This is a genomic window from Mesorhizobium sp., assembly GCF_017306585.1.
Classification (GTDB): Bacteria; Pseudomonadota; Alphaproteobacteria; order Rhizobiales; family Rhizobiaceae; genus Mesorhizobium.
In genome coordinates this window covers 1-50,487 of the sequence record NZ_JAFKIC010000130.1, presented here as the reverse complement: position 1 = coordinate 50,487, position 50,487 = coordinate 1, and the positions used below count along the sequence as shown (strand labels likewise).

At 62.7% G+C, this 50,487-nt stretch carries 56 protein-coding genes; 38 read left to right on the top strand and 18 right to left on the bottom strand.

Annotation, left to right across the window (positions count from 1 at the left end):
- The 3 genes from rplI to rpsF all read right to left on the bottom strand — a co-directional run.
- A partial coding sequence (rplI, locus tag J0I79_RS12635) for a 50S ribosomal protein L9 (RefSeq protein WP_292858510.1) occupies positions 1-446 on the bottom strand: 446 nt, incomplete at its 3' end.
- A 217-nt stretch (positions 447-663) separates the two neighbouring features.
- Positions 664-912 (bottom strand): 30S ribosomal protein S18, encoded by a 249-nt coding sequence (gene rpsR, locus J0I79_RS12630; protein WP_006203718.1) that lies wholly within the window; start codon positions 910-912, stop codon positions 664-666.
- Positions 912-1,400, bottom strand: coding sequence for a 30S ribosomal protein S6 (rpsF, locus tag J0I79_RS12625; RefSeq protein ID WP_027144123.1), 489 nt, complete (start codon positions 1,398-1,400; stop codon positions 912-914). The genes rpsR and rpsF overlap by 1 nt, the downstream gene beginning before the upstream one ends.
- 463 nt (positions 1,401-1,863) lie before the next feature.
- Here rpsF and J0I79_RS12620 point away from each other — a divergent pair, with 463 nt between their 5' ends.
- Positions 1,864-3,501: a pilus assembly protein gene (locus J0I79_RS12620; RefSeq protein WP_292858507.1), complete on the top strand. Its 1,638-nt coding sequence runs from the start codon at positions 1,864-1,866 to the stop codon at positions 3,499-3,501.
- Positions 3,502-3,550: 49 nt separating this feature from the next.
- Here J0I79_RS12620 and J0I79_RS12615 read toward each other — a convergent pair whose 3' ends face one another.
- Positions 3,551-5,479, bottom strand: a complete 1,929-nt coding sequence (locus tag J0I79_RS12615; protein WP_292858504.1) for an LTA synthase family protein — start codon at positions 5,477-5,479, stop codon at positions 3,551-3,553.
- Between the two features lie 276 nt (positions 5,480-5,755).
- On the opposite strand from J0I79_RS12615, the gene fabD reads away from it, so the two are divergent.
- The 7 genes from fabD to gmk all read left to right on the top strand — a co-directional run bounded on the left by fabD (position 5,756) and on the right by gmk (position 12,320).
- Entirely contained in the window at positions 5,756-6,697 is a 942-nt protein-coding gene (gene fabD / locus J0I79_RS12610) for an ACP S-malonyltransferase (RefSeq protein WP_292858501.1), read from the top strand.
- 60 nt (positions 6,698-6,757) lie between these two features.
- A complete protein-coding gene (fabG, locus tag J0I79_RS12605; RefSeq protein WP_292858498.1) occupies positions 6,758-7,495 on the top strand; it encodes a 3-oxoacyl-[acyl-carrier-protein] reductase in 738 nt (245 codons plus the stop codon).
- A 214-nt stretch (positions 7,496-7,709) separates the two neighbouring features.
- The gene (locus J0I79_RS12600) at positions 7,710-7,946 is read left to right on the top strand and encodes an acyl carrier protein (protein ID WP_006203723.1); all 237 of its coding nucleotides are present in this window, start codon (positions 7,710-7,712) and stop codon (positions 7,944-7,946) included.
- A 34-nt stretch (positions 7,947-7,980) separates the two neighbouring features.
- A complete protein-coding gene (gene fabF / locus J0I79_RS12595) occupies positions 7,981-9,243 on the top strand; it encodes a beta-ketoacyl-ACP synthase II (RefSeq protein ID WP_292858495.1) in 1,263 nt (420 codons plus the stop codon).
- Positions 9,244-9,346: 103 nt separating this feature from the next.
- Entirely contained in the window at positions 9,347-10,606 is a 1,260-nt protein-coding gene (gene mltG / locus J0I79_RS12590) for an endolytic transglycosylase MltG (RefSeq protein ID WP_292858493.1), read from the top strand.
- A 145-nt stretch (positions 10,607-10,751) separates the two neighbouring features.
- A complete protein-coding gene (locus tag J0I79_RS12585) occupies positions 10,752-11,642 on the top strand; it encodes a YicC/YloC family endoribonuclease (RefSeq protein WP_292858491.1) in 891 nt (296 codons plus the stop codon).
- Positions 11,643-11,663: 21 nt separating this feature from the next.
- Positions 11,664-12,320, top strand: a complete 657-nt coding sequence (gene gmk / locus J0I79_RS12580) for a guanylate kinase (RefSeq protein WP_292858516.1) — start codon at positions 11,664-11,666, stop codon at positions 12,318-12,320.
- A 37-nt stretch (positions 12,321-12,357) separates the two neighbouring features.
- Here gmk and rsmA read toward each other — a convergent pair whose 3' ends face one another.
- From rsmA to lptF, 6 genes are all read right to left on the bottom strand, one after another.
- Entirely contained in the window at positions 12,358-13,194 is an 837-nt protein-coding gene (rsmA, locus tag J0I79_RS12575; RefSeq protein ID WP_292858487.1) for a 16S rRNA (adenine(1518)-N(6)/adenine(1519)-N(6))-dimethyltransferase RsmA, read from the bottom strand.
- Positions 13,191-14,210 carry a 4-hydroxythreonine-4-phosphate dehydrogenase PdxA gene (gene pdxA, locus J0I79_RS12570; RefSeq protein WP_292858484.1) on the bottom strand — a complete coding sequence of 340 codons (1,020 nt, stop codon included), beginning with the start codon at positions 14,208-14,210 and terminating at the stop codon, positions 13,191-13,193. The genes rsmA and pdxA overlap by 4 nt, the downstream gene beginning before the upstream one ends.
- 10 nt (positions 14,211-14,220) lie before the next feature.
- Positions 14,221-15,153, bottom strand: coding sequence for a peptidylprolyl isomerase (locus tag J0I79_RS12565; RefSeq protein ID WP_292858481.1), 933 nt, complete (start codon positions 15,151-15,153; stop codon positions 14,221-14,223).
- 190 nt (positions 15,154-15,343) lie between these two features.
- Positions 15,344-17,782, bottom strand: coding sequence for an LPS-assembly protein LptD (locus J0I79_RS12560; protein WP_292858478.1), 2,439 nt, complete (start codon positions 17,780-17,782; stop codon positions 15,344-15,346).
- Positions 17,782-18,867: an LPS export ABC transporter permease LptG gene (gene lptG, locus J0I79_RS12555; RefSeq protein WP_292858513.1), complete on the bottom strand. Its 1,086-nt coding sequence runs from the start codon at positions 18,865-18,867 to the stop codon at positions 17,782-17,784. Before lptG ends, J0I79_RS12560 begins: the two co-directional genes overlap by 1 nt.
- Positions 18,864-20,066, bottom strand: coding sequence for an LPS export ABC transporter permease LptF (gene lptF / locus J0I79_RS12550; RefSeq protein WP_292858475.1), 1,203 nt, complete (start codon positions 20,064-20,066; stop codon positions 18,864-18,866). Before lptF ends, lptG begins: the two co-directional genes overlap by 4 nt.
- A gap of 364 nt (positions 20,067-20,430) precedes the next feature.
- On the opposite strand from lptF, the gene J0I79_RS12545 reads away from it, so the two are divergent.
- From J0I79_RS12545 to J0I79_RS12520, 7 genes are all read left to right on the top strand, one after another.
- Positions 20,431-21,942 (top strand): leucyl aminopeptidase, encoded by a 1,512-nt coding sequence (locus J0I79_RS12545; RefSeq protein WP_292858472.1) that lies wholly within the window; start codon positions 20,431-20,433, stop codon positions 21,940-21,942.
- A 9-nt stretch (positions 21,943-21,951) separates the two neighbouring features.
- On the top strand, positions 21,952-22,401 hold the full coding sequence (locus J0I79_RS12540) for a DNA polymerase III subunit chi (protein ID WP_292858469.1): 450 nt from the start codon (positions 21,952-21,954) through the stop codon (positions 22,399-22,401).
- Between the two features lie 137 nt (positions 22,402-22,538).
- Positions 22,539-23,150: a hypothetical protein gene (locus tag J0I79_RS12535; protein WP_292858466.1), complete on the top strand. Its 612-nt coding sequence runs from the start codon at positions 22,539-22,541 to the stop codon at positions 23,148-23,150.
- Positions 23,147-24,001, top strand: a complete 855-nt coding sequence (locus tag J0I79_RS12530; RefSeq protein ID WP_292858463.1) for a 23S rRNA (adenine(2030)-N(6))-methyltransferase RlmJ — start codon at positions 23,147-23,149, stop codon at positions 23,999-24,001. Before J0I79_RS12535 ends, J0I79_RS12530 begins: the two co-directional genes overlap by 4 nt.
- Before the next feature lie 99 nt (positions 24,002-24,100).
- On the top strand, positions 24,101-24,376 hold the full coding sequence (locus J0I79_RS35115) for a ClpX C4-type zinc finger protein (protein ID WP_366014318.1): 276 nt from the start codon (positions 24,101-24,103) through the stop codon (positions 24,374-24,376).
- Positions 24,357-24,506: a hypothetical protein gene (locus tag J0I79_RS12525; protein ID WP_292858460.1), complete on the top strand. Its 150-nt coding sequence runs from the start codon at positions 24,357-24,359 to the stop codon at positions 24,504-24,506. The genes J0I79_RS35115 and J0I79_RS12525 overlap by 20 nt, the downstream gene beginning before the upstream one ends.
- Before the next feature lie 103 nt (positions 24,507-24,609).
- Positions 24,610-25,062 (top strand): hypothetical protein, encoded by a 453-nt coding sequence (locus J0I79_RS12520; RefSeq protein WP_292858458.1) that lies wholly within the window; start codon positions 24,610-24,612, stop codon positions 25,060-25,062.
- A gap of 22 nt (positions 25,063-25,084) precedes the next feature.
- Here J0I79_RS12520 and J0I79_RS12515 read toward each other — a convergent pair whose 3' ends face one another.
- Positions 25,085-25,978, bottom strand: a complete 894-nt coding sequence (locus J0I79_RS12515) for a LysR family transcriptional regulator (RefSeq protein ID WP_292858455.1) — start codon at positions 25,976-25,978, stop codon at positions 25,085-25,087.
- 81 nt (positions 25,979-26,059) lie between these two features.
- Between J0I79_RS12515 and J0I79_RS12510 the strand changes: the two genes are divergently transcribed.
- From J0I79_RS12510 to J0I79_RS12490, 5 genes are all read left to right on the top strand, one after another.
- Complete coding sequence (locus J0I79_RS12510) at positions 26,060-26,365, top strand: YciI family protein (RefSeq protein WP_292858452.1); 306 nt, start codon at positions 26,060-26,062, stop codon at positions 26,363-26,365.
- A gap of 2 nt (positions 26,366-26,367) precedes the next feature.
- Complete coding sequence (locus J0I79_RS12505; protein WP_292858449.1) at positions 26,368-27,153, top strand: sulfite exporter TauE/SafE family protein; 786 nt, start codon at positions 26,368-26,370, stop codon at positions 27,151-27,153.
- A gap of 137 nt (positions 27,154-27,290) precedes the next feature.
- Entirely contained in the window at positions 27,291-27,872 is a 582-nt protein-coding gene (locus tag J0I79_RS12500; protein WP_292858446.1) for a TetR/AcrR family transcriptional regulator, read from the top strand.
- Positions 27,869-28,705 (top strand): DMT family transporter, encoded by an 837-nt coding sequence (locus J0I79_RS12495; protein ID WP_292858443.1) that lies wholly within the window; start codon positions 27,869-27,871, stop codon positions 28,703-28,705. The genes J0I79_RS12500 and J0I79_RS12495 overlap by 4 nt, the downstream gene beginning before the upstream one ends.
- Positions 28,702-29,883 carry an MFS transporter gene (locus tag J0I79_RS12490; RefSeq protein ID WP_292858440.1) on the top strand — a complete coding sequence of 394 codons (1,182 nt, stop codon included), beginning with the start codon at positions 28,702-28,704 and terminating at the stop codon, positions 29,881-29,883. The genes J0I79_RS12495 and J0I79_RS12490 overlap by 4 nt, the downstream gene beginning before the upstream one ends.
- Before the next feature lie 50 nt (positions 29,884-29,933).
- On the opposite strand, the gene J0I79_RS12485 is transcribed toward J0I79_RS12490, so the two are convergent.
- Positions 29,934-30,245, bottom strand: coding sequence for a transcriptional regulator (locus J0I79_RS12485; protein WP_292858437.1), 312 nt, complete (start codon positions 30,243-30,245; stop codon positions 29,934-29,936).
- A 12-nt stretch (positions 30,246-30,257) separates the two neighbouring features.
- Here J0I79_RS12485 and J0I79_RS12480 point away from each other — a divergent pair, with 12 nt between their 5' ends.
- From J0I79_RS12480 to J0I79_RS12470, 3 genes are all read left to right on the top strand, one after another.
- On the top strand, positions 30,258-30,662 hold the full coding sequence (locus tag J0I79_RS12480) for a hypothetical protein (protein ID WP_292858434.1): 405 nt from the start codon (positions 30,258-30,260) through the stop codon (positions 30,660-30,662).
- Between the two features lie 22 nt (positions 30,663-30,684).
- Positions 30,685-31,200, top strand: coding sequence for a hypothetical protein (locus tag J0I79_RS12475; protein WP_292858431.1), 516 nt, complete (start codon positions 30,685-30,687; stop codon positions 31,198-31,200).
- Between the two features lie 409 nt (positions 31,201-31,609).
- A complete protein-coding gene (locus J0I79_RS12470; RefSeq protein ID WP_292858428.1) occupies positions 31,610-32,206 on the top strand; it encodes a glutathione S-transferase in 597 nt (198 codons plus the stop codon).
- 106 nt (positions 32,207-32,312) lie between these two features.
- Here the strand turns inward: J0I79_RS12470 and J0I79_RS12465 are convergent, their stop codons facing one another.
- Positions 32,313-32,969: an outer membrane protein gene (locus J0I79_RS12465; RefSeq protein ID WP_292858425.1), complete on the bottom strand. Its 657-nt coding sequence runs from the start codon at positions 32,967-32,969 to the stop codon at positions 32,313-32,315.
- A 413-nt stretch (positions 32,970-33,382) separates the two neighbouring features.
- Between J0I79_RS12465 and J0I79_RS12460 the strand changes: the two genes are divergently transcribed.
- The 6 genes from J0I79_RS12460 (at position 33,383) to J0I79_RS12435 (ending at position 38,537) form a co-directional block, all read left to right on the top strand.
- Entirely contained in the window at positions 33,383-34,144 is a 762-nt protein-coding gene (locus tag J0I79_RS12460; protein ID WP_292858422.1) for an SDR family oxidoreductase, read from the top strand.
- Positions 34,141-36,207 carry an excinuclease ABC subunit UvrC gene (uvrC, locus tag J0I79_RS12455; protein ID WP_292858420.1) on the top strand — a complete coding sequence of 689 codons (2,067 nt, stop codon included), beginning with the start codon at positions 34,141-34,143 and terminating at the stop codon, positions 36,205-36,207. The genes J0I79_RS12460 and uvrC overlap by 4 nt, the downstream gene beginning before the upstream one ends.
- A 114-nt stretch (positions 36,208-36,321) precedes the next feature.
- On the top strand, positions 36,322-36,918 hold the full coding sequence (gene pgsA, locus J0I79_RS12450) for a CDP-diacylglycerol--glycerol-3-phosphate 3-phosphatidyltransferase (protein ID WP_023761562.1): 597 nt from the start codon (positions 36,322-36,324) through the stop codon (positions 36,916-36,918).
- Position 36,919: 1 nt separating this feature from the next.
- Positions 36,920-37,177: a molybdopterin converting factor subunit 1 gene (moaD, locus tag J0I79_RS12445; RefSeq protein WP_292858414.1), complete on the top strand. Its 258-nt coding sequence runs from the start codon at positions 36,920-36,922 to the stop codon at positions 37,175-37,177.
- Between the two features lie 3 nt (positions 37,178-37,180).
- Positions 37,181-37,663 (top strand): molybdenum cofactor biosynthesis protein MoaE, encoded by a 483-nt coding sequence (locus J0I79_RS12440; protein WP_292858411.1) that lies wholly within the window; start codon positions 37,181-37,183, stop codon positions 37,661-37,663.
- A 109-nt stretch (positions 37,664-37,772) separates the two neighbouring features.
- Positions 37,773-38,537, top strand: coding sequence for a YbaY family lipoprotein (locus tag J0I79_RS12435; protein ID WP_292858408.1), 765 nt, complete (start codon positions 37,773-37,775; stop codon positions 38,535-38,537).
- Between the two features lie 20 nt (positions 38,538-38,557).
- Here J0I79_RS12435 and J0I79_RS12430 read toward each other — a convergent pair whose 3' ends face one another.
- Complete coding sequence (locus J0I79_RS12430; protein ID WP_292858405.1) at positions 38,558-39,160, bottom strand: class I SAM-dependent methyltransferase; 603 nt, start codon at positions 39,158-39,160, stop codon at positions 38,558-38,560.
- Between the two features lie 174 nt (positions 39,161-39,334).
- Positions 39,335-39,757, bottom strand: coding sequence for a nucleoside-diphosphate kinase (ndk, locus tag J0I79_RS12425; protein WP_008875017.1), 423 nt, complete (start codon positions 39,755-39,757; stop codon positions 39,335-39,337).
- A 289-nt stretch (positions 39,758-40,046) separates the two neighbouring features.
- Here ndk and J0I79_RS12420 point away from each other — a divergent pair, with 289 nt between their 5' ends.
- Positions 40,047-40,298, top strand: coding sequence for a DUF2934 domain-containing protein (locus J0I79_RS12420; protein ID WP_292858401.1), 252 nt, complete (start codon positions 40,047-40,049; stop codon positions 40,296-40,298).
- A gap of 76 nt (positions 40,299-40,374) precedes the next feature.
- Here J0I79_RS12420 and J0I79_RS12415 read toward each other — a convergent pair whose 3' ends face one another.
- The gene (locus J0I79_RS12415) at positions 40,375-41,064 is read right to left on the bottom strand and encodes a glutathione S-transferase family protein (protein ID WP_292858398.1); all 690 of its coding nucleotides are present in this window, start codon (positions 41,062-41,064) and stop codon (positions 40,375-40,377) included.
- A 59-nt stretch (positions 41,065-41,123) separates the two neighbouring features.
- Here J0I79_RS12415 and J0I79_RS12410 point away from each other — a divergent pair, with 59 nt between their 5' ends.
- Positions 41,124-41,636 carry a DinB family protein gene (locus tag J0I79_RS12410; protein ID WP_292858395.1) on the top strand — a complete coding sequence of 171 codons (513 nt, stop codon included), beginning with the start codon at positions 41,124-41,126 and terminating at the stop codon, positions 41,634-41,636.
- A gap of 230 nt (positions 41,637-41,866) precedes the next feature.
- A complete protein-coding gene (locus J0I79_RS12405; RefSeq protein ID WP_292858392.1) occupies positions 41,867-42,478 on the top strand; it encodes a hypothetical protein in 612 nt (203 codons plus the stop codon).
- 168 nt (positions 42,479-42,646) lie between these two features.
- On the opposite strand, the gene J0I79_RS12400 is transcribed toward J0I79_RS12405, so the two are convergent.
- Complete coding sequence (locus tag J0I79_RS12400) at positions 42,647-43,603, bottom strand: LysR substrate-binding domain-containing protein (RefSeq protein ID WP_292858389.1); 957 nt, start codon at positions 43,601-43,603, stop codon at positions 42,647-42,649.
- Between the two features lie 111 nt (positions 43,604-43,714).
- Between J0I79_RS12400 and J0I79_RS12395 the strand changes: the two genes are divergently transcribed.
- The 5 genes from J0I79_RS12395 (at position 43,715) to J0I79_RS12375 (ending at position 48,345) form a co-directional block, all read left to right on the top strand.
- Positions 43,715-44,548, top strand: a complete 834-nt coding sequence (locus J0I79_RS12395; protein WP_292858386.1) for a hypothetical protein — start codon at positions 43,715-43,717, stop codon at positions 44,546-44,548.
- Between the two features lie 45 nt (positions 44,549-44,593).
- Positions 44,594-45,520: a DMT family transporter gene (locus tag J0I79_RS12390; RefSeq protein ID WP_366014326.1), complete on the top strand. Its 927-nt coding sequence runs from the start codon at positions 44,594-44,596 to the stop codon at positions 45,518-45,520.
- Positions 45,513-45,716 carry a hypothetical protein gene (locus tag J0I79_RS12385; protein ID WP_292858380.1) on the top strand — a complete coding sequence of 68 codons (204 nt, stop codon included), beginning with the start codon at positions 45,513-45,515 and terminating at the stop codon, positions 45,714-45,716. Before J0I79_RS12390 ends, J0I79_RS12385 begins: the two co-directional genes overlap by 8 nt.
- Positions 45,717-45,878: 162 nt before the next feature.
- Positions 45,879-46,331 carry a MucR family transcriptional regulator gene (locus J0I79_RS12380; protein WP_292858377.1) on the top strand — a complete coding sequence of 151 codons (453 nt, stop codon included), beginning with the start codon at positions 45,879-45,881 and terminating at the stop codon, positions 46,329-46,331.
- A 136-nt stretch (positions 46,332-46,467) separates the two neighbouring features.
- Positions 46,468-48,345, top strand: a complete 1,878-nt coding sequence (locus tag J0I79_RS12375; protein ID WP_292858374.1) for an ABC-F family ATP-binding cassette domain-containing protein — start codon at positions 46,468-46,470, stop codon at positions 48,343-48,345.
- 108 nt (positions 48,346-48,453) lie between these two features.
- Here J0I79_RS12375 and J0I79_RS12370 read toward each other — a convergent pair whose 3' ends face one another.
- Positions 48,454-49,191, bottom strand: a complete 738-nt coding sequence (locus J0I79_RS12370) for a hypothetical protein (protein WP_292858371.1) — start codon at positions 49,189-49,191, stop codon at positions 48,454-48,456.
- Positions 49,192-49,428: 237 nt separating this feature from the next.
- On the opposite strand from J0I79_RS12370, the gene J0I79_RS12365 reads away from it, so the two are divergent.
- The coding region (locus tag J0I79_RS12365) for a molybdopterin-dependent oxidoreductase (protein ID WP_292858368.1) at positions 49,429-50,487 on the top strand (1,059 nt) is incomplete at its 3' end.

Sequence of the window (50,487 nt, the reverse complement as noted above, 5' to 3'; positions counted from 1 at the left end):
TCGGCCGTGCGGGCGATGTTGAGCGTGATCGTGACCTCGACTTCCGGATGCAGCGCGATCGCGACATTGGTGAGGCCAATGGTCTTGATCGGCTGGTTGAGCTGGATCTGGTTGCGGTTGACCGTGAAACCTTCCGCCGTCAGCAGGTCGGCGATGTCGCGGGTCGAAACCGAACCGTAGAGCTGACCGGTCTCGCCGGCCGAACGCACGGCGATGAAGCTCTTGCCGTCGAGCTTCTCGGCGACCTGGGCCGCTTCCGACTTGCGCTCGAGGTTGCGGGCTTCGAGCTGGGCGCGCTGGCCTTCGAACTTCTTCTTGTTGGCTTCGTTGGCGCGCAGCGCCTTGCCCTGCGGCAACAGGAAATTGCGGGCAAAGCCGTCCTTGACCTTGACGGTGTCGCCCATCTGGCCGAGGCGGGAAACGCGTTCGAGAAGAATGACTTCCATGGTTTTGTTCCTTTTGGTTGGGCGTCTATCCATTAAGGCAGGCGCCGAATTCTCTGGAACAGGTCAGGAAGCAAAAGGGGCGTTACCGCCGGTGTCGCTGTCCTGCCTGTCGCGGCAGTTAGAGGTTTTGACCTCAACTCGGGATTTGATGCTTGAACCGGTCATGCCCGTCATGGCCGGTGAAATGAACGGGCGGCGAACCGCCCGTTCGAGAGAATTAGCGGACCACGTAGGGCAGCAGGCCGAGGAAGCGGGCGCGCTTGATCGCCTTGGCGAGCTCACGCTGCTTCTTCTGGCTGACGGCGGTGATGCGCGACGGCACGATCTTGCCGCGCTCGGAAATGTAGCGCTGCAGCAGACGCACGTCCTTGTAGTCGATCTTGGGCGCGTTGGCGCCGGAGAACGGGCAGGTCTTGCGGCGGCGGTGGAACGGGCGCCGGGTCGGGATCTGGTTGATGTCGACCATTATTCTGCACCCCCTTCAAAGCCTTCGCGCGGACGGCGCGGACCACGGTCGCCGCCTTCGCGGTCACCGAACGAACGCGGGCCACGATCGCCGCGGTCGCCGAAGCTGCGCGCCGGGCGGTCGCCACGGTCACGGTCGCCGAAGCCGCCACGCTCGGAGCGCTCTTCGCGCTTCTGCATCATGGCCGACGGGCCTTCCTCATGCGCTTCGACCTTGATGGTCAGGAAACGCAGCACGTCCTCGGACAGACCCATCTGGCGCTCCATTTCGTTGAGAGCGGCCGGCGGGCAGGTGAGGTCCATCAGCGTGTAGTATGCCTTCCGGTTTTTGTTGACCCGGTAGGTGAGGGACTTCAGTCCCCAGTTCTCGACCCGGCCGACGGAGCCGCCATTCGCCGCGATGACACCCTTGTACTGTTCGACAAGTGCATCGACCTGCTGCTGCGAGAGGTCCTGCCGGGCAAGGAACACATGTTCGTAAAGAGCCATTATGTCTTATGCCTTTCTTCGTTTCTCTCCCGGTTCCCGGCGGCAAAAGCCTCTGCAACTTCTCTGATCCGCTGAACCTTCGAAAAGGGAGCGGAGAAGAAAGGAGCATGACGAGACGGTCGAGAGCGGAGACACGGGAGGCGGAAGCGCTTCTGGCTTCACACGAAGGTCTTCTATAAACCTCCGGCCCTCCGTTCAGCCCCCAGCTGGGACCGGCAGATTGGGCGCGTCTATACAGCAATCCGGCGATAAGGCAAGGGCAAGCGACGTGCCCAATGACGCAGGATGCCGAAAATCAGGCGCGGGCGTCGGCAAGACGGGCGAATTTCCGGCAACCAGCCCTTAACCACAATGTCAGGTTGTGCAGGGTTGCGAGCCGCCGTCAACCGTCGATTCATCATGGAAGGCGCAAAAGCCCGGATAAGTCGCGCATGACAGGCGGCAAGCATTTCCGGGGGTAAGGATGCTTCTCAAGAAATTCTGGCGCTCCAGGAGCGGCAATTTTGCATTGTTGCTCGGCCTCGGTCTGCCGGCCATCCTGTCGGCCGTGGCCTTCGCGGTCGACGTCTCGACCATCATGCGGGCCAAGAGCAACCTGCAGAATGCGCTCGACGCGGCAAATCTCGCCTCCTCGCATCTGGGTGACCTGGATATTACCCGCACGGATGCGTTCGATCGCTATTTCCAGGCCAACATCGCCGGACATGGCGAGCTCGCCAACGCGCAGGCGACGCTGACCGTCGACAAGGGCGTCAACTTCATCAAGACCAAGGCGGTCGCGTCGGCCGACGTCAATCTGAACTTCGCCTTCCTGTTCGGCCAGAGCAAGCACATCGTGGTCGATGCCTCGGCGGTCGAATCGAACAATCAGCTCGAAGTCGTGCTGGTGCTGGACAACACCGGCTCGATGGCCGGCGCCCGCATGACCGCCTTGAGAGCGGCGACGAAGTCATTGCTGGATACGCTCGAGGCAACGAAGTCGCCGACGCGCCAGGTTCGCGCCTCGCTGGTTCCGTTCGTCACGGCCGTCAATGTCAACGGTGACGGATTCGATCCGGCATGGATCGACATGGACGGCAAGTCTTCCACCAACGGCATCAATTTCCCGCTCATCGACGGCAAGCGTCCGAACCACATGGCGCTGTTCAGACAACTCGGCCTGAAGGGCGGCTGGAACAATACCGGGTGGAAGGGCTGTGTCGAAGCGAGGCCCGGCACCTACAACATCTCCGACGCGCCGCCCGATCCGTCGAAGCCCGACACCTTGTTCGTGCCGTATTTCGCTCCGGACGATCCCGCGCCGGCGACCAAGCCGTCGGGGTCCTATGGAAACTCCGCCACGGGCTACAACAATTCCTATCTCGACGACACGATAGACAAGAACAAGCTCAAGCAGGCCGGCGTCAATGTGCTGGGTATTGACCTCAGCGGCCTGCTCGGGGGTGTGGTGGACGCGCTGCTGGGAGCCGATCTGGAAACGGTGGCCAAATATGTGGCCTCGACGAACCAGATTGTCACCGAGACCGGCAGCGCCATCACCGTGGGTCCCAACCGGTCCTGTCCGACCCCGGTTGTTCCCCTGACCGACGATTTCGACAAACTGCGCAAGGCCGCCAGCCAGATGACGGAATGGAACGGCTCGGGCACCAACGTGTCGGAGGGCTTGTCCTGGGGTATGCGGGTGCTTTCGCCCGGCGAGCCCTATACCGGCGGCGCGCCGTTCAGGACGGCAGGCGTCAGCAAGATCGTCATGCTGCTGACCGACGGCGAGAACGTTGTCTATGGCGCCAGCAATCAGCCGACCAAGTCCGACTATACATCCTATGGATACCTGGCGGGTGGTCGTTTCGGGTCGGACAACCAGACGACGGCGGCTCGCAATGTCGACGGCTGGACCAAGAGCGTCTGCACGCAGCTGAAGAACCAGGGTGTGCAAATCTACACGATGGTGCTGCAATCCGATACGGCGGCCAACCGGGCGCTTTACAGCGCCTGCGCTTCCGATCCGAGCGGCTATTATGCCGTCAACGATCCGGCCAAACTGCCGAACGTGTTCCAGCAGATTGCCAACAAGTTCTCGCAGCTGCAGTTGACCAATTGAGCGACAAGCCCTTGCCAAAGGGCGGTATCGCGAGGGCCTTCTGGGGCCTTCAACTCGTATGGGCGACGATCTTGTCGACCGTTTCGGGGAAGAAGTCGGGCGCCGCATCGCGCTTGCCGAACATCATGTCGTACTGGATCAGCCGGAAATCGCTGATTGCCGGGTCGATGTCCTTCTGGCGCGACCAGTCGAGCGTGGCTTGGCCGGCGGGGGTCAGCAGCATGTTGCGGTCCACGACCCGGTAGCGCTCCCGCATCTCGCCCAGGAAGCCCGTGTAATAGGGGTGGGTGATGCCGGCGGCGGTGAGGATGTGATAGGGCAGGAACGCGGGGCTGACCGTGCCCAGGCCCTCGACCGGCCCGGAACGGTTCGACCATATGACCAGCGGCGTCTCGTGATGTTCGAGCGCTGCCTCCGGCGTCGGTTCCTTGCGTGGTGCGACGTTGTCCTTCAGGAAACCGGTCTCGACATAGACCGGTCCGAGCGGCGGCAGATGGTCGCCGAAGAAGGCGACAATCGTCGGCCGCTCGCGCTTCTTCGCCCACTCGATCAGCCGTTGCAGGCCACGGTCCGCATCAGCTGAACCCTCTGCGTAGGAGAGCAGCGAGGCCCGCGCCCACTGGCTGATCGGCGCATCCACGGAGTGCGTTGGATTCTCATAGCGGTTCGGCTCGTAGGGGCCGTGATTCTGCAGGCTGACGGCGAAGAAGAACACAGGATCGTCGCTGGCGTCGGCTTCGCGGATGATCTCGTCGGTCATCGACGCGTCCGATGCCAGCGGTCCGCGCTTTTCCATCGGCGGCAGGGTCTCTTCCGATTTGAAATCGTTGAAACCGAAATCGGCGTAAACCGCGCCGCGATTCCAGAACCAGTTGGTGCCCGGATGGATGGCGCGCGCCCGGTAGCCTTCGCTCTTCAGGAAGGTTGCCATCGAAGGCGTCGGCGTGCGCACATATTGCTGGTAGGGGATGCTGCCGGCGGGCAGGAACGCGTTCGAGAAGCCGGTCAGCGCCTCGAATTCAATGTTGGCTGTCATGCCGCCGAATTCGGGCGAGAACATCGAGCCCGAACGCAGAGCCCGCACGGTTGGAATGGGGTCCGGCGTGATGGCTACGCCCGGCAGCTTGGCCGGATCCCAGAAGGATTCGCTCATGACGACGATGATGTCGGGCTTTTCATCAGGCACCGAAGCGGTCGTCTGCGGCCGCTCGATGGCGGCGATCGTCTTTTCCGAATAGCCGGGCGGCGCCGTGACATGCGCCATCGGCACGTTGAGCGCGAAGGCGAGCGCGAACCCGTTGGAGGCGTAGTTTTCCTTCTGATCCCACATCATCGGGATGATCTGCAGCCGGTCCCGGGTCCACGAAAAGGTGGCGTAGTCCATGATCGAGACGAAGAAGGCCAGCAGCGGCACTGCCAGCGCCAGTCGGGCAAGGCGCCCCTTGTGGCTCAGCGCCGGAACCTTGCGGCGCCACAGCCGCCATCCATAGACAAGCAGCGACAGGCCGGCGACGATGCCGGCCACCATTGCCAGTGCCGTCATCGGCCGGTCGCGCACCAGAAGCGGCAGCAGGGCGAAAATCTGGCGGGCATAGAGAAAGTCGGTCGGATAGAGAGGATCGCCGAGATAATGCGATTTCTGGTGTCCGACAAAGGCAAGGCTAAGGGTCAACGGCGCGACGATCATGAGGCTCTGATGGCTGCGCCCGAGAATGGCGTCGAGGCCGATCAGTATCAGCGCGAACACGATGATCGTGGTCCAGCCGGGCTTGAGCGGCTGCAGGAAGAACGAGGCGGTGCCGGCGACATCGCCGCGCACGATCAGTTCGATCGCGAACACCAGGACAGCCGAGATCGCCAGGCTTATCAGCCCATAGCGCAGGACCGGCCATCTGCGACCCGGCAGGTAGCCGGTGGACGGATCGTCCTCCAGGAACTGCGGGACGGCATCGCCGGCGCGTTTCGAACTCTTGGCCACCTTAACTTCCCCACCCAGTGACAGCCGCGTCACTCGATTGTCATCAAACTGTCATGCAAAGTTAGCGCCTGTAGCGGAAATAAGAAGAGCCAGCAAACGATTCGTGAGCGGCTTTCATCAGGATTGATCGTCAAAAAGCTCTTTGGGAACAGAGACTCCGCACAGGGTTCTGATCTGTCGACGGCGGAAGCCGGGCTTGACTTGCCGGCCTGCCTTGCGCCACAGGCAGGAAAATTCGTGTTATCAGGCAAGCAGAACCAGTCTGGAGAGCCCCGCATGGCCGTCGCATTCACCTTTCCGGGACAAGGCAGTCAGGCCGTCGGCATGGGCAAGGATCTCGCCGACAATTTCCCCGAGGCCCGCCAAATCTTCCAGGAAGTCGATGACGCACTCGGCGAAAACCTTTCGAAGCTGATCTGGGAAGGTCCCGAAGAGACCTTGACCCTGACCGCCAATGCGCAGCCGGCGCTGATGGCGGTATCGCTGGCGGCGGTCAAGGCGCTGGAATCGCGTGGTCTTTCGCTGAAGGGCAAGGTTGCCTACGTCGCCGGCCATTCGCTTGGCGAATATTCGGCGCTCGCAGCCGCGGGCTTTGTTTCCGTTGCCGATGCCGCGCGGCTGCTGCGCATCCGCGGCAACGCCATGCAGGCGGCCGTGCCGGCCGGCGAGGGCGCGATGGCGGCGATCATCGGCCTGGAACAGGGCGATGTCGAAGCCGCCTGCACTGAGGCCGCCACGGCCGGCGTTTGCCAGATCGCCAACGACAATGGCGGCGGCCAGCTGGTCATATCGGGCGCGAAGGCAGCGGTCGAACTGGCGGCCAAGCTGTGCACCGAAAAGGGCGCCAAGCGGGCGCTGATGCTGCAGGTTTCGGCGCCCTTCCATTCGGCGCTGATGGCGCCGGCCGCCGGCGTCATGCGCGACGCGCTCGCTGGCGTGGCCAGGAACGCGCCGGTCGTTCCCGTCATCTCCAACGTGTCGGTGACGCCGTCGAGCGATCCCGACGAAATCACACGCCGTCTGGTCGAGCAGGTGACCGGCCGCGTGCGCTGGCGCGAGACCGTCGAGTGGTTCGGGGCGAACGGCGTCACTACGCTCTACGAGATCGGCGCCGGCAAGGTGCTTTCCGGACTGGCGCGACGCATCAACCGCGATATCGCGACCGCGTCGGTCGGCTCGGCGGCAGATGTCGAGGCGGCATTGTCGGCACTTGGTTGAACGGATGCCGTTCGACCGCACCTGTACAGCGGATATTCTCTTCTCAATCAGGAGATCAAGATGTTTGAACTGACTGGCCGCAAGGCGCTCGTTACCGGTGCATCGGGAGGCATCGGCGAGGCGATTGCTCGGGTTTTGCACGCACAGGGCGCGATCGTCGGGCTGCACGGCACGCGCGTCGAGAAACTGGAGGCGCTGGCCACGGAGCTTGGCGACCGGGTCAAGCTCTTCCCCGCCAATCTGTCGGATCGCGACGAGGTCAAGGCGCTTGGCCAGAAGGCCGAGGTCGATCTCGAGGGCGTCGACATCCTGGTCAACAATGCGGGCATCACCAAGGATGGATTGTTCGTACGCATGTCGGATGCCGACTGGGACAGCGTGCTCGAGGTCAATTTGACCGCCGTGTTCCGGCTGACCCGGGAACTTACGCATCCCATGATGCGCCGCCGTCATGGCCGCATCATCAACATCACCTCGGTTGTCGGCGTCACCGGCAATCCCGGTCAGACCAACTACTGCGCCTCCAAGGCCGGCATGATCGGCTTCTCCAAATCGCTGGCGCAAGAGATCGCCACGCGCAACATCACCGTCAACTGCGTCGCTCCGGGCTTCATCGAATCGGCCATGACCGACAAGCTCAACGACAAGCAGAAGGAGGCGATCATGGCGGCGATCCCGACCAGGCGCATGGGCACCAGCGCCGAAGTCGCGTCCGCGGTTGCTTATCTGGCTTCGAACGAGGCCGGCTACGTCACCGGACAGACCATTCACGTCAATGGCGGCATGGCAATGATCTGAGCACCGCCGGCGGCGGCAGCGCCTCCGGCTTGTGAAAAGAGACCATTTCGGCTTGGACGCCCATGATTTTTCGTGTAATGCGGCCCGCAACCCGGCGGTTCGGGCAAAAACCGGTCTGTCGCCGTTGCGTTTCCGGCAAGACCATCTTTCAGCTTGATTAGCGGCATTCCGCCCGCTAACGAAGACAGACAAACACAAGACGAGGATGCCCCAAATGAGTGACACCGCAGAGCGCGTCAAGAAGATCGTCATCGAGCACCTTGGCGTCGATGCCGACAAAGTGACGGAGCAGGCGAGCTTCATCGATGATCTGGGCGCAGACAGCCTCGACACGGTTGAACTTGTCATGGCCTTCGAAGAAGAATTCGGCGTCGAGATTCCCGATGACGCGGCCGAGACCATCCTGACGGTCGGCGACGCCGTGAAGTACATCGACAAGGCTTCGGCCTGACGCATTCCGCAGTCATCACTGGGGAGGACCTGCGATGAGGCGTGTCGTCGTCACGGGCCTTGGCCTGGTTTCGCCGTTCGGTATGGGCTTCGAGCATGGCTGGAAGGAACTGCTGACCGGCCGCAGCGCCGCCAAGCGCGTCACCGAGTTCGAGGTGGACGATCTTGCCTGCAAGATCGCCCACGTCATCCCGCGCGGTGACGGCTCCCACGGCACGCTCAATCCGGAAGCCATTCTTGAGCCGAAGGAACTTCGCAAGATCGGCGACTTCATCCTGTATGGGATCGCGGCCGCCGATGAAGCCCTGAAGGATTCCGGCTGGCAGCCTTCGACCGAAGACGAGCGTTGTGCGACCGGCGTGATGATCGGCTCCGGCATCGGCGGCCTCGAGGGCATCGCCGAGAACGCGATCATCCTCAAGGAACGCGGGCCGCGCCGCATCAGCCCGTTCTTCATTCCCGGAAACATCATCAATCTGGTATCGGGCCAGGTTTCGATCCGGCACGGGCTCAAGGGCCCGAACCACGCCGTCGTCACCGCCTGCTCGACCGGTGCGCACGCCATTGGCGACGCCGCCCGGCTGATCATTTTCGGCGATGCCGATGTCATGCTGGCCGGTGGTGCTGAATCGCCGGTGACGCGGCTTTCGCTGGCCGGCTTCGCGGCCTGCCGGGCGCTTTCCACCGAGCGCAACGATACCCCGCAGACGGCATCCCGCCCCTATGACCGCGACCGCGATGGTTTCGTCATGGGTGAGGGCGCCGGTGTCGTCGTGCTGGAGGAACTCGAGCACGCCAAGGCGCGCGGTGCCAAGATCTACGCCGAAGTTACCGGCTATGGCCTCACGGGCGATGCCTACCACATCACTGCTCCCGCCGAGGACGGTGATGGCGCGTTCCGCTGCATGACGGCCGCGTTGAACCGGGCCAAGCTTACGCCCGCCGACCTCGATTACATCAACGCGCATGGCACCTCGACCATGGCCGACACGATCGAACTCGGCGCTGTCGAGCGGCTTGTCGGCAATGCCGCGTCCAAGATATCGATGTCCTCGACCAAGTCGTCGATCGGCCATCTCCTGGGTGCTGCGGGCGCCGCCGAAGCGATCTTCTCGATCCTTGCCATCAGGGACAATATCGCGCCGGCGACCATCAATCTCGACAACCCGGAGCGCGAAACCGCGATCGACCTGGTGCCGAATAAGCCGCGTTCCCGCCAGATCGACGTGGCGCTGTCCAATTCCTTTGGCTTCGGCGGCACCAACGCTTCGCTCGTGTTCCAACGTTACAACGGCTGAAGGTCCGGCCGCCGGGGCGATGCTACGGCGTGCCGTCAATTTTGCCATATTCGCCCCTACTCTGCCGCAGGGGATTCGTTGGGCGACAAAACGGTAGGGCGAAATGAACACAAATCCGTCGGGCAACGGAGGAATCGGACAGCGTCCGGCCAGCAACGGTCCGATCGTGCCGAAGACAGCCAGCGAGGCCTTGCGGCCCGAAGCTGGGACACCGCCGCCGAAGCGCTCGCGCGCCTCGCGCAGCCAGGTCGTCGTCTTCATGAACTTCGTCATCTCCTCGGTGATGCTGATGGTTCTGGCGGCGGGCATCGCGCTCTATTTCGGCAAACAGGAATTCATCGAACCCGGTCCCTCGGCCAATGGCGACACCTTCCTGGTCAAGCCGAACACCGGCGTCCAGGATATCGCCGACCAGTTGGAGCGCCGCGGACTGATCAGCGACGCCCGGGTGTTTCGCCTTGGCGTGCGTGCCTTCGGCAATGATTCCGCGCTCAAGGCCGGCGAATACGAGATCAAGCCGCGGGCATCCATGCGTGACATCATGGAGCTTCTGAAGAGCGGCAAGTCGGTGATGTATTCGCTGACCATTCCGGAGGGGCTGACCGTCGATCAGGCCCTGCAGCGCATCGCCGACGAAACCGCGTTGAGCGGTGACATGCCCAAGAGCACGCCTCCCGAGGGCAGCCTCGCCACCGACACGCTGCGCTTCACGCGCGGCGCGACACGCCAACAGATGATCGACAAGCTGCTGGCCGACCAGAAGAAGCTGGTCGATGAGGTCTGGCAGCGGCGTGCGCCGGATCTGCCGCTCGCCAATGTCGATGACTTCGTCACCCTGGCTTCGATCGTCGAGAAGGAAACCGGCAGGGGTGACGAGCGTTCGCGCGTCGCCGCCGTGTTCCTGAACCGGCTGGCCAAGGGCATGCGGCTGCAATCCGATCCGACCATCATCTACGGTCTGTTCGGCGGTAAGGGCAAGCCCGCCGACCGGCCGATCTACCAGTCGGACATCCAGAAGCAGACGCCCTACAACACCTATGTGATCAACGGCCTGCCGCCCACGCCGATCGCCAATCCGGGCCGCGCCGCGCTTGAAGCCGTGGCCAATCCGTCGAAGACCGACGATCTCTATTTCGTCGCGGATGGAACTGGCGGTCACGTCTTTGCCGCGACATTGGACGAGCACAACGAGAACGTCGCGCGCTATCGTGCCCTGCAGAAGAAGCAGGCCGATGATGCCGCCAAAGCCGCTGCCGCGGCTGGTGCGAACAGCAATGCCGACAAGCCTGCGGCCGACAAACCCGCCGACGGCAGTGACGCCACCGGAGGCGACAGTGGCGATGCCGGCGGCGATGCTCAGTAAGAAAAAGGCGTTGCGCGGAAAGCGATAGCCTGACATTTGAAGGAACGCCGCGCGCCGGATTTCGACGCGGCGTGGTTGTTTCAAGCAGCACCGGCCCTGTCCGCAAACGGGTGACGGGGTGACGCGCCAGGGATATGCAGGCGACATGAATTTGCAGAGCATGACCGGATTTGCACGCGCCGCCGCCGAGCATGACGGTACGTCGATTGCCTGGGAGGTCAAGTCCGTCAACGGCAAGAGCGTCGAGGTTCGGCTGCGGCTGCCGCAAGGTTTCGAGCGGCTGGAGCCGGCGATCAGGCAGACCCTGCAGAAGCGCTTCGCGCGCGGCAATTTCCAGGCGACGCTGACCATTGGCCGCGCCGCCGGCGCGCAGGCGCAACCTGTGGTCAACGAGACCTTCCTGAAGGACCTTGCCGGCCTGGCCAAGCGGTTGCAGGAACAGTTCGGTGTTGCCCCCGCGACCGCCGACGGATTGTTGTCGCTGCGTGGCGTGCTCGATGTTCCCGACACCGTCGAAACCGACGAGGCGCGCGCCGCTCTCGATGTCGCGATCATGGCCGCCCTCGACATTGCGTTGCAGGGGTTGGAGCAGGCGCGGCAGGCCGAGGGGGCAGCCCTGGCCGCGCTGTTGGCGGGGCATATCGACACGATCGAGGCGCTCACGCTGCGGGCCGAGGCGGATCCATCACGAGAGACGGCGGCGATCCGGGAGCGCATCGCCGAGCAGGTCAGGCTGCTGATGGACGCGTCCGCAAATCTGGATGCGGGCCGGCTGCACATGGAAGCGGCGTTCCTGGCCACCAAGGCCGACATCCGCGAAGAGATCGACCGGCTGAAAACGCATGTCGCGTCTGGCCGTGCTTTGCTGGAGGGGGGCGGCGCCGTGGGCCGCAAGCTCGATTTTCTGGCACAGGAATTTAACCGCGAATCGAATACGCTGTGCTCGAAGTCGAACGCTGCGGCCGTTACCGCGATCGGCCTGGAACTGAAGGCCGTGGTCGACCAGTTTCGTGAACAGGTCCAGAATCTGGAGTAGCCTATGGTCGCCAAGGAACCGATGGTTCCCAGGGATTTGGGGTCCCGCATCCGCCGCCGGGGGCTGATGCTCGTCCTGTCGTCGCCTTCCGGCGCCGGCAAGTCGACGATCGCGCGCAACCTTCTGGAAAGCGATTCCAGCCTCGAACTGTCGGTCTCGGTCACCACCAGGCCGCGCCGCGGCTCCGAGATCGAGGGTGTCCACTACCACTTCCGCACGATGCGCGAATTCGAACGGTTGCGCGATTCCGACGCTTTGCTCGAATGGGCTGAAGTGCACGGCAATTGCTACGCGACACCGCGTGAACCCGCCGAACTGGCTTTGGCGCAAGGGCGCGACATGCTGTTCGACATCGACTGGCAAGGCGCCCAGCAGCTCAAGGAAAAGATGCGCGCCGACATCGTCTCGATTTTCATCCTGCCGCCGTCGATGAAGGAATTGAAGGCGCGCCTGAAGCGTCGCGCTGAAGACCAGGAAGCAGTGATCGAGACGCGGCTCAAGAACGCGCGCAACGAGATCGAGCACTGGAAGGAATATGATTTCGTCATCGTCAATGACGATCTCGATCGTGCCTTCGCCGAGGTGCGCGGCATTGTTATCGCCGAAAGGTTGCGGCGGGATCGCCGGCCGGGCTTGTTCGATTTCGTCTCGGGACTGCTCGACGAGAAGACGGTGTGACTCTTCTTCCTTCTCCCCGTAAACGGGGCGAAGAGAGCTACACCGCGTTCGTCAACCTTACGAATTCCTCGACGTTGAGCGTTTCGGCGCGCCGTGTGGGATCGATGCCGGCGCGCTCGAGCAGGGCTTTACCGCCCAGGCTTTTCACGCTTTGCCGCAGCATCTTGCGCCGTTGGCCGAAGGCGGCTTCGGTGACGCGGCCGAGTTTCCTGACATCGGCGGGCAGGGGCATGGCGCGCGGTTCCAGATGCACCACCGAAGAAGTTACCTTTGGCGGCGGCGTGAAAGCCTGTGGCGGCACATCGAAGGCGATCCTGGCCTGCGTGCGCCAGCCGGCCAGCACGCCGAGCCTGCCATAAGCATCGCTGCCGGGCGCCGCGACGATGCGCTGGGCCACCTCGCGCTGGAACATCAGCGTCATTGAGGCGTAGAAGGGCGGCCAGTCCGTGACCGTCAGCCAGCGCACCAGCAGTTCGGTTCCGATGTTGTAAGGCAGGTTGGCCACGATACGGACGAGACCATGATCCCCGGCGGCGGCGGCGATCGCCGCGAAATCGGTCTTCAGCGCATCGCCGGAGATCACCTCAAGCCGGTCCGGATAATGGGCGGAGACCTCGGCAAGGGCAGCAAGGCAGCGCTCATCGCGCTCGATGGCAACGACCCGGCGGGCGCCGTTGGAAAGCAGTGCCCTTGTCAGTCCGCCAGGGCCGGGGCCGACTTCGATCACCGTGGCGTTTGTCAGGTCGCCTGCGCTCCGGGCGATCTTGCCGGTCAGATTGAGGTCGAGCAGAAAATTCTGGCCGAGCGCCTTTTTTGCCTGCAGCCCATGGCGCTCGATGACGTCGCGCAGCGGCGGCAATCCGTCGAGGCTCATGCTGCGGCGGCCTTGGTGTCGGTGTCGGCGAGCTTTCTGGCAAGCTTCAACGCGGCGATCAGGCTGTCGGGTCGTGCCACGCCCTTGCCGGCTATGTCGAAGGCGGTGCCGTGGTCCGGCGAGGTGCGGATGAAGGGCAGGCCGAGCGTGACATTGACCGCCTCGTCGAAAGCCAGCGCCTTCGCGGGAATCAATGCCTGGTCGTGATACATGCACAGCGCTGCGTCGTAGCCGGCGCGCGCCCTGGCATGGAACAGCGTATCGGCGGGCAGGGGGCCGGAAGCATTGATGCCTTCGGCGCGCAGGATGTCGATCGCCGGGCGCACGATCTTTTCGTCCTCCAGGCCCATGGAGCCACCTTCGCCGGCATGCGGATTGAGGCCGGCAATGGCAAGCCTGGGTTTGGCGATACCGAAGCGGCCGGCGAGGTCGGCCGCGGTTATGCGGGCGGTCGCCACGATCAGTTCCGTGGTCAGGACCTTCGGCACCTCGGCGAGCGCGATGTGGATTGTGACGGGAACCGTGCGCAGGCCAGGCCCAGCCAGCATCATGACAGGCATCGCGTCGATCCCGCTATGCCGGGCCGACAGGTGCGCCAGATATTCGGTATGGCCGGGAAAGCGGAAGCCGGCATCGTAGAGCGGCTTCTTGGCGATCGGGCAGGTCACCACGGCCGCGGCGTCGCCGGCTAGGCACGCGGCCACGGCGCGGTCGATGGCCTCGATCGTTCCGGCTGCATTGGCCGGATCCGGCCGGCCAGGTTTGTCGATGAAGCGGGCAGCGAGCGGAACGATCGGCAAGGCGTGGCCAAACACTGCCGCCGCTTGTGCCGGCGTCACTTCCTGGACAGGCAGCGAAACACCGAGATGGCGCGCGCGTAAAGCAATCTGCGCAGGGTCGGCAAGAAGATAAAAGGCAGGCACGGCGACCGCCGCCCGCGTCAGAAACGCCGCAATCGCGATTTCCGGCCCGATGCCGGACGGATCACCGACGCTCACCGCCAGTGCGGTCGTCACGCCGGGCACCTCAGCGCTTGACTATGCGGGCTTTTGCCTTCAGCTCATCGACATATTTCTTGCTGAGGTCTTCGGCGGCCTTGTCGTTGGAGCCTTCGCTCTGGAACACCATCTGGGCCGTCTTGTCGTCCGACACTTCGCGTGACGAGCAGATGCCGATGAATTCGATACCGCGTTCGGTCTCGCGCGTGACGGTGGCGCCGCCGACCTTGGTCGCCTTGATCTGCTCGGCCCAGTCCGGCGGCAGCTGCGGCGCCAGCACCCGGCCGAGATCCCGCACGGTGACGTCGATCAGGCCCTTGGCGAACTCGCGTGTCGTGTTGCAGCCGTTGAAACGGGCGCGCATGGCGTCGGCCTCGCGCTTGCGCTTGGCCAGCGTCGCGCTGCGTTCGGCGGCCGGCACGACGAAAATAACCTGCTGCAGCATGTATTCGGTGGCGCTTGGCTTGGCTCCGCCCTTGTCGAGCATGCGCCTGACGGCATCCTGCTCGGTCACGCTGCCGCCTTCGCCGGAGCGGTAGCGCGCGCTCAAGGCCTGGCTCCACGCCATCTGGGAGCGGATGAACTCCTTGAAATGATCCTTGCCGACGCCGGATTTTTCCATGACGCCGTCGAGCTGCGAGAGCTGCATCTTGTTGTTGGCGGCAAACCGCTGATAGGCGGCATCCACCTGTGCGTCGGTGATACGGATGCCGAGCCTTTTGACCTCGGCCATACGCAGCGTCTGGTCGATCATCTCCTGGGCGGCGTCGCCCTTCTTGCGCTGCAGTTTCAGGAAGGCCGCGCGATGGGCGATATCGCCTGACGTGATCGGTATGTCGTTGACGACGTACTTGATCTCGCTGGCGAAAGCCGGCGGCGTTATGACGGTCATCGACACCGATGTTGCCGCCACAAGCAGCGCAAACCCTGCTGAAAAGAGGTATTTCCTCATCATTGGCATCCCAATTCTATCCCGGCTCCGCCCAATTCCGTCCCCTTCCGGATAGGCGAACCCCTGCCAGCCCTATGCGGCGAAACGATGTCGCCGCCTAAAGCGCATCGCGTCGAAACGGCTTCATGCAACGCGCTCTAGGCTTTGTTTTCATGCATGTCGTTGTCTCAAAACCGGGACCACTTTTGAGCGCCATGCATTATTGGATGGTGTCGACCGCGTTGGTCGACGAACCGAAGTCGCCCAGGGTGCGGAACGACAGGTTGAAGCCGATGCTCTTCGTCACCTCCCTGGTATTCAGGTCACGCGACTGCGAGTAGGTCATCAGATAGGTGAAACAGGAATCGCTGTAGGCGAAACCCACCCCGTCCTTGACCAGCAGGCTCTCCTGCAGGTCATAGGTTCCCGTCCCGAACACGCGCCAGTTCTCGGCGAGATGCGTCGACGCACCGAGCGTGACCTCGTGACGGTCGGTCGTGAAACCGTAGAGCGGCTGCGCCTGGATGAAGGCGTATTTGGCGCTCAACGACACCGGCAGGCCGGAATAGGCGGCCTTGAACTCGGCACGACGAACCTCGAAAGTCTGTTCGTCGAACCGGCCGCTGACCGAGGCCGCGAAACCGTTCGGGCTGTTGATGCCAAACAGGCCGACATAGTCGGACTTGGTGGTCTGAAGACCCGAATAGGCGCCTACATTCACCAGGTCCGGCGCGGCGAACGAGTTCTCGCCACCAATCTGGTAGGACTGGCCGAAAATCGCGTTGGTACCCCAACCGTTGATGTAGGAGCCGGAATAGCGCAGGCCGACATTGGCGCGCGAGCCACCCTCGATGCGGTCATAGCCGGAGAACTTGTCGCGCTCGAACAGCGTGGTCGCGTCGAAAACCATGCTTTGGGCGTCTTCGTTCGGGATCGAAAGGCCGCCGACATATTGCTCGTTCGGCCGCAGGAACACCTGCGCCATCGGTTCGATGACGTGGCTCGATCCGCTGGCGAGCGAGAACAGCACTGGCCAGCGCATCTCGAGGCCGGCCGTTGCCATGTAGCGGGCAAACGACGAACGCATGTCGGCCTGCTGCCCCAGATTCGTCGCCATCTGGTTGACGGCGATAAGCGATCCGGATGAAGCATCAACGTAGTCGGTGTCGCCCTGCAGCGCCAGCAACGGCGTGACAACCAGCCCGTCATCGGTGACGAACGTCCGCTTCCACTCGGCCTCCGCGGTCAGACGGCTGGATTCGCCCGCCAGACCGCGCACGCGTTGCACGTCCGGACTAGGAACGTAAGGAATGTTGAACGTCTCATCCAGATCGTCGCGACGGATGACGCGCGCGTTGACATTGAGCGAGAGCTGGCCGCCGGCGACCGACACGTCGGGGATGTAGGCGTAGTCGAGCGACGGCAGCACCCAGGGCTGCTGGCCGCTGCGGGCGGCGGGATTGCCGTTGGGCGTGTCTTCCTGCACCTCGAAGTGCATGGCGCGCACGTCGAAATAGTTCCGGTCGTTGAGGCCTGTCAGGTAGATCGCCGACTGATGGACGGCGTCATTGTATTTGTCGATCTTGTAGGTGGCCGAAAAGTCCTTGTCGGTCTGCAGCAACACGTCCCAGCCGAAATTCCAGCGTTCGTTGATCGCGAACTGTCCCTGCGTACCCATCATGCCGCGGAACCTGTTCGGGTCGCCGGCGGGGCCCGAATCGACGTTGTGACCTCCGGTGGTGGGGAACGCGGTGGTGTCGATGAAGGCGTCGGGGTTCTGCTGCTGAATACCGGCGATCTTCAAAGTGTATTCGCCATTGTTGAAGCGCTGGCGCCACTCGGCTTCTCCGAGGAAGCCCTGTTTGGTGTAGCCGCTTCCCGTCACCGTCAGGTCATATGTGGGCGAAAGGGCAAAATAATAGGGAATCTTGACGTTGTATCCCAGATGGCTGTTGTAGCCCATGCTGGGGATCAGGAAGCCGCTCTTGCGCTTCACCGTCGGGTCGGCGATCTCGAAAGCCGGCAGATAGGCGAGCGGGAAGCCGAAGAATTCGAAATTCGCATTCTCAAAGCGAACCGTCTTCTTCTCGCCGTTCCAGATGATCTTCCGCGCCTTGACGCGCCAGGTCGGCGCCTTATCCGGCTTGTCCTCGCACGGTTCGCAGGCGGTATAGACGCCATTGTGGAAGGTGGTCAGCACCCCACCCATGCGCTCGGCGCTTTCCGCGGCGAAATAGGCCTTGTCGATGGTCTCGACACGCAGCGCGTTGACGAAACCGTCGGCGAAATCGTCGGTGATGTCGATGTGATCCGAATTGATCTTGGTGCCGTCGCTATTGACGATCTCGACATTGCCGCTGGCAACCATGCGCTTGGTGTTGCGGTCGTACACGACCTTCTGGGCAACGAGGCGGTTGCCGCCGTAGTCGATCTGCACGCCGCCGACGGCGGTCACCGTCTGGTTGTCGTTGTTGTATTCGAGCGTGTCGGCCGCCAGCAGCATCTGCGAGTTGGACGGCACCTTGGTGGCCATATCGCCGACATCCTGCGCGAACGCCGGCAATGGAACGGCATATGCAAGCAGGCACGCCAAGGCGCTCGCCGCATAAAGGCGCGCCAAATTGGCCTGCCTGCTGCTTGGCAAAACCGCCTCCCTCACTAGCCGTCTTCCTTGTATAGCAGGAAAGTCACCCCGAAGAACATAGCTACCACGACCGGCACCCAGGCGGCTATAGCAGTCGGCACAAACCCTGCCACGCCAAATGCCTTCACCAGCACCGAAACGACATAAAGCAGAAAGCCGGCAACGACGCCACCCAGAATCATCGTTGCCGATTGTCCCATCCTCGCAAATCGCATTGAAACTGTTGCCGCAATCAGCGTCATGGCGACGAGCAGGAACGGCAACGCCACCAGCGAATCAAACTGCATGGCAAAGGCATTTGCCTTGAGCCCGAACGAACGGGCAACCTCGATTTTCGCCGGCAGGTCGTAGAAGGGAATGGTTTCCGGCCGTGCCAGCCGCTCCTGTACGAATTCGGGCTTCAGATTGGTCGGCACGCGATCGTTCTCGGCGGGTTCGATGGTGCCGTTCCTGAAGGTCTTTACATCCTGCAATTCCCAATAGCCGTCGCGCAGGTAAGCCCGCGCCGCGTCCTTGCGCTCGACGATGTTGCCTTGCTGGTCGAGGACGAAAAAAACGGCGTCGGCCATCTCCAGGCCCTGGTTGAGGATGGCCCGCGCGCCGATGATGGTGTCGCCCGAACTGGTCTTCTGCCGAATCCACGGGGCGGCGTCGGCCGAAACCGTGTTCGATTTGCCGGAGCGCAGCTGGGTCTCGATCTGCTCGGACCAGGAAAAGGCATGCGCGGCGAGGGGATTGATGAGCCCGACCGACACGATGCCGAACAGCAAGGCGCCGATGCAGCACGGCAACAAGAATTGCCAGGCCGAAACGCCGGCGGATCGCGCGATGACCAGCTCGTAGCGGCGGTTGAGCGAAACCAGTGTCGCCATCGCCGAGAACAGGCCCACAAATGGCACCGTCTGCAGCATGATCATCGGCATGCGAAGGCCCGAAATGGCCATCGCCGTGCCGTAGGTGAAGCCGGGCAGGCCGGTGGTGCGGCCGGAGAGTTCGGTGAAATCGATCAGGAACACCAGCGCCAGCAGGCCCAGGAAGAACCAGATCGTGATCGTCACATAGCGGAAGAAGAAGTAACGGCCCAGCGTCCAGCCCATCAGCCGACCCCTTGACCTGATGTGCCGCGCCTGGAGAAGCGAAGCTTCAACGCGTTCCAGCCGTCGCCTATGCGGCCGGCCAGGTTCGTCATCCAGTCCGCCCAGGCTACCGGCAGTTCCATGGTCCGGTTCGACACGATGAACCAGATCGCTACGGCGGACGCCACGATGGGTACGCCATAGACCATATAGGCATATTGCGGGACTTCGTCGGCCTTGCTTGCGGCAAAGAAACCCAGCCATCGCACGAACAGCGATATGGCTATGGCGGTGATCAGCGGATTGACGCGCGCCTCGCGGTGCGATCGCGCGTCGCCGGCAACGGCAAGCGCGATCAGGGCGAAGACCATCGAGTACGTCCACTCCGTGAACCGTTGATCGACCTCGGCCCGGTACTCCTGGGGATTCTGCTGGTAATTCTTGTCGTTGGGGCTCGGATTGAGCAGGTACTGGGTTGTCTGGTCCTTCGGCAACAGCGTTACCTGGTTGGCTGCCGACATGAAGGCGGACATGTCGAAGGCATAGGAGGTGAACCGGATGACCGAGAGGTCGCCGGTCACCGTTTTGCGGTGAATGACGCCGTCATTCATCATCAACACCTTCTCGCCGTCGCGCTCGATGATGCTGCCGGTCTTTGCATAATAGACGAGGTTGACGCCTTCCTCGCGCGAATCGGCGACGAAAATACCGCCCAGCCGGTTGTCCGGGAGCCGTTCGCCGATCTGCAGGAACAGTCCGTCCTCGATCTTGCGGAAGGTGCCCTCCTGGATGATCAGGGACAAAAGATCGGCGCGTGATTCCGCCACCAGCGCGCGGTTCTTCTGGCGCGCGTAAGGGTCGATGCCGTTGTCCACGGCGAAGGAAAAGACGCTTGCCGCCAGCGCCAGGAGCATGATCGGCCGCACGATGGTCCACCGCGAGGCGCCCGAGGCGTTGACGACGGCGAGTTCGGAATCCGAATTCATCACGCTGAGTGTCTGGGCGACAGCCACCACCAGCGCGAAAGGCACCACGATCGGAATGATCGAAGGCAAAATTAGCGCGGCGACCTCGAAAAAGGTCAGTGAGGACTGCCCACTGTCGGTGACCAGATCGATCTTGGCCAGCACCTGTGTCGTCCACACGATGGCCAGCGTCCAGACCAGCGCCGCCAGGAAGACCACGAAGGCGCGGCGCATGATGTAGCGTTCAACGACCTTCATGAAGGCTTTACTCGATTTTCTCGAACGGCATCATGCCACCACACTTAGGGTAGCTGTCCGGCGACGCCCGCACAACTGGCTCCGGTTGACTTCGTCACACAGGCGATCCGGTTCCCGTCCCACATCGCTTGCCGCAATGGACCGGAGTGTCGGCGGGAATGGATAAGAAAGGGCGAACATCGATGGTTAACAACAGGTTGCGGCATGAAGCGGGGCCGTGCCGCGACGAATCGCCATCGATTCCACACGTCATATGGGTAGTCATTTAGGCAAAGTCTTGCCAAATGCCGGAAAACGACCAAATGTCGCGGATCGCCTCAAATCGCTTCGCGCCACGTCGCACAATCCCCGAAAGCAGGACATGATGAGCCCGAGACCGTCGATAACCTTTGCAAAATTCGCTGCCCCTCAGACGGCGGCGAACAGGAAGGGCACGGTGTTCGTGCTGTCGGCGGAAGACGGCGGCCTGAGCGAAAATGCACGGGCCTACGACCCGGGCAAGACGCTGGAGCGGGCATTCCCGGTGGCCGAGTTCACCGGCAAGTTCGCCGGTGTCGTCGAGGTTCTGGCGCCGGAAGGAACGGCGCTCGACAGGCTGGTCGCGGTTGGCGCCGGCAAGGCCTCGGGGCTTGATGAATATGCTTGGTTGAAACTTGGCGGCACGATTGCTGCATCCCTGCGCAAGGCAAGCGAGGTGGCCGTGGAACTCGACCTGGCCGGGGCTTCGGTCGACGGGAAGGCCGCCGCCAGCCTTGCCGCCGGCATTCTCCTGCGCAGCTATTCCTTCGACAAGTACAAGACCAGGAAGGACAAGGATGACGCAAAGGCGGACCCGAAGAAGCCGGTCAAGATAACCATCCACACCGCCGACCCGACCGGCGCAAGGAAAGCCTTCACGGATGCCGAGGCGGTGGTCGACGGCGTGATTCTGGCGCGCGACCTCGTCAACGAGCCGGCAAATGTACTGGGACCGGTCGAGTTCGCCGCCCGCGCCGGGGAACTCGAGGCGCTCGGCGTCAAGGTCGAGATCCTGACCGAGAAGGAAATGAAGAAACTCGGCATGGGTTCGCTGCTCGGCGTCGCCCAGGGCTCGCCTCGTGGCGCCCGCATGGCCGTCATGCAGTGGAACGGCGGCAAACCGAAGGATGCGCCCGTAGCCTTCGTCGGCAAGGGCGTCACGTTTGACACGGGCGGCAATTCGATGAAGCCGGCGTCGGGCATGGAGGACATGAAGGGTGACATGGGTGGCGCGGCTGCGGTGACCGGCCTCATGCACACTTTGGCGGCGCGCAAGGCGAAAGCCAATGTCGTCGGCATCATCGGCCTTGTCGAAAACGCCGTCGACGGCCACGCACAACGCCCGGGCGACATCGTCACCTCCATGTCGGGGCAGACCATCGAAGTGCTCAACACCGACGCCGAGGGCCGTCTCGTGCTGGCCGACGCGCTTTGGTATTGCAACGACCGCTTTCAGCCGAAATTCATGGTCAACCTGGCGACGCTGACCGGCGCCATCATGGTCGCGCTGGGACTGCACTATGCCGGCCTGTTCTCCAACAATGACGAACTGGCGCAAAGGCTGACCGAGGCGGGGCAATCGACGCAGGAACGGCTGTGGCGCATGCCGCTCGGCGCCGAATACGACAAGCTGATCGATTCCAAGAATGCCGACATGAAGAACATAGGTGGCCGCTATGGCGGCGCCATCATCGCCGCGCAGTTCCTGCAGCGCTTCGTCAAGGACACGCCCTGGGCGCATCTCGACATCGCCGGCACGGCGATGGCTTCGCCGTCGAACGAGATCAACCAGTCATGGGGTTCCGGTTTCGGGGTGCGGCTGCTCGACAGGCTGGTGCGCGATCACTACGAGGGCTGATCCCGATCCATGGCCGATGTGCTGTTCTACCACCTGACCGAATCGACGCTGGAGGAGGCGTTGCCGGGACTGCTCGAGCGCAGCGTCGATCGCGGCTGGCGCGCGGTGGTGCAGACCGGCACCGAGGAACGCCGCGACGCGCTCGACCAGCATTTGTGGACTTTTCGCGACGATTCCTTTCTGGCGCACGCCACCGACCGCGAACCCTATCCCGCCGACCAGCCGATCCTGCTGACCACCGGCGACGGCAATCCCAACGAGGCGAGGATAAGGTTCCTGGTCGACGGCGCCGTGCCGCCCGAGCTCAGCGGTTACGAGCGTGCCGTGTTCCTGTTCGACGGCCATGACGCGGCCCAGGTCGACGCGGCGCGGGCGCATTGGAAAACGGTGAAGGACGCCGGTCATGCGGTGACCTACTGGCAGCAGACACCTGACCGCCGCTGGGAGCGAAAAGCTTAGAGGCTGCCAGGTCTTTTGCCGTAGCCGAATTCGAGAAGACATTCGAACTCCCCCGGCATATTGCTGGAGCAATGGGGATGTCTGCGGCGCCGCGTCAAGGCAGGCTTGCGAACGATGATTACAAGGTAACGGTCTGAATGCGCTCTCTGTTTGTCCTGATCCTGCTGGCTGGCACCGGCATCAGCTTCATCTACCCCTGGGCGATGACCAACTTTTCCGGCCGTGAGATCGGCACCTGGCGGGTCTACGAACAGGGTCGCTTCAAGCCGCTGACCGTGTCGCTGAAGAGCAGCGATGCGCCGGTGCGGGTCCTGGTCGACCTGACCGCGAGGGCCGAACGCATCGTTTCGCAGCAGCGCACCGTGTTGACGCTGACCGCCGCGACCAGCGGCCGCACGGTGCTCGCCTCGACGCTGCAGTTCAACCACGTCGACAATCCGCGCCAGGCCAGCCCGCAACTACCCGACAAGATTTTTCGCGACGACGCCGGCGTGATCGCGACGGTCAATTCTGGTCCCTACATTTTCACCGCCGGCCCCGGTGACGCTGACGATATTCCGATGCGGGCGGTCGACCTCGTGCTGCGCTCCGGTGTCGGCGAGGCCGACAGCCGTGCGCGGCCGGTCGGCTTTTCGATGATGGCGGTCGGCCTGATCGGCTTTCTGCTGTCCCGACGTTCCGGTGGCGGCCGGCCGGAAAATCCGAACTCGCAGCCGCCACCGCCACGCTGGGGCAGGGGAGCCAAGTGAACTACCGTCACGCCTATCACGCCGGCAATTTCGCCGATGTCGTCAAGCATGTCGTGCTGACGCGCCTGCTCGAATATCTGAAGCAGAAGGACAAGGCGTTTCGCGTCATCGATACCCATGCCGGTATCGGCCGCTACGATCTGTCGTCGGTCGAGGCGCAGAAGACCGGCGAGTGGCAAAGCGGCATCGGCAAGCTGATCGGCGCGCCGCTTGACGCCGGAGCGGCGGCATTGCTGGCGCAGTATCTGGAAACGGTGCGCTCGCTCAATCGCGAAGGTGGGGTGAGGAAATATCCGGGCTCGCCGCTCCTTGCCCGCAACCTTCTGCGCAAGCAGGACAGGCTGTCGGCGATAGAACTGCATCCAAAGGATGCCGCGAAATTGAAGGCGGAGTTTGCCGGCGATTTTCAGACCAGGGTGATGGAGCTTGACGGCTGGCTGGCGCTTGGCGCCCATCTGCCGCCCAAGGAAAAACGCGGTCTGGTGCTCATCGATCCGCCATTCGAGGAGGAGGGCGAGTTCAGCCGCCTCGTCGATGGGTTGGTCAAGGCGCACAAGCGCTGGCCCGGAGGTATCTACGCGCTGTGGTATCCGATCAAGGACCGCAAGGCCGTGATCGCATTCAGGAAGGCGCTGAAGCAGTCCGGCATCCCGAAACTCCTCGACATAGAATTCGAGATCAGGCCGGCCTCTACCGAACCCAGCCTTGATGGTACCGGCATGGTGGTGGTCAACCCGCCCTTCACGCTGGAAAGCGAATTGCGGACCGTCCTGCCGGCGCTGCACAACATGCTCGCCGTGCAGAAGCCGGCGCACTGGTCGCTGGAATGGCTGGCCGGCGAGCAGGCTTGAGGACTGCCCCCAAGGCAATTCTCATGGCGATCGGCGCTTCGACGCATTTATTTTATCGCTTTGTCAGGATATTCCTGACTGTCAGGGCTGTCCTGACAAATGGAGCTTGCCGTGACCCGATCGACTCAAACTGCGGAAATCCCGCTGCGCTCGCCCGCCAACGAGGCGCGGCCGGTTCATTGTTCCTTTTGCCTCAAGCCTCAGTCCGAGTTGAAGGCGTTGATCGCCGGACCGGGCCTCGTCTTCAATTTGCGACGAATGCGTCGGCCTGTGTACCGAGATCCTGTCCGGACGCATGCCCGACATGTCGCGATTTGGTTCTCTGGACAATCAACCTACGGACAGGTTGCTCGACATGCTCGGCCCCACGGATGAGACGATCCAGGGCAAGGGCACGTATCTGCAATTGCTGGTCGACACATTGCGCTCGCGAAAAGTCAGCTGGGCCAGGATCGGCGATCAACTGGGGGTTTCACGCCAGTCCGCCTGGGAACGGTTTTCCTAGGCGGCCGCCGGTACGTCCCGGCGGAAACCATTGTTCGTGCTGCCGCTTGACCGGACGTCAGCGAATCCGCAGAGTGCGCGCAATCGACCTTTGAGAGGCTGCCATGACTCGCTTCGCCAAATCCGCCCTTGCTGCCCTGATTTCGCTCTGCACTCCCCTTGCGGCGCCTTTCGGCGTCACGCAGACGGTTCACGCGGCCGACCTCGGCGTCTACTCGGAAGACGACGGTAGCGTTTGCGGCGAGTCGTGGGTGCTGAGCAGGATCACCGACAGGTTCTCCTATCAGGTCCATCATGTGCCGCATCTGCCGGACGTCGGCATCACCGATTTTCATAACATCCGCCAGCACCGTTATCAGCAGGCCAGCGAGGAATGGCCGATCGGCCGTCATTACTGCCGGGCAACCGTCCGCCTGTCGGATGGACGCGACCGTTCGATCTTCTATCTGATCGAGGAAGGTCAGGGCTTTGCCTCGATAGGTGACAATGTCGAGTTCTGCGTCTCTGGCTTCGATCGCTGGATGGTCTACAACGGCCGTTGCCGCGTGCTGCGTTGAGGATTCTCTCAACCTGATCTGGCTAATCTGGAATGGACATCCGTTCCAGTTTCATGATGGTGCGTTCGATCCAGTCAATCACCGTCGCGATGCGCGCGAGGTGGCGAAGGTCGGGATGTGTCATCAACCAGATTTCACGTTCGGGCAATCGACCGCCGTCGACTGCAATGCGAGCCAGGCCTGATACGTGATCGGCGACGATGCAGGGTAGCAGTGAAATGCCAAGCCCTGCATGCACGGCCTGCAACAAGCCTTCTGCATCATTGACGGCGATAGCCGAGCGGTCGCCGTTCTGTTGCATCGCCCTGTCGATCCAGCGGGCATGCGGGAGGTGCCGCATGCCCTCCTCGTAGGTCAGCCAGGGGAGGTCTGTCGCCCGACCTTTGTGCTGCTTTCGCGCATAGGCTGCATAGGTGATCGTGCCGATGCGTTTGGCCAGCACATGGCTCGCGGTTTCGTCGCCAGGCCGCGCTAGGCGAAGCGCGATGTCGGCCTCGCGCCGCGACAGGCTGAGGTCGCGGGATTCCGCCACCAGTTCCAGCCGCAAGCCCGGATGATCCGCGATCAACTCGTGCGCCGCCGGAATGAAAACCCTGTTGATCAGGATCGGCACCGCCGTCACGCGCACCGTGCCATTGGCGGAACCGCTGGCGTCCTGCACAGCCGCCGAGAGGCCGCCGATCTCGGCCTCTATGGTCTCGGCGCGTTTGGTCACAAGTTCACCAGCTTGGTTCGGCCGCATTTCGCCTTGTGGCCCTCGCTCGAACAGCCGGACGGCGAGGGCTGTCTCGATGGCATGCAGGCGGCGCGCCACCGTGGTCGGGTCGATCCCCAGTCGCCGGCCCGCGGCGGCATATGATCTCTCCCGTGCAAGGGCGAGGACATAGCGAAGATCGTTCCAATCGGGAGCATGCATTTATGCAGGATACGCCTGCAAAAACTCGGGGTGAAGCCGCAAAGATACTGGTTATCATATTAACCCAAAGGGAGATGAGACATGCTTTTCGCAGTTCTGTTCGAGGACAATGTCGAGCTCGCGCACGACGCGCGCCGCCGACACATGTTGGCGCATCTCGATTTTCTGGAAAGCAACAGCCTGGCAATCGGAGCCGCCGGTCCACTGTCCGATGAAGGCGGCATCCCGGCCGGCGGCCTGTGGCTGGTGGAGGCACCCGGGCGTGAGCAGGTCGAGCGTCTCGTGCGGGCGGATCCTTTCTGGCCCACGGGATTGCGCAGTGCGGTGCGGGTGCTCGCCTGGACACAGGTCTTTGCGGATGGCGCCCGTCGCATGGTGCAGGGCTAGGGATGTCTTTCGATCCACCCGACCTGCTTCGTCTGCTGCTGGCCGGACTCTCGGATCGGGAATTCCTGGTCCTGCTGGCAGCGGCGTTCATTGCCGGCCTTGCACGCGGATTTTCAGGTTTCGGCGCAGCCCTGATCTTTGTGCCAGTGGCGAGCGCCGTCATTGGTCCGAAGCTAGCCGCCCCACTGCTTCTTGTCATTGATGCGGTCGCGGCACTCGGGCTCCTTCCGAACGCGTGGCAACGATCCGACAGGCGAGGGGTGGGCACGATGGCCATCGGCGCGTTCGTCGGCATTCCGCTAGGCACCGCGGTGCTCGCGCTCGCCGATCCTCTCGCGGTTCGCTGGATCATCGTCGTCGTCGTTGCCGCTCTCTTGCTTCTTCTGGCTTCCGGTTGGCGTTACAACGGTCAACCATCCTCATTTCTCACGGTAGCAGTCGGGGCCATATCCGGTATCTTCACCGGAGCCGCTCAGATCGGGGGACCACCGGTGGTCGCCTATTGGCTTGGTGGCACCATCCCAAGGGCGATCGTGCGCGCCAACATCCTGCTCTACTTCGCCATCTCCAGCGTGCTGACCGGAGCAAGCTATCTTGTCGGCGGCCTGCTGACGCGGGTCGTTATTGTCCTCTCGCTATCGGCGGGACCGCTCTACGGACTGGGACTGTATTTCGGATCCCGCCTTTTTGGTTGTGCGAACGAGACCACGTTCCGATGGGCATGCTTTGTTCTGATCGCCGCTGCTGGGTTGTTCAGCCTGCCGGTTCTTGATTCCTTGATCCGCTGAAGCGCATCGGACCAGGCCGCTATCGCGGCGCCATGGTTAGCCTGCGGTTCCGCAGGCGCTTTTCCGCGCGGTGTTGACAGGAGCCATGATCCATCGCATAGATGTAGACAGACCTGTCTCACCACTTGGTGCTTATGATGACGCCGTCCTCTCCTTTCGACAAGCGTCAGCATGTCGTCGAAACGGCCTACGCGCTTTTCAAGCGCGCCGGCTTCCATGCCACCGGCATCGACCGGATCATCGCCGAGGCCGATGTGGCCAAGATGACCATGTATCGTCATTTCCCGAGCAAGGACGAACTGATCGTCGAGGTGCTGGAGTATCGCGCCAGGCGTTTTGAGCGCCAACTCGACCAACTCGCTCAGGAGAGCTTGGCGCCTGAGCGGAAGATCGCCAGGATCTTTGACTGGCATCAACGCTGGTTCCGCAGCCCTGATTTTCACGGCTGCCTCTTCGCCCATGCGCTGGCAGAATTCGGCGATCCCCGGCATCCGGTATTCAAGGCTGTCGCCAGGCAGAAGAATGGCCTGAGGCAGCGCATGCAGGCGATCCTCGTTGAGATGATGCCGCGCGGGCGGGCCGAGAGTGTCTCGGCGACATTGCTGATGCTGATCGAGGGCGCGACCCTGATGGCGCAGATGGGTGAGGGGGATGCCGCCATCCGCGCCGCCCGCAAAGCGGCCCTGGACATCATCGCCGCCTCGCGCGGGCCGCAATGAGCCCGCTGGTCGTCGGGCTCGCGCTCTTCGCCGCGATCCTGCACGCGAGCTGGAACGCCTTCCTGCGGACCGGCGCCGACAGGTTATGGACCGTCACCGTCATGAGTTTCTCCAGCACGGCGCTGGCTGTTCCTCTTGCCATACTCAATGGCTTCCCCGCCACGCCGGCCTGGCCCTATGTCGGGCTCTCGGCCTGCCTGCAAGTCGGCTACAGCCTGTTCCTCGTGGCCGCCTACAGATATGGCGAACTGGGGCAGGTCTATCCGATCGTTCGCGGCAGCGTGCCGCTGCTGGTGACACTGGGCGGTTTCCTTCTGGCTGGCCAGCAACTCACCGTTCTGGAGACGGTGGGTGTTGCTCTGGTCGGCGGCGGCATCATGGGTCTTTCGCTTGGACGGGGGCGAGCCGCCATGACATCCATTCTCTATGCGCTGGCAACGGGCGCAATCATTGCCGCCTATGCGACGGTCGATGCGATCGGGGTTCGCGCGGCGGGCAATGTCGGCGCCTACACCGCCTGGGTCCTGCTGGCCTATGGCGCATTGCTGCCGGCGACTTTCGTCGCCAGCCGCGGCCGGCTCGATGTCGATCTACGGGCGCCGGAAACCTGGAAGGCGCTTGGCGGCGGCCTGTTCGCGCTTCTAGCCTATGGCGTTGTCGTGGCGGCTTTCGCGCTTGGCCCTGCCGGTCCCATCACCGCGATCCGCGAGACGAGCGTCGTCTTCGCGGCCTTCATCGGCCGCCTGTTTCTCGGCGAGACGCTGACGCCACGGCGGGTCGGCGCCTGCGCCATCGTCGCGTTCGGCGCCATTTGCCTCGGTTACCAACCATGACGATAGCCCACGCACCCGCCAATACGCATGGCGCCACGGTCGACAATGCTTTGCTCGCCATACTCGCGGTTGCCGCGGGACTGACCGTCGCCAATAACTACTACAACCAGGCGATGCTCGGCCTGCTGGCGCATCAGTTCACTTTGTCGCCCGGCGCGGTGTCGGTCCTGCCCGTCATGACGCAACTGGGCAATGTCGTCGGCATTCTGTTCCTGGCGCCGCTCGGCGACCGGCTCGAGCGGCGTTCGCTCATCCTGGGGACGATGGCGGCGGTGGTCCTCGCGTTGATTGCTGCCGCCCTGGCGCCTGGTTTTGTCTGGCTGGTCATCGCCGGTATCGGCATTGGTCTGTTCGCCACCGTCACGCAGCAGATCGTGCCTCTGGCCGTGCATCTGGCCGCACCGCACGAGCGCGGCCGTGTGCTTGGCATCGTCACGGGCGGCATCCTCATCGGCATCCTGCTCGCCCGCACCGTCAGCGGCATCATCTGCGACATGTGGGGATGGCAGGCCGTCTTCTGGGTTGCCGCCGGGTTGATGCTTGTCACCGGCATGGCGCTCGCGTGGCGTCTGCCGCGCGTCGAGCCGGTCACCGATCTAAGTTATGCCAGGTTGCTCGGTTCACTGTGGACGCTGGTGCGCACGCATCGTGTGCTGCGGAAGGCGATTATCGTGCAGGCGTTGATCTTCGCCGCCTTCATCGGCTTCTGGTCGACGCTTGCCCTGGCGTTCGACGCCGCTCCCTATCATTTCGGCGCCACCGCCGTGGGCCTGATGGCGCTGGTCGGCGCCGCCGGCGCGCTTGCGGCCCCGCTCGCCGGCCGCTTCGCGGACCGGCGCGGGCCTGATGTCATCGTCTCGATCGGCGCCGGCCTTGTGGTTGCCGCCTTCGCCATTCTTGGCCTGTGTCAGGGATCGCTCGCGGCGATGATTGTCGGCGTGCTGATCCTCGACCTTGCGGTGCAATCCTCGCAGGTCGCCAACCAGGCCCGCATCCATGCGCTCGATCCGGCGGCCCGCAGTCGCCTGAACACCATCTTCATGGCGGCGATGATTCTCGGCGGCGCCTGCGGCTCGGGCCTTGCCGGGCTCGCCTATTCGGCGTGGGGATGGAGCGGCACCTGCCTGTTCGGCGCCGTGGTTGCCATTCTTGCGCTGTTGTCGTCGCGAAGGCGCTGACGCTACCGCGATCGGCGACGGGCAAACCAGCTATCCTGAAAGCCCGGGAGCTATTTCGCGCGCCGCATTGCCTGGGGCTGATCGATGATCTTGCGAAGAAAAGCGATGTGGCCGCGAAAGGCGCGCCGTCCGATCGTTGTCGCCTTGATCCGGGTCCGCGGTCGGCGGTCGACGAAAAGTTTTTCGACATCGACATAGCCGGCCTGAGCCAGCGTATCGATGTGTGCTCCGAGGTTTCCGTCGGTCGTTTCGACCATGGCCTTCAACTGGGTGAAATCCAGCGCCTCCCGCCTTTCCAGCGTGTTGAGGATGGCCATGATCCTGAGCCGCGTGCTTTGGTGGATGATGTCGTCGGCGCTCATCAAGGGCTTCCAATGTCGCAAGGCCTGGTGCTGCAAGCCAAGCAGTGCCTATCCAGCACAGAATACTCTGTGGCACAGAGCTATCTGTCAATTGACGATCAGGTGATGGTCGTGCTTGACAAGGTGATCCTGGGTTGTTCGTCGCATCACTTGCATGATCTGCGTGCGCCTCTCGGCTTGCAAAAGATCATTGCGACGACGAAGTGGATTCTGACGATGTTGATGATCTCGGATCACGCGCCGTGCTGCGGGCTAGTCTTCGAAGCTGCGCGGTTCGCTCGCATCGGGAATGTCGCTGTCAAATTGCTGGCTGCATCGGAAGATCAAAAGCGGATTTTTGCGATGATGAGTGCGATCATGTGCCGATCGCAACCAAAATTTAAGCTGAGAAAATCATACCATTGCTTCGCTGGCTAGCGAGCCGCGAGTCAGATATGCATTGCGCGCCGAGGTCATTCACGGCCATCGGCATAACGTGAAGGGGCATGACATGGCTAAGCAGTCATCTAAAGCGCCGGCAGCCAAGACACAGACACCGGCAAAGAAAGCACCCGCAAAAGCAGTGGCGGCGAAGGCCGCAACGGCAGTGAAGAAAGCAGCGCCCGCGAAGGCAGCCGCAAAGCCTGCGGCGAAGGCTGCACCGGCCAAGAAGCCGGCGGTGGCCAAGGCCGTAGCGAAGCCGGCAGCCAAGAAGGCTGCGCCCGCGAAGGCAGCGGCCAAGCCCGCAGCAAAGGCGGCACCTGCCAAGAAGCCGGCAGTTGCCAAGGCTGCGGCGAAGCCGGCGGCCAAGAAGGCAGCGCCTGCCAAGGCTGCAGCGAAGCCTGCTGCGAAGCCGGCCGCGAAGGCCGCGGCAAAGCCGGCCGCCAAGGCTGCGGCAGCCGCGACAAAGCCTGCCGTGAAGAAGGCCGCCGCGCCGAAGGCCAAGGCGCCCGCGAAGGCCCCGGCCAAGAAGTAGGCCAGCTCGTTGGGGCGTCACGTGGTCCCAAGGGGCTCGGCAAGGACGCTCTGACGTTCTGGATCAAACGTCTTCGGCGACGGGATTCAGTCCTGGCGCTGAACGTCGGGGAAGGGATCGAAGGCAAGCAAAGCGAGGCGCCGGTCGGCTGCCTCGCTCGCCTCGTCGCTTGTTCTTCGACATGATTGGCGGCGACCCGGTGCAAAGCCTTGCCCGGAAGGCTTGGTTGCGGCTTGTGCCGCATCGGCCTGTCGCTTGCTTGTGTTTCCGAGCGTAGCAGTCTGTAGGCTTGTCGTGACGTCTGGAACGGAAACCGTGACGGTTTCTGGACGCTATCTTTTTGCACTGTGGCGGTTGATCGTAGTTGCCCGTCCGGTCAACATTGGGCCTCGCGAACAGGAAACCGATCATGCCGAAGCTGCTCTACGCATCCACGTCTCCCTATAGCTCGAAGGTGCGGATGGCGGCGATCTATGCCGGGATCGCGATCGAGCAGGTACCGGTCAAGACCGAGGACAGACCGGCGGAACTGATCGATGCCAATCCGCTGGGCAAGATCCCGGTGCTGGTGTTGGATGATGGCCGTTCGGTTCACGATAGCCGCGCCATCACCCAGCACCTCAACCGGCTTTCCAGGAACGTTCTGTTTCCGCGCAATCCAGACAAGCGTCTGGAGGCGGAGGTTCTCGAGTCGCTGGCCGACGGTATCTGCGATTGCGCGCTGTCGATGGTCTATGAGCGCCGCACCCGGCCTGAAGAGATGGTCTATCAGCCTTGGCTCGATCGCCAGTGGGCGAAGATCACCACGGCGCTGGATCTGCTCAACGCCAATCCGCCGAAGCTGCCGAAGAAGATTACCGCTGGCCAGATGGCACTGCGCGCCTGTCTCGGCTATCTGGCGCTTCGTTTTGGCGGCCAGTGGGAGAAAGGCCGCAGCCGGCTGGTGCGCTGGGCCGCCCGCTTCGACGAGAAGTTCCCGCAACTGAAGGGATGCGTTCCCACCTGAGACCTGTCGGACCCCCGCCTGAGATCTATCGGACCATCGGCCGACCATGCGGTCAATAAAAAGCCGGGCGCGAGGCCCGGCTTTTTCGTGTCGTGGCTTGAACGACTTAGAACTTCATACCGACGCCGAAGGTGACGCGGTTATCGGTGGCCTTGACCTTGCCGATGCCGTCGAAGTCCTTCGAGCCGAAGTCGGTGTAGCGATACTCGACGCGGCCGAACACATTGTCGGTCAGCTTGATGTCGGTACCGACGCCGGCCGTCCAGCCGATCATGGTCGCGGTGTCGCTGGCCGGAATGGCGGAGTCTTCCACCTTCAGGCTACGACCTGCGAGACCGCCGGTGCCGTAGAGCAGGATTTCCGGGGTAACAGCGTAGCCAAGACGGGCACGCAGCGAGCCTTCGAAGCCACCCTTGGAGTGGATGTCGTTGTCGTTACCCTTGACACCATTGTAGCCGAGTTCGGCTTCACCGCCGTACACGAAGTTCTCCTGCTGCCACTGATAGCCGCCGAAGACGCTGCCGACAAAACCCTTGGTGCCGGTATCGAAGCCGGTATCCTTTTCCTTGGTCTTGCCGCTGAAGCCGTATCCGAGGTTGATACCGGCATAGGGGCCGGCCCAGGATGCGACAGGCAGTTCGGCAACCGGAGCGGGCGCCGGCGGCTCTTCCTGGACAACGTCAGCGGCATATGCGGTACCGCCCAGGGCGAAGAGCCCGAGCGCGACAGCCAGCGGCCGTGCGAATTTGAGATTGGCTTGCATTGTTCTTTACTCCTTAAGCCACAGGACACAGGCTTGTTTCTTACGATCGCCATCAACCCGTCCGGGGGGTGAAACGGATCTGGCGTTCGTCGGTTCCAAATGTCGTGTCAAAATGCGGCTGAAGCGAACCTGAACTTGGGTCATTCCCCGGCGCGAATGAGGCAGAACCTTGACGTTGCATCTTCGCAACAGCGAAATGTCAGCAGCTGAACGATGTTGCGCTGCACACCGCTTGGTGCAAGGGGTACAGCACCCTATATTGGTCCGCGACTGGCCCTGCGAGGGGGCGAGTCGGAATACCCGCCGGGCGGTTTCGCCACAATGCTGCCCCAGGTGCGAATGCCATTTAACGGATGGCGGGCCATATTTTGCCGGCACTGTCTTTTCGTGCCAAAACTGAGGATTGACAGAAGATGAGCAATGCCGCCGTGGCGCTGGTGACCGGCGGGGCGAAACGGATCGGCAAGGCGATCGTCGAGGATCTCGCCGGCCACGGTTTTGCGGTCGCCATCCACTCCAACCGCTCGCACGGCGAAGCGGATGCATTGGCCGCCCGGATCAACCGGGCTGGCGGCCGCGCCGCGGTGGTCGGCGCCGACCTGACCGATACCGCCGATATCGCCGGTTTGATCGGTCGGGCGCAGGCAGCGCTCGGACCGATCTCGCTGCTGGTCAACAACGCCTCGCTCTTCGTCGACGATTCCGTTCAGGATTTCGATTGGGAGACCTGGGACCGCCATTTCGCCATCCACGTCAAGGCGCCGGCGCTGCTGGCGCAGACCTTCGCTCAGGCCTTGCCGGAAGGGCAGGAGGGTTTGATCGTCAATCTCATCGATCAGCGCGTCTGGCGGCCGACACCGCGCTATTTTTCCTATGCGCTGTCGAAATCGGCATTGTGGACCCAGACGCAGATGCTGGCGCAGGCGCTTGGGCCACGCATCCGGGTCAACGCGATCGGCCCTGGTCCGACGCTCAAGAATATCCGCCAGGATGACTCCGACTTTGATGCGCAGGTCGCCGGGCTGATTCTCAAGCGCGGCCCGGAATTGCCGGAATTCGGCGCCACCATCCGCTATCTCTGGGAGGCGCGCTCGGTCACCGGCCAGATGATCGCGCTCGACGGCGGCCAGCATCTTGCATGGCAGACGCCCGATGTGACAGGCATGGCGGAATGAGTCCTCTGGAACACAAGAACAAGGCGCGCGGCGGCGCCGATGATCTTCCTCCCGACATCGACCTCGAGGATGAGGCGCTCGAGGAGATCGTCGAGCCAGCCGGCCCCGATGTTGCCTTCACGGCCATAGACTGGACGCCGCATGCGGGCGACGCCGAAGGCATGGTCGGCGCCGAGGTTATCCAGACGCTGGTCAAGCGGCTGCCCAATGCGCCTGGCGTCTACCGCATGATGAACGCCGCCGGCGATGTGCTTTATGTCGGCAAGGCGCGCAGCCTGAAGAAGCGCGTCACCAACTACGCGCAAGGCAGGTTCCACACCAACCGCATCGGCCGCATGGTGCGTGAGACCGCGACGATGGAATTCGTCGTCACCCGCACCGAGATCGAGGCGCTGCTGCTCGAAGCCAATCTGATCAAGCGCCTGCGGCCGCGATTCAATGTGCTGATGCGGGACGACAAATCGTTCCCCTATATTCTGCTGACCGGCGACCATGTCTCGCCCGGCATCTACAAGCATCGCGGGGCGCGGTCGCGCAAGGGCGACTATTTCGGTCCCTTCGCCTCGGCCGGCGCTGTCGGCCGCACCATCAATTCGCTGCAGCGGGCGTTCCTGCTCAGAAGCTGTACCAACTCCTTCTATGAGAACCGCACGCGGCCATGCCTGCTTTACCAGATCAAACGCTGTGCCGGTCCCTGCACCGGCGAGATATCGCATGAGGGCTATGCCGAACTGGTCGCCGAGGCGAAGGACTTTCTCTCCGGCCGCAGCCAGAAGGTGAAGACCGAGATTTCGGCCGCCATGCAGCAGGCCTCGCAGGATCTCGATTTCGAACGCGCTGCCATCTATCGCGACCGGCTGGCGGCGCTGTCGCACGTCCAGAGCCATCAGGGCATCAACCCGGCCACCGTCGACGAGGCCGATGTCTTCGCCATCCATCAGGAGGGTGGCCAGGTCTGCATCCAGGTGTTCTTCTTCCGTACCGGCCAGAACTGGGGCAACCGCGCCTATTTCCCGAAGGCGGATCCGGCGCTGGAGGGGTCGGAAGTGCTGGGATCGTTCCTGGCGCAGTTCTATGACGACAAGCCGACGCCGCGCGCCATTCTCCTGTCGCAGGTTGTCGAGGATCAGGAACTGCTGGCGGAAGCGCTCTCCACCCGCGCCGGCCGCAAGGTGGCGATCTCGGTGCCGCAGCGCGGCGAGAAGAAGGACCTGACCGACAACGCGCTGCAGAACGCTCGCGAGGCGCTGGGCCGGCGGTTGGCCGAAACGTCCACACAGGCGCGGTTGCTCGCCGGTTTCGCCGAGACTTTCGGCCTGGCAAAGCCGCCCGTGCGCATCGAGGTCTACGACAACTCGCACATCATGGGCACCAACGCCGTTGGCGCCATGGTCGTCGCGGGGCCGGAAGGTTTTGTGAAGAACCAGTACAGGAAATTCAACATCCGCTCGACCGAGATCACGCCGGGCGACGATTTCGGCATGATGCGCGAGGTGATGGAGCGGCGCTTCTCGCGTCTGCTCAGGGAACATGGCGATGCGGCGGCCAGTGATACGACTGCCGCCGAAGACGGTGACGACCTCGAGGAAGACATCTCCGGCGGCTTCCCGGCCTGGCCCGACGTCATCCTGATCGACGGCGGCCAGGGCCAGATGACGGCGGTGCGCAAGATCCTCTCGGATCTCGGTGTCGAGGACCGCGTCGTGGCCATCGGCATAGCCAAGGGTCAGGACCGCGATGCCGGCCGCGAACGCTTCTTCGTCAAGGGCAGGGACTCGTTTTCGCTGCCCGTGCGCGACCCCGTGCTCTATTTCGTCCAGCGGCTGCGCGACGAAGTCCACCGCTTCGCCATCGGCTCGCATCGGGCCCGCCGCAAGAAGGAAATGGTCAAGAGCCCGCTCGACGAGATCGCCGGCATCGGCCCTGGCCGCAAGCGCGCCCTGCTGCTGCACTTCGGAACCGCCAAGGCTGTCAGCCGGGCGGCCATCGAGGATTTGAGGAAGGTCGACGGCATTTCCGAGCAGGTCGCCAAGCTGGTCTACAATCATTTTCACGAAAGCTGATGATCACGTTTTCGGACGCATTCGGGTATTTTCGGCTGGCCAATCGATTTTGGCCTGTTGACCCCCCACATTCGCTTCTGATTTGAGTACGCAGGCAGAAAGAGTCCCTGAAGCATGGCCCAGCGCGCGTTCAACCTGCCCAACATACTGACCTACGCCCGCATCATCGCGGTGCCGTTGGTCGTGCTGTGCTTTTTTCTCGAAGGGCACCTGAAATCGAGCGATTTCGCCCGCTGGTCGGCATTGGTCATTTTTCTGCTGGCGTCGATCACCGATTACCTGGACGGCTATCTCGCGCGCGCCTGGCAGCAAACCTCCAACATCGGCAAGATGCTCGACCCGATTGCAGACAAGTTGCTGGTCGCCACTTGTCTGCTGTTGCTCGCGGCAGACACCGATCGCCATGCAGGCATCGCCGGCTGGTCGCTGTGGGCCGCCATAATCATCCTGTGCCGCGAAATCCTGGTTTCGGGCCTGCGCGAGTATCTGGCCGCGCTCAAGGTTTCGGTGCCGGTGACGCAGCTTGCCAAGTGGAAGACCGCCATACAGATGGTCGCCATCGCCTTCCTTCTGGCGGGGCCGGCCGGCGACAAGATCTTCCCGCTGACGACGCAGACCGGTCTTGTGCTGCTGTGGATCGCGGCGCTCGTCACGCTCTACACCGGCTATGACTATTTCCGCGCCGGTCTCAAGCACATCATGGACGAGTGAGATGACGACCCGTCTCATCTATTTCGCCTGGGTGCGCGAACGGATCGGCATGCCGGAAGAGAGCGTCGAACTGCCCGATGGCATCGAGACCGTCGCCGATCTCTTGCACTGGCTGCGGTCGCGCGGCGAGGGCTACGAACATGCGCTGCAATATCCCGACGTGATCCGCGTTGCCATCAACCAGGAACATGTCGATCACCGCGAAAAGATATCCGGTGCGCGCGAAATCGCCCTGTTTCCACCGATGACCGGGGGCTGACCCGTGCCGGCCGCCCCGGTGCCGACCGTGCGCATCCAGCGCCACGACTTCGATGTCGCCGCCGAGATCGCCGGATTGGCGCGAGGCCGCTCCGACATCGGCGCGGTCGTTACCTTCTCCGGTCTCTGCCGTGACGAACAGGGTGCGCTCTCGGCATTGGAACTCGAGCACTATCCGGGCATGGCGGAGGCGGAGATCGGTCGAATCGCGGCCGAAGCGCTCGAACGATGGCCGCTGCAAGGCCTCACCGTCATCCATCGCCATGGCAAGATCGCGCCGGGCGAGAACATTGTCCTGGTGGTGGCCGCCTCGGCGCATCGTCAAGCCGCCTTCGAGGCGGCGAACTTCCTCATGGATTATCTGAAATCGCGCGCGCCCTTCTGGAAGAAGGAGCATCGTGTCGATGGCGCGGAGGGTGGCTGGGTCGAGGCGAGGCAGGCGGATGCCGTGGCGGCTGGACGCTGGAAGTCGCCTCGGTCCGAATAATTCCCCTCGCAGCCATGCATTGACCGCAATCCTTTGGCCATCTGGGCGCCATTGATCAGCCCGGGCATTGGCAGTCTGGACATTGGCAGCCCGGAGCAGGGAGGTGGTCATGCTGGACAGGATCGCGGAATTCTTCGTTTTCGGTTTCGTACCTCTGATCGTCGGCATCCTGGCGGTGCCGGAACTCTCCGTGGCCGCGGAAAAGACTGTCAGAGGCGAGGTGGTCTACCGCGAACGCATCGCCCTGCCGCCCAGCGCCGTGCTCTCCGTCCAGCTTGCCGATGTTTCCCTGGCCGATGCGCCTGCCAGGATCATCGGTGAACAGAAGATCAAGCCGGCCGGCCAGGTGCCGATCAGCTTCGAGATCAAGTTCGATCCTTCGGTGATCCGGCCGCAGATGACCTACGCGTTGCAGGCCCGTATCACGGTCGACGACCGGCTGATGTTCATTTCCGATGTGCGCCATCAGGTCGATCCGCTGACCGACGCGCCGCAGACGATTGTGCTCAAGATGACGGCGCCCGCCGCCGCCGGAGCGGCTTCCATGCTGGGTCAAAGCTGGCTTGTCGAATATATCGATGGCATTGGCGAGATACGCGAGCCGCAAGCCACCTTCAGGATCGGCAAATCGGGCAAGGCCGGCGGCAACGGCCCTTGCAATGTTTATTTCGCCACCGCCAGGGTCGATGACCGGTCCATTTCCATCAGCGATATCGGTTCGACCTACAAGGCCTGTGCGCCGGAGGTGATGGCCGAGGAAAAGGCCTTGTTCGATGCGCTTGCCAAGGCGGCGTCATACAAGGTCGATGCCGGCAGGCTCACCATATCGGACAAGGACGGCCGCGAGATTCTGCGTTTCAGCGCGGCAAGTTGAGCAGTGCGAGTTTAGATCCGTCACGCCGGTTCGAACACAGCCCCGTAGTGATAGGGAGGCACCTCGACCAGTTTCACCAGCCTGAGGCCGGCCGCCTCGGCGTCGGCGATGGTCTGTTCCGGCGATAGCCTGAGTTCGGTTCGAGGACCGCGCGGTTCACCCAGCACCGTTGTCGTCTCGCGTGGATGCTGGTGCCAGTTGACGATGGCGAACCGCCCGTCTTGCTTCAGTATCCCGCGCACTGCACGCGCCAGCCGCGGCCGGTCCGGAACGCCGTGAAAGGCGTTCGCCATGAAGACGAAGTCAACCGGTCGCGACACCAGGCCGGCAAGCTCGTAAGCGTCGCCGGCCACAAAGTCGCAATTGACCAGCCCGTTTGCGGTCAACCGGCCACGCGCGACTTCAAGCAGATTTGCATCAATGTCGATGGCGGTGACGTGACCGGCCATCTCGGCGATCGGCAAGGTGAACCATCCGTCGCCGGAACACAGATCGATCACGTCCATGCTCATCCCGATGCCTGTTGCCCGCAGCACGGCCGCGGGATCAGGCCACAGCGCGTCCCACCATCCGCTCGTCGGCATTTCGGTGCCCTGGAAGAAGCCGGGAATGGTGCTGGTCATGGGGCTATTGTCGCCTTGTGGCGGTTCGCCACGTCCAATTCCATGGTGTCTGGCCTCGCTCACGCGGCCTGAAGGACCTGATATGGGCGCCGGGTAGCCCGGCGGTTACCCCCTTGGCATGAAAAAGGCCGGCGAAATGCCGGCCTTTTCAAGATCAGTACGGACCGCGCTGGTTCAGCCGACGATCTCGGTGTCGGAGAACCAGTACTTGATCTCCTGCGCGGCGGTTTCCGGCGCATCGGAGCCGTGCACCGAATTTTCGCCGATCGACAGCGCATGCACCTTGCGGATGGTGCCTTCGGCGGCGTTTGCCGGGTTGGTGGCGCCCATGACTTCGCGGTTCTTGGCAATGGCGTTCTCGCCTTCCAAAACCTGGACGATCGTCGGCGCCGACGACATGAACTCGACCAGTTCACCGAAGAACGGGCGGTCCTTGTGGACGGCATAGAAGCCTTCGGCCTCGCGGCGGCTCATCCAGACGCGGCGCGAGGCGATGACGCGCAGACCGGCGTCCTCGAGCATCTTGGTGATGGCGCCGGTGAGGTTGCGCCGCGTTGCGTCCGGCTTGATCATGGAGAAGGTGCGTTCGAGCGCCATGGGTCGTCCTTGTCTGAGAATGGAATTGAGAGTGGCGGGCTCTATACAAGCCGCCCGGCTCATTGCCAAGGGGTGAGGAACTGTCCGTGAAGCGGCGGGAAAGCCAATTGCCCGGCTTTCCGGGCGACGAACGACCGGCGCGATGTCGAAAGGCCGGTACGGCGCACGTTTCTGTGTTTGACCGCATGCCCGATGGCTATGTGGGGAAGGCTGTAAAGCACCGGTTTGCTTGCTATAGTCGCCAGGTCGGCGCCGCGCTGAAGTCGGCCCGAATGGAGACAAAACGACCATGACAGACGATCGCCAGGAGCGCATTCGCAACCGCGCACATCAGATCTGGCAGGAAGAGGGGCAACCGGCGGGCCAGCACGAGCGCCATTGGCATCAGGCGGCGGCCGACATCGATCGGGAAGACGGTGCGGGCAAGCCGTCGGCCAAGAAATCGGCCAAGAAGGCGGCCGCTGGCAAGGCAAAAGCCGAACCCAAGGAAGCAAAGGCGGACAAGAAGACCGCCAAGCCCAAGAAAGCGGCGGCCAAATAAATCCGGTCACCTGCTGCCGGTCTTTGTTCGCAAGAGATTGGCGGCGCATGGCCGCGACAAGGGCAGGGCGTGGACCTCACGCCGCCGCGACTCGTCGTCCGAGCCCGCCGTGCAGATCGAGGCAGCGGGCGAACCATTGCGCCACCACGTCACTGTCTTCGAGTAGCGGATAGGGCGAGGCCACGCGTGCCCATTGCAGCGCACCGAACACGATGTAGTCGCAGAACAACGGTGCGGCGCCGCCGATGAAGGGCTGGTAACTCAAGGTCGAACGCAGCGGCTCGAGCGCTGTGCGGAACGCCGTCAGCCCGGCGTCGCGCGCCGCGACGACGTTTTCAAGTGTCTTGCCGAAACGCTGTTCCCGGCTCTGCCGGAAATAGGCGGCATTTTCCTCGTCCTGCATGGCGTGGAGGTCGACGAGCGCGGCCGTAGTCACATAGGGGTGGATGGTCAGTTGCGACCAGCGCTCGATGAAACGCGCCATTGCCTTGCCGCCTTCGCCGCCGAAAAGCGTTGGTCGATCCGGATAGGCTTCGTCGAGATAGAGGGCTATGGCGAAGGAATCGGCGACCACCTTGTCGCCATCACGGATCACCGGAACCGTCTTGGAAATGCCGCCTTCGACGGCAGGCACTTCGAGGAAGCGTGTCGGTACGGTCGAGATGTCGAGCCCCTTGTGGGCGAGCGCCATCTTTCCTTTCCAGCAATGCGGGCTGAACGGCCGGGCGGCGTCGTGTCCGACGAGATCATAGAGCAGAATGGTCATTGGCGTCTGCGTCCCCGCGCGTTAGGTAGGCTCCAAATCGATACGAGCCGAAGGAAGCCATGAGACAGCATTTCATGATGTTTGCGGCCTATAATCAATGGGCCAACAGCCGCATCTACGATGCCGCCGGCGAACTCGACGACGAGGCGTTCAACCGCGACGTCGGCGCCTTTTTCGGCTCCATGATGGGCACGCTCAACCATCTGCTGACGACCGACCGCATCTGGATGAAGCGCTTTACCGGCGAGGGCGACGCGCCGACGACGCTGGATGCCATCCTGCACCGTGCGCTGCCAAGCCTGCGCGCGGCGCGCGAGGCGGAGGACCGGCGGATCATCGAATGGCTTGCCGGCTTGAGCGACAAGATGCTGGCGGGTCGCTTCACCTACATGACGGTGTCGGACATGCGCACCGTCTCGCAACGGCTGGCGCCGGCACTGGCGCATGTTTTCAACCATCAGACGCATCACCGCGGTCAGGCGCATATGATCCTGACGGTTCTGGGCCGTCCATCGGTGCAACTCGATCTCGCGCATTTCCAGCGCACGGAGGAAGGGCGCGCCTATGCCTGATCTTCGTCCAGTGCGCCAGCTGCAGATTTCATGAAAGTTGTCGACTTCCAAGTGAATTAGATAAATTCCTGGAATAGAAGTGAAAAATACAATTTTACGGCAAATATCGACGTAAAAATAAAGAAACTAAAACATCATCATGAGCGTTCATGTGTCTGCATGCAGAGTATTGCTCGCATGTCGGGCTTTTTGCTGCAGTGCAGAAATAGAGTGACCACATGGAGAGTGTCATGGCTAGAATCTGCAAGGGTATCGCCAGCGCGCTGGCGAGTGGTACGATTGTTATTGTTCTTTCCCTGTCGGCGAACGCGGCCGGCGGGCTTGGCGTTGGTGTCGGCGCCTCGGTGGGCGGTAGCGGCGGTGTCAATGCCGGCGTGGGTGCTTCCATCGGCGGCAGCGGCGGCGTTAGCGCCGGAGCGGGCGCTTCGGTTGGCGGCAGTGGCGGCGTCAACGCCGGTGCCGGTGCCAATGTCGGTGGCTCGAACGGCGTCAGCGCCGGGCTCGGCGCCTCTGTCGGCGGCAGCAATGGCGTGAATGCCGGGCTGGGCGCGAATGTCGGCGGTACCGGCGGCATCAATGCCGGTCTCGGCGCCACTGTTGGTGGCACGGGCGGCGTTGGTGTCGGTGTCGGCGTGGGTCTCGGTGGAGGGACCAATCCCAGCAATCCGGGCAATCCGTCCAATCCAAGCAACCCCAGCCACCCCAATATGCCGGCTGTCGTTGCCCAGATGTCGGGCAGCCAGTTGACAAGGATGAAGAAGCGCTGCGTCGATGTGCTCAGCAGCGAAGGCACCTACGACCGCGACCTGCGCCAGCTTTGCCTGCTTATCGCACGCCGCTGATCGCCGGCCGGATGGAAATGGACGATGAAGAACGCGGCCTGCTTCGGCGGGCCGCATTTCTGGTCAACGAAGCTTCGGCGCCGTCAGGTCTCGTTCCGGCGTTGGCGGCCTCTTGGGCGCGGTCACCGCTGTTTCTGGCTTGCGGGTAAGAGCGGGATGGATCCGAGTTTAGCTGGCCGCGGCCAAACCGGTGATTTCGCTGTCCAACTGGCGTTGTGTCAAAGCCGCTTCCGCCATGACCCATTGTTTGAACAGCAGCACCTTGCGTGCGGCAAGGCTCTTGGGCGGAGAAACAAAGTACCAGCCGGCCGTGTTCGGGTGATGGACGGCAAAGGGCGCAACCAGTCTTTCGGCGCGGATATCGCTGGCCATGTAGGCGCGATTGGCGACGGCGAAACCCATCCCGGCATTGGCCGCCTCGTAGGACATCATGCACGAGTCGAAATAGATGCTCTTGGTCTCGCTGAGCACGAAACTGGCGCCGGCAAAGCCAAGCCAGGATTGCCAGTTCTGGGTGCAGGTGTCGGAATGCAGAAGCGTGAAGTTCTTGAGGTCGTCAGGTGTGACCTTCGACAGCGGTTTGTCGCCGAGAACATCATGGAAAAGCTTGCGGCTGCACACAGGTGTGAGGTCTTCCCGAAACAGCAGATCGGACGGCAGCCCATGAAAGTGGCCGTCGCCATAGCGGATTTCGAGATCGAAATCGGACGTCGTGAACTCATGTGTCGCGTAGGACGTCGAGACCCGCATCACAATATCGGGATATTGCCGCTGGAAATGAGGCAGGCGCGGAAACAGCCAGCGCGCCGCGAAGGTTGGCAGCACCGATATCTTCAGCACATGCTCCTGGGATTGTCCGGTGGCTTCCATGCTGGCGGCGACGATGCGCTCCAGCGCCTCGCGGACACGCGAGACATAGGCTTCGCCCTCCGGCGTCAGTGACACCGCATTGCCGCCGCGCTGGAATATCTTGAAGCGCAGCTGATCCTCCAGGCTTTTCACGCGCTGGCTGACCGCGGAAGCGGTGATGAACTGTTCTTCGCCGGCGCGCGTGAAATTCCCGTGCCTCGCAGCACTCTCCACGATTTTCAGCGAATTGAGGTTGACCTGGCTGAGCAGACGCACGGGTTTCGACCTTAAGCTGGGCTTAGGGTAGCACCAGCATTCCTAAATTTACAGGGGGGGCAACTTTAATTGACTGTTTACCAAGTGTTGCCCCCATCTTGGAGAAGTAGAATGAATGCCCATACCATTCCCGAACTGCGCTACGCGATGAGCCGCGAGGCCATCATCGGCCACGAAACCGCCTGGAAAGTGTCGAGCTTCGGCGTCGCGCAATATCTGCATGGCTACGACCCCGCACTCCTCGCCGCCATCGAGGAAGCCGCCTTGAAGCTCAAGGCCAGCCACGCCGTGCACAAGCACCTCGATCTCACCTTCATCACCGGCGCCGACCGCTACATTCCTGAAATCAGGGAGCTTTTGCATGACAAGCTGCGCCTGGAGAGGCTGTCCGACATGATGGGCACCAAGCTGGAGCCCTATCCGCTGTCGATCGTCGGCTCCACCGTCACCTTCATGAATCCCCGTGACGGAGCCGTCGAATGGCACTGCGACGGCGTTCCGGTCACCGAACTCATTCCGCTGTCGATCAGCAATCCGCTGGTCGGCGGCCATCTCGAAATCTATTGCGACGATTCCGAAACCGGCCGATCCATCCTCGAATCCGGCCGCGAAATCCCGCGCAACCGCATCATGCGTATCGATCACAAGATGAACTACGCCACGCTCGGACAGTTTCTCGGCGTCCTGCATCGCACGGCTCCGATCCAGTTCGGTGAGCGTGTAACGCTGGTGCTCAACCAGCGTTCCGTAGCCAAGCCCTATGTCGACGACAACAGGATGTTCTATCTCGCCGCCGACAACGACCACGATCGCGCCTGGGTCAACGAACTGGCCGAGGACGTCTGGACCAACCAGTTGCCCGCCTATCGCCGGTTCGAAGCGGAACACCCCACGCCGGCCCCCGCCGAAGCGCCCGTCGCGGGCGGCGCCAGGGAATCATGGTAGCAACCCATGATCCTGAAAAGCGGTCATCGGCTTTCGGACAGGATCATGGTCGAGCCGCTGGATAGGACCCCACGCCGGTTCCTTTGGCGTGGGGCAGGCTCGATATCGGCGCTTGCCCTTGCCGCCGGCGCGGTCGCCTTGTGGTCGACCAATGCGCTGGTCGGCAAATCACTGCTGGCGAACCATCCGGTGTCACACGTGCAGCTCCTGCAATTCGCGGGAGCTGCCTTGGTGTTCGCCCTGATCAGGTTCGCGGGCCGGCCTGGAAACTCCCCGGGCGCGGATGGGTTGACGCTCTTCCCGCTGGCCGTGGGTTTTGTCGGCCTGGTCGGCACCATGGTGCTGCAATATGTTGCCTTCGCTTCCATGCCGGTGATCGAGGCCAACCTCGTGGCCTATACATGGCCTTTGATGGTTGCCGCGGCCGTGATCGTCTTCGACAATCCGCGGCGGCCGGCTCTGCTGGGCCTTGCCGCCGCCGTCGGGTTTGTCGGCGTTGCGCTGGTGATTTCGGGAGGGCGTGATCATAGCTGGTTCCAGGGCGATCTTACCGGCTATGCCGCCGCCTTCGGATCCGCGCTTTGCATGGCGTTCTATTCGGTGGCAGTGGGCCGGCTCGCTATCTCGCCGGATCGTCTGTTGCTGCCGTCGTCATTGATCGGCGTGGCCCTGGCTTTTGTCTGGTGTGCTCGTGACGGCGTCGCCTGGCCCTCCGGCGCGGACCTTGCTCTCGGGCTCTATCTTGGCGCCGGCCCGATGGGCCTTGGCTACTATCTCTGGTCGCGCGCCCTGAAGCTCGAAGGCAGCGGCAGGGTCGCGGTCGTCGCCTATCTCACGCCGATCGCGTCGACCCTGCTGCTGACCCTGTCCGGCGAACGGCTGACGATGACGGCCATTGCCGGAGCCGTGCTTGTCATCGGCAGTTGCCTGGCGGTCGGCCTGGAACGTTCGGAGGCGGAAAATCATGTTTGACGACAATGAACGTATGGCCAGGCAGGAAGCACATTGGCTGATCAGGAAATTCGGCGAGGATGCATCGCTCTACGCCGCCATGAAGGCTGAAAAGGCGATCGAGCAAAAGGATTTCGGGCGTTGCGCCCGCTGGAAGCGTATTCTGGAGATATTGGCCGACGGCCACGCAGCGAAGTCTGCCATTTCCAAGTATTAGATTTTCTAATTTGCGCGGCGTCGATTTCCCATGAAAGCTATTTTCGTCGAGTCTTGATTCCTCTTTCAGACTTGGCTGTCCGTTGGGGGACGCGGCTGAAGAGATACATCGATAGAAGTCTTCATTGGGGTGGATGACTTTGTCGCAAATAGGGTGATAGAATTGTCAAATATCGAGGATAAGACCGTTATCGAGCTCACGGCCGATATTGTCTCGGCCTATGTCGGCAACAATCCGCTCCCGGCCTCCGGCCTGCCTGATCTGATTGCCAGCGTCAGCGCGTCGGTCCGCAAGCTGGCCGGTGCGGCTGTCGTGGAAAGTCCGAGCCTTGTCCCGGCGGTGAATCCCAAGAAGTCGGTATTCCCCGACTACATCATCTGCCTGGAAGACGGAAAGAAGTTCAAGTCGCTCAAGCGCCATCTCAGGACCGACTATGGCCTGAGCCCGGACGACTATCGCGCCAAATGGGGCCTGCCGCCGGATTATCCGATGGTTGCTCCAAACTATTCCGCGACACGGTCGGCGCTGGCGAAGTCGACCGGACTTGGCCGCAAGCCGGCGGCAGCGCCGGCGGCGATTGCCAAGCCGACAAAGCGCGGCAAAGCCGTGACCTGAACGCGACGCTTGCCGGCGGGCAGGCCACGACTGGCCGGTTTGGCGGTGTCATTGCGCGCCCCCTTTTTAGACCTTGCCGGGCCAACCGGTCCGCAAGGTCTTGCGAAGCCGGCGCCTCCCGTGCAAAAGCGCGGCCATGCTTATTATCAACGATCTCTCGCTGCGCATGGCGGGGCGCCTCCTTCTCGACCATGCCTCGCTCACCTTGCCAGCCGGTACCAAGGCAGGCCTAGTCGGCCGCAACGGCACCGGCAAGACGACGCTTTTCAAGGCCATAACGGGCGATTTTCCCTCCGAGACAGGCTCGATCAGCCTGCCCAGGAACACGCGTATCGGCCAGGTGGCGCAGGAAGCGCCCGGCACGGAGGAGCCTCTGATCGAGATCGTGCTCAAGGCCGACCTCGAACGCACAGCGCTGCTGGAAGAGGAGAAGACCGCCACCGATCCGCACCGCATCGCCGACATCCACATGCGCCTGGCCGATATCGACGCGCATTCGGCCGAGTCCCGCGCGGCGACCATCCTGGCCGGCCTTGGCTTCGACGATGCCGCGCAGCGCCGTCCGGCCTCGTCGTTCTCCGGCGGCTGGCGCATGCGCGTGGCGCTTGCCGCCGTGCTGTTTTCCGAGCCCGACCTGCTATTGCTCGACGAACCGACCAATTATCTCGACCTCGAAGGCACGTTGTGGCTGGAAAACTATGTCTCCAAGTATCCGCATACCGTTCTGCTGATCTCGCATGATCGCGATCTGCTCAACCGTGCCGTCAATTCTATCGTCCATCTCGACCAGAAGAAGCTGACCTTCTGGCGCGGCGGCTACGACCAGTTCGAGCGCCAGTACACCGAGCAGAAGGAATTGCAGGAGAAGGGCCGCGTCAAGCAGGAAGCGGCCCGCAAGCATATGGAATCCTTCGTCGAGCGGTTCCGCGCGAAAGCCTCCAAGGCAAGACAGGCGCAGTCGCGTATCAAGGCGCTGGAGAAGATGAAGCCGATCGCGGCCATCGTGAACGACACGGTGCGGCCATTCTCCTTTCCCGAGCCGGTGAAGACGGTGGCCTCGCCGATCATTGCGCTGAACAACGTCAATGTCGGCTATACCGAAGGGGAGCCGATCCTGAAGAAGATGACGCTGCGCATCGATGCCGACGACCGCATCGCGTTGCTCGGCGCCAACGGCAACGGCAAGTCCACCTTCGCCAAGCTGCTGTCGGGCAGGCTCAAGCAGGAAACCGGCACCATGACGGTAGCGCCCGGGCTCAAGGTGGCGATCTTCGCTCAGCATCAGCTCGACGATCTTCGCCCCGAGGAAAACGCCTATGAGCATGTCCGCAGGCTGATGCCGGAAGCACCGGAATCGAAAGTGCGCGGCCGAGTTGCGCAGTTCGGTCTTGCGACTGAGAAGATGAACACCGCCGCCAAGGATCTGTCCGGCGGCGAAAAAGCGCGGCTGCTTATGGGCCTGTCGGCCTTTGAAGGGCCGAACCTGTTCATCCTCGACGAGCCGACCAACCATCTCGACATCGACAGCCGTGAATCGCTGATCCATGCGCTGAACGAGTTTCCCGGCGCCGTCATCCTCATCTCGCACGACCGCCATCTCCTGGAGGCGACGGCCGACCGGCTGTGGTTGGTCAAGGACGGCGCGGTCAATCCCTATGATGGCGATCTGGAGGACTATAAGACGCTGGTCACCGGCGTATCGGGCGATCGCCGCGAACGGCGTGAGGCGGAAAAGGCGTCAAAGGCCGACCGTCGCCGCGAGGCGGCCCAGCGTCGTGCCGCCCTGGAGCCGCTGGCGAAGGAAATCCGCGCCACCGAAGCGCTGATGGACCGCATCCGCAAGCGCATCGACGGCATCGAGGATGAGCTCGCCAACCCGGCCATCTACGAAAAGGATCCGTCGACAGCGACCCGGCTGGCCAAGGAGCGCTCGCAACTCGCCCAGACTTTGGCGGGGCACGAGGAAAAGTGGCTCACCATGTCGGCCGAGTATGAGGAAGGCACGGCGGAGTGATTGTGCTCTCCGGTCGACCGGCAAGCTGAAGCGGGGGGCAGGTACGCCTTATCGCCTGTGCGGGTCTTGTCGCTTCCCCAAAACGGGGTCACTTCCGGGCGGCACGAATTAGCTGGTTTTTCCTTTGAGATTGACCTTCGGCTGGCCGCCCAGAGCGGCAAGCGTCAGCGCGAACTCGCCTTCGCGCTTCATCCCGCCATGGCCGGCGAAAGACCGGGCGCCGAGCTCATGCTCGGCTTGCTCTCTTTCGGTGCTCAAAAGGCCCGGTGAATCGCCGAGGCAGATCGTGACCCCTCCGCCGTCCAGCGCTCGGATCTCTTTCGGGCTCGATATCCGGTCGGCGCCAAAGAACTTTGTATAGGCCGGCCCGAAATAGGTGAGCCAGAAAATCCCTGGCAACTCCCGCTGGATGTCAAGTCCCGGCGTCAGACGCTGATGACGGTTTCCCTTCCCGGTTATGACGGGTTGCAGGTCGGAGTAGGCGTAGAATGACATCAGGTGGGAATTTCCAAATTCGAAAAGTTCTTTGATCGTCGCGCCATCTGTCTTCTGGGGGAGCGAAATGGTCAGGCTGTTCGTGGTCGATCGACCCTGTCGGTCGACAGCGTCTTCGTGCAGATCGATGCTGAAAGTGACCTCAGACTTCTCAAACCTTCCTGCCAGCCAGCGGCGGTCCTGGTTCTTTTCGAACCCGACAATGAATTTGCCTTCTCTGTTGCGCGTATCGGCTACTCGTCGCACCGGATCACGATGATCCAGCCTGATCAGGCGGTCGCCGAGAATCTCCTCGGCCCGCTTCAGATAGGCGTCCCAGATCTCCGCACAGATCCAGGGTGCGACCGACAAGTGAGTGATCCAGATTTTGGGAGGCCGCACGCTGCCATCGACTCCACAAGTTAATGGACGACGAGAAACCATGCTTGGCCTTCGTACCGCACACAGGCAAATCAACCCCGTGTGAATGTCGGGCAGGGGCCACCTCACGGACCTGACCCGCAGTTGCGTTGCGCGACGACCCTCCTCGACAACGGGAGGGTAAAGCTGGCTCTACACCTGGCCCGCGAAAGCCGTTAAACACGAGGTATGAACCAGCACGCCAAGCTCCGCATCGGCCATTCGGCCTGTCCGCATGACTGCCCCTCGACCTGCGCGCTCGAGGTCGAACTGCTGGACGGCAACCGCATCGGTCGCGTGCATGGCGCCAAGGCCAACACCTACACATCAGGCGTCGTCTGCGCCAAGGTCGCGCGCTATGCCGATCGCGTACACCACCCTGACCGTCTGCTGAAACCGCTGGTGCGGGCGGGCGCCAAGGGCGACGGCGCCTGGAAGGAAGCAAGCTGGGAGGCCGCGCTCGATCTCGTCGCCGAAAAATTCATCGCCGCCGAGGAGAGATACGGCTCTGAGACGGTCTGGCCCTATTTCTACGCCGGCACGATGGGGTTGGTGCAGCGTGACGGCATCGACCGGCTGCGCCACGCCAAGAAATATTCAGGCTTCTTCGGCTCGATCTGCACCAATCTCGCCTGGACTGGCTGGATGATGGGAGCGGGCGCACTTCGCGGACCTGATCCGCGCGAGATGGGCAAATCCGACTGCGTGGTGATCTGGGGCACCAATGCCGTGGTCACGCAAGTCAACGTCATGACCCACGCCATCAAGGCGCGCAAGGAGCGTGGCGCCAGGATCGTCGTCATCGACGTCTATGAGAACGCGACGATGAAACAGGCCGATATGGGCCTGGTCCTCAAACCCGGAACCGATGGTGCGCTGGCCTGTGCCGTCATGCACGTGCTGTTCAGGGAAGGCATGGCCGACCGCGCCTATCTTGAGAAATATACCGACGATCCCAAGGGCCTGGAGGCGCATCTCGTCAGCCGCACGCCCGAGTGGGCGGCGGGCATCACCGGCTTGACGGTCGCCGAGATCGAAGCCTTCGCCCGGCTGGTCGGCACGACCCAAAGAACCTATTTCCGTCTCGGTTACGGCTTTGCCCGCCAGCGCAACGGCGCTGTCAACATGCATGCCGCCTCCTGCATCGCCGCCGTCACCGGCGCCTGGCAGTATGAGGGCGGCGGCGCCTTCCATTCAAATTCCGGCATCTTCAAGCTCAACCAGGATGTGCTGGAAGGCTCGAGGATG

What these genes read in the sequence shown, in the direction of transcription:
- rpsR (WP_006203718.1), bottom strand. Translation starts at nt 912, where the DNA reads ATGGTCGACATCAACCAGATCCCGACCCGGCGCCCGTTCCACCGCCGC.
- rpsF (WP_027144123.1), bottom strand. Translation starts at nt 1,400, where the DNA reads ATGGCTCTTTACGAACATGTGTTCCTTGCCCGGCAGGACCTCTCGCAG.
- J0I79_RS12620 (WP_292858507.1), top strand. Translation starts at nt 1,864, where the DNA reads ATGCTTCTCAAGAAATTCTGGCGCTCCAGGAGCGGCAATTTTGCATTG.
- fabD (WP_292858501.1), top strand. Translation starts at nt 5,756, where the DNA reads ATGGCCGTCGCATTCACCTTTCCGGGACAAGGCAGTCAGGCCGTCGGC.
- fabG (WP_292858498.1), top strand. Translation starts at nt 6,758, where the DNA reads ATGTTTGAACTGACTGGCCGCAAGGCGCTCGTTACCGGTGCATCGGGA.
- J0I79_RS12600 (WP_006203723.1), top strand. Translation starts at nt 7,710, where the DNA reads ATGAGTGACACCGCAGAGCGCGTCAAGAAGATCGTCATCGAGCACCTT.
- fabF (WP_292858495.1), top strand. Translation starts at nt 7,981, where the DNA reads ATGAGGCGTGTCGTCGTCACGGGCCTTGGCCTGGTTTCGCCGTTCGGT.
- mltG (WP_292858493.1), top strand. Translation starts at nt 9,347, where the DNA reads ATGAACACAAATCCGTCGGGCAACGGAGGAATCGGACAGCGTCCGGCC.
- J0I79_RS12585 (WP_292858491.1), top strand. Translation starts at nt 10,752, where the DNA reads ATGAATTTGCAGAGCATGACCGGATTTGCACGCGCCGCCGCCGAGCAT.
- gmk (WP_292858516.1), top strand. Translation starts at nt 11,664, where the DNA reads ATGGTTCCCAGGGATTTGGGGTCCCGCATCCGCCGCCGGGGGCTGATG.
- rsmA (WP_292858487.1), bottom strand. Translation starts at nt 13,194, where the DNA reads ATGAGCCTCGACGGATTGCCGCCGCTGCGCGACGTCATCGAGCGCCAT.
- J0I79_RS12565 (WP_292858481.1), bottom strand. Translation starts at nt 15,153, where the DNA reads ATGCCAATGATGAGGAAATACCTCTTTTCAGCAGGGTTTGCGCTGCTT.
- lptF (WP_292858475.1), bottom strand. Translation starts at nt 20,066, where the DNA reads ATGAAGGTCGTTGAACGCTACATCATGCGCCGCGCCTTCGTGGTCTTC.
- J0I79_RS12545 (WP_292858472.1), top strand. Translation starts at nt 20,431, where the DNA reads ATGAGCCCGAGACCGTCGATAACCTTTGCAAAATTCGCTGCCCCTCAG.
- J0I79_RS12540 (WP_292858469.1), top strand. Translation starts at nt 21,952, where the DNA reads ATGGCCGATGTGCTGTTCTACCACCTGACCGAATCGACGCTGGAGGAG.
- J0I79_RS12535 (WP_292858466.1), top strand. Translation starts at nt 22,539, where the DNA reads ATGCGCTCTCTGTTTGTCCTGATCCTGCTGGCTGGCACCGGCATCAGC.
- J0I79_RS35115 (WP_366014318.1), top strand. Translation starts at nt 24,101, where the DNA reads ATGGAGCTTGCCGTGACCCGATCGACTCAAACTGCGGAAATCCCGCTG.
- J0I79_RS12525 (WP_292858460.1), top strand. Translation starts at nt 24,357, where the DNA reads ATGCTCGGCCCCACGGATGAGACGATCCAGGGCAAGGGCACGTATCTG.
- J0I79_RS12520 (WP_292858458.1), top strand. Translation starts at nt 24,610, where the DNA reads ATGACTCGCTTCGCCAAATCCGCCCTTGCTGCCCTGATTTCGCTCTGC.
- J0I79_RS12515 (WP_292858455.1), bottom strand. Translation starts at nt 25,978, where the DNA reads ATGCATGCTCCCGATTGGAACGATCTTCGCTATGTCCTCGCCCTTGCA.
- J0I79_RS12510 (WP_292858452.1), top strand. Translation starts at nt 26,060, where the DNA reads ATGCTTTTCGCAGTTCTGTTCGAGGACAATGTCGAGCTCGCGCACGAC.
- J0I79_RS12505 (WP_292858449.1), top strand. Translation starts at nt 26,368, where the DNA reads ATGTCTTTCGATCCACCCGACCTGCTTCGTCTGCTGCTGGCCGGACTC.
- J0I79_RS12500 (WP_292858446.1), top strand. Translation starts at nt 27,291, where the DNA reads ATGACGCCGTCCTCTCCTTTCGACAAGCGTCAGCATGTCGTCGAAACG.
- J0I79_RS12495 (WP_292858443.1), top strand. Translation starts at nt 27,869, where the DNA reads ATGAGCCCGCTGGTCGTCGGGCTCGCGCTCTTCGCCGCGATCCTGCAC.
- J0I79_RS12490 (WP_292858440.1), top strand. Translation starts at nt 28,702, where the DNA reads ATGACGATAGCCCACGCACCCGCCAATACGCATGGCGCCACGGTCGAC.
- J0I79_RS12485 (WP_292858437.1), bottom strand. Translation starts at nt 30,245, where the DNA reads ATGAGCGCCGACGACATCATCCACCAAAGCACGCGGCTCAGGATCATG.
- J0I79_RS12480 (WP_292858434.1), top strand. Translation starts at nt 30,258, where the DNA reads ATGTCGCAAGGCCTGGTGCTGCAAGCCAAGCAGTGCCTATCCAGCACA.
- J0I79_RS12470 (WP_292858428.1), top strand. Translation starts at nt 31,610, where the DNA reads ATGCCGAAGCTGCTCTACGCATCCACGTCTCCCTATAGCTCGAAGGTG.
- J0I79_RS12465 (WP_292858425.1), bottom strand. Translation starts at nt 32,969, where the DNA reads ATGCAAGCCAATCTCAAATTCGCACGGCCGCTGGCTGTCGCGCTCGGG.
- J0I79_RS12460 (WP_292858422.1), top strand. Translation starts at nt 33,383, where the DNA reads ATGAGCAATGCCGCCGTGGCGCTGGTGACCGGCGGGGCGAAACGGATC.
- uvrC (WP_292858420.1), top strand. Translation starts at nt 34,141, where the DNA reads ATGAGTCCTCTGGAACACAAGAACAAGGCGCGCGGCGGCGCCGATGAT.
- pgsA (WP_023761562.1), top strand. Translation starts at nt 36,322, where the DNA reads ATGGCCCAGCGCGCGTTCAACCTGCCCAACATACTGACCTACGCCCGC.
- moaD (WP_292858414.1), top strand. Translation starts at nt 36,920, where the DNA reads ATGACGACCCGTCTCATCTATTTCGCCTGGGTGCGCGAACGGATCGGC.
- J0I79_RS12435 (WP_292858408.1), top strand. Translation starts at nt 37,773, where the DNA reads ATGCTGGACAGGATCGCGGAATTCTTCGTTTTCGGTTTCGTACCTCTG.
- J0I79_RS12430 (WP_292858405.1), bottom strand. Translation starts at nt 39,160, where the DNA reads ATGACCAGCACCATTCCCGGCTTCTTCCAGGGCACCGAAATGCCGACG.
- ndk (WP_008875017.1), bottom strand. Translation starts at nt 39,757, where the DNA reads ATGGCGCTCGAACGCACCTTCTCCATGATCAAGCCGGACGCAACGCGG.
- J0I79_RS12420 (WP_292858401.1), top strand. Translation starts at nt 40,047, where the DNA reads ATGACAGACGATCGCCAGGAGCGCATTCGCAACCGCGCACATCAGATC.
- J0I79_RS12415 (WP_292858398.1), bottom strand. Translation starts at nt 41,064, where the DNA reads ATGACCATTCTGCTCTATGATCTCGTCGGACACGACGCCGCCCGGCCG.
- J0I79_RS12410 (WP_292858395.1), top strand. Translation starts at nt 41,124, where the DNA reads ATGAGACAGCATTTCATGATGTTTGCGGCCTATAATCAATGGGCCAAC.
- J0I79_RS12405 (WP_292858392.1), top strand. Translation starts at nt 41,867, where the DNA reads ATGGCTAGAATCTGCAAGGGTATCGCCAGCGCGCTGGCGAGTGGTACG.
- J0I79_RS12395 (WP_292858386.1), top strand. Translation starts at nt 43,715, where the DNA reads ATGAATGCCCATACCATTCCCGAACTGCGCTACGCGATGAGCCGCGAG.
- J0I79_RS12390 (WP_366014326.1), top strand. Translation starts at nt 44,594, where the DNA reads ATGGTCGAGCCGCTGGATAGGACCCCACGCCGGTTCCTTTGGCGTGGG.
- J0I79_RS12385 (WP_292858380.1), top strand. Translation starts at nt 45,513, where the DNA reads ATGTTTGACGACAATGAACGTATGGCCAGGCAGGAAGCACATTGGCTG.
- J0I79_RS12375 (WP_292858374.1), top strand. Translation starts at nt 46,468, where the DNA reads ATGCTTATTATCAACGATCTCTCGCTGCGCATGGCGGGGCGCCTCCTT.